This window comes from Blautia massiliensis (ex Durand et al. 2017) (assembly GCF_001487165.1).
GTDB classification, from domain to species: Bacteria; Bacillota; Clostridia; order Lachnospirales; family Lachnospiraceae; genus Blautia_A; species Blautia_A fusiformis.
Genome location: NZ_LN913006.1, coordinates 1,914,295 through 1,971,965, shown reverse-complemented (window position 1 = coordinate 1,971,965; position 57,671 = coordinate 1,914,295). Strand labels below are relative to the sequence as shown.

56 protein-coding genes, 1 tRNA gene and 1 riboswitch (2 of these 58 only partly in view) are annotated in these 57,671 nt (G+C 43.7%); of the genes, 49 read left to right on the top strand and 8 right to left on the bottom strand.

The annotated features are described in order from the left end of the window. The 14 genes from BN3261_RS10005 to BN3261_RS09940 form a co-directional block, all read left to right on the top strand. On the top strand, positions 1–436 hold the final stretch of the coding sequence (locus BN3261_RS10005; protein ID WP_059086178.1) for an efflux RND transporter periplasmic adaptor subunit. The gene continues 1,352 nt to the left of window position 1, outside the view; 436 of the gene's 1,788 nt are visible here — the last part of the coding sequence; the start codon falls outside the window, past its left edge; it ends in the stop codon at positions 434–436. Then, complete coding sequence (locus tag BN3261_RS10000) at positions 429–1,661, top strand: ABC transporter permease (protein WP_015527479.1); 1,233 nt, start codon at positions 429–431, stop codon at positions 1,659–1,661. The genes BN3261_RS10005 and BN3261_RS10000 overlap by 8 nt, the downstream gene beginning before the upstream one ends. A 158-nt stretch (positions 1,662–1,819) precedes the next feature. Next, a tRNA-Arg gene (locus BN3261_RS09995) sits at positions 1,820–1,893 on the top strand. 171 nt (positions 1,894–2,064) lie between these two features. Then, positions 2,065–2,766 (top strand): metallophosphoesterase, encoded by a 702-nt coding sequence (locus BN3261_RS09990; RefSeq protein ID WP_059086177.1) that lies wholly within the window; start codon positions 2,065–2,067, stop codon positions 2,764–2,766. A gap of 32 nt (positions 2,767–2,798) precedes the next feature. Then, a complete protein-coding gene (locus tag BN3261_RS09985) occupies positions 2,799–3,431 on the top strand; it encodes a Type 1 glutamine amidotransferase-like domain-containing protein (protein ID WP_110925792.1) in 633 nt (210 codons plus the stop codon). A gap of 257 nt (positions 3,432–3,688) precedes the next feature. Next, complete coding sequence (locus BN3261_RS09980; RefSeq protein ID WP_199874114.1) at positions 3,689–4,969, top strand: KAP family P-loop NTPase fold protein; 1,281 nt, start codon at positions 3,689–3,691, stop codon at positions 4,967–4,969. 44 nt (positions 4,970–5,013) lie between these two features. Continuing rightward, positions 5,014–6,456, top strand: coding sequence for an ATP-binding protein (locus BN3261_RS09975; protein ID WP_059086174.1), 1,443 nt, complete (start codon positions 5,014–5,016; stop codon positions 6,454–6,456). 145 nt (positions 6,457–6,601) lie between these two features. Next, complete coding sequence (locus BN3261_RS09970) at positions 6,602–7,708, top strand: bacteriophage abortive infection AbiH family protein (protein WP_059086173.1); 1,107 nt, start codon at positions 6,602–6,604, stop codon at positions 7,706–7,708. Between the two features lie 48 nt (positions 7,709–7,756). Further along, positions 7,757–7,852 carry a DUF3791 domain-containing protein gene (locus BN3261_RS18275; protein WP_334292507.1) on the top strand — a complete coding sequence of 32 codons (96 nt, stop codon included), beginning with the start codon at positions 7,757–7,759 and terminating at the stop codon, positions 7,850–7,852. Beyond that, complete coding sequence (locus BN3261_RS09960) at positions 7,849–8,064, top strand: DUF3791 domain-containing protein (RefSeq protein ID WP_059086172.1); 216 nt, start codon at positions 7,849–7,851, stop codon at positions 8,062–8,064. Before BN3261_RS18275 ends, BN3261_RS09960 begins: the two co-directional genes overlap by 4 nt. 319 nt (positions 8,065–8,383) lie before the next feature. After that, entirely contained in the window at positions 8,384–8,614 is a 231-nt protein-coding gene (locus BN3261_RS09955) for a hypothetical protein (RefSeq protein ID WP_015527478.1), read from the top strand. A 21-nt stretch (positions 8,615–8,635) separates the two neighbouring features. Beyond that, the gene (locus BN3261_RS09950) at positions 8,636–9,238 is read left to right on the top strand and encodes a class I SAM-dependent methyltransferase (protein WP_059086171.1); all 603 of its coding nucleotides are present in this window, start codon (positions 8,636–8,638) and stop codon (positions 9,236–9,238) included. Between the two features lie 7 nt (positions 9,239–9,245). Next, complete coding sequence (locus BN3261_RS09945; protein ID WP_059086170.1) at positions 9,246–10,055, top strand: Cof-type HAD-IIB family hydrolase; 810 nt, start codon at positions 9,246–9,248, stop codon at positions 10,053–10,055. 340 nt (positions 10,056–10,395) lie between these two features. Beyond that, positions 10,396–11,403: a calcium/sodium antiporter gene (locus tag BN3261_RS09940; protein WP_059086169.1), complete on the top strand. Its 1,008-nt coding sequence runs from the start codon at positions 10,396–10,398 to the stop codon at positions 11,401–11,403. 161 nt (positions 11,404–11,564) lie between these two features. Here BN3261_RS09940 and BN3261_RS09935 read toward each other — a convergent pair whose 3' ends face one another. Continuing rightward, positions 11,565–12,008, bottom strand: a complete 444-nt coding sequence (locus tag BN3261_RS09935; protein WP_059086168.1) for a hypothetical protein — start codon at positions 12,006–12,008, stop codon at positions 11,565–11,567. A gap of 6 nt (positions 12,009–12,014) precedes the next feature. Next, on the bottom strand, positions 12,015–13,106 hold the full coding sequence (locus BN3261_RS09930) for an acyltransferase family protein (protein WP_059086167.1): 1,092 nt from the start codon (positions 13,104–13,106) through the stop codon (positions 12,015–12,017). Between the two features lie 261 nt (positions 13,107–13,367). Here BN3261_RS09930 and BN3261_RS09925 point away from each other — a divergent pair, with 261 nt between their 5' ends. From BN3261_RS09925 to BN3261_RS09890, 8 genes are all read left to right on the top strand, one after another. Then, positions 13,368–13,868 carry a hypothetical protein gene (locus tag BN3261_RS09925; RefSeq protein ID WP_059086166.1) on the top strand — a complete coding sequence of 167 codons (501 nt, stop codon included), beginning with the start codon at positions 13,368–13,370 and terminating at the stop codon, positions 13,866–13,868. Between the two features lie 208 nt (positions 13,869–14,076). Continuing rightward, the gene (locus tag BN3261_RS09920) at positions 14,077–15,003 is read left to right on the top strand and encodes a hypothetical protein (RefSeq protein WP_059086165.1); all 927 of its coding nucleotides are present in this window, start codon (positions 14,077–14,079) and stop codon (positions 15,001–15,003) included. Positions 15,004–15,016: 13 nt separating this feature from the next. Then, positions 15,017–15,625, top strand: a complete 609-nt coding sequence (locus tag BN3261_RS09915; RefSeq protein WP_199874113.1) for a hypothetical protein — start codon at positions 15,017–15,019, stop codon at positions 15,623–15,625. 34 nt (positions 15,626–15,659) lie between these two features. Continuing rightward, on the top strand, positions 15,660–16,313 hold the full coding sequence (locus BN3261_RS09910; RefSeq protein WP_199874112.1) for a hypothetical protein: 654 nt from the start codon (positions 15,660–15,662) through the stop codon (positions 16,311–16,313). A 135-nt stretch (positions 16,314–16,448) separates the two neighbouring features. Further along, the gene (locus BN3261_RS09905) at positions 16,449–17,384 is read left to right on the top strand and encodes a hypothetical protein (RefSeq protein ID WP_199874111.1); all 936 of its coding nucleotides are present in this window, start codon (positions 16,449–16,451) and stop codon (positions 17,382–17,384) included. A 28-nt stretch (positions 17,385–17,412) separates the two neighbouring features. Further along, entirely contained in the window at positions 17,413–18,006 is a 594-nt protein-coding gene (locus BN3261_RS09900; RefSeq protein ID WP_059086161.1) for a hypothetical protein, read from the top strand. A gap of 762 nt (positions 18,007–18,768) precedes the next feature. After that, positions 18,769–19,116, top strand: coding sequence for a hypothetical protein (locus BN3261_RS17735; RefSeq protein WP_199874110.1), 348 nt, complete (start codon positions 18,769–18,771; stop codon positions 19,114–19,116). Beyond that, positions 19,089–20,183 carry a hypothetical protein gene (locus tag BN3261_RS09890; RefSeq protein ID WP_199874109.1) on the top strand — a complete coding sequence of 365 codons (1,095 nt, stop codon included), beginning with the start codon at positions 19,089–19,091 and terminating at the stop codon, positions 20,181–20,183. The genes BN3261_RS17735 and BN3261_RS09890 overlap by 28 nt, the downstream gene beginning before the upstream one ends. A gap of 116 nt (positions 20,184–20,299) precedes the next feature. Here BN3261_RS09890 and BN3261_RS09885 read toward each other — a convergent pair whose 3' ends face one another. Continuing rightward, positions 20,300–21,529 carry a chloride channel protein gene (locus BN3261_RS09885; protein WP_059086158.1) on the bottom strand — a complete coding sequence of 410 codons (1,230 nt, stop codon included), beginning with the start codon at positions 21,527–21,529 and terminating at the stop codon, positions 20,300–20,302. 61 nt (positions 21,530–21,590) lie between these two features. After that, a riboswitch (Fluoride riboswitch) is annotated at positions 21,591–21,663 on the bottom strand. Between the two features lie 179 nt (positions 21,664–21,842). Between BN3261_RS09885 and BN3261_RS09880 the strand changes: the two genes are divergently transcribed. Further along, complete coding sequence (locus tag BN3261_RS09880) at positions 21,843–22,406, top strand: prolyl-tRNA synthetase associated domain-containing protein (RefSeq protein WP_059086157.1); 564 nt, start codon at positions 21,843–21,845, stop codon at positions 22,404–22,406. A 4-nt stretch (positions 22,407–22,410) separates the two neighbouring features. On the opposite strand, the gene BN3261_RS09875 is transcribed toward BN3261_RS09880, so the two are convergent. Further along, positions 22,411–23,352 (bottom strand): glycosyltransferase family 2 protein, encoded by a 942-nt coding sequence (locus tag BN3261_RS09875; protein WP_015527465.1) that lies wholly within the window; start codon positions 23,350–23,352, stop codon positions 22,411–22,413. A 196-nt stretch (positions 23,353–23,548) separates the two neighbouring features. Here BN3261_RS09875 and BN3261_RS09870 point away from each other — a divergent pair, with 196 nt between their 5' ends. From BN3261_RS09870 to xylB, 5 genes are all read left to right on the top strand, one after another. Continuing rightward, complete coding sequence (locus BN3261_RS09870) at positions 23,549–24,523, top strand: bile acid:sodium symporter family protein (RefSeq protein ID WP_059086156.1); 975 nt, start codon at positions 23,549–23,551, stop codon at positions 24,521–24,523. Continuing rightward, complete coding sequence (locus BN3261_RS09865) at positions 24,507–25,358, top strand: AraC family transcriptional regulator (RefSeq protein WP_059086155.1); 852 nt, start codon at positions 24,507–24,509, stop codon at positions 25,356–25,358. Before BN3261_RS09870 ends, BN3261_RS09865 begins: the two co-directional genes overlap by 17 nt. A gap of 112 nt (positions 25,359–25,470) precedes the next feature. Continuing rightward, positions 25,471–26,088 carry a DUF4867 family protein gene (locus BN3261_RS09860; RefSeq protein ID WP_021651856.1) on the top strand — a complete coding sequence of 206 codons (618 nt, stop codon included), beginning with the start codon at positions 25,471–25,473 and terminating at the stop codon, positions 26,086–26,088. A gap of 83 nt (positions 26,089–26,171) precedes the next feature. After that, positions 26,172–27,656 carry an L-fucose/L-arabinose isomerase family protein gene (locus BN3261_RS09855; protein ID WP_015527462.1) on the top strand — a complete coding sequence of 495 codons (1,485 nt, stop codon included), beginning with the start codon at positions 26,172–26,174 and terminating at the stop codon, positions 27,654–27,656. Between the two features lie 198 nt (positions 27,657–27,854). After that, on the top strand, positions 27,855–29,315 hold the full coding sequence (gene xylB, locus BN3261_RS09850) for a xylulokinase (protein ID WP_059086154.1): 1,461 nt from the start codon (positions 27,855–27,857) through the stop codon (positions 29,313–29,315). Positions 29,316–29,389: 74 nt separating this feature from the next. Here the strand turns inward: xylB and BN3261_RS09845 are convergent, their stop codons facing one another. Continuing rightward, a complete protein-coding gene (locus BN3261_RS09845; RefSeq protein ID WP_059086153.1) occupies positions 29,390–30,280 on the bottom strand; it encodes an AraC family transcriptional regulator in 891 nt (296 codons plus the stop codon). 336 nt (positions 30,281–30,616) lie between these two features. Between BN3261_RS09845 and BN3261_RS09835 the strand changes: the two genes are divergently transcribed. The 13 genes from BN3261_RS09835 (at position 30,617) to glpK (ending at position 45,605) form a co-directional block, all read left to right on the top strand. Beyond that, positions 30,617–31,861 carry a galactokinase gene (locus tag BN3261_RS09835; protein WP_022426941.1) on the top strand — a complete coding sequence of 415 codons (1,245 nt, stop codon included), beginning with the start codon at positions 30,617–30,619 and terminating at the stop codon, positions 31,859–31,861. A 282-nt stretch (positions 31,862–32,143) separates the two neighbouring features. Then, positions 32,144–32,608, top strand: coding sequence for a DUF1700 domain-containing protein (locus BN3261_RS09830; RefSeq protein ID WP_022426942.1), 465 nt, complete (start codon positions 32,144–32,146; stop codon positions 32,606–32,608). Positions 32,609–33,279: 671 nt separating this feature from the next. Continuing rightward, positions 33,280–34,146 carry a carbohydrate ABC transporter permease gene (locus tag BN3261_RS09825; protein WP_022426943.1) on the top strand — a complete coding sequence of 289 codons (867 nt, stop codon included), beginning with the start codon at positions 33,280–33,282 and terminating at the stop codon, positions 34,144–34,146. Beyond that, positions 34,146–34,964: a carbohydrate ABC transporter permease gene (locus BN3261_RS09820; protein ID WP_021651865.1), complete on the top strand. Its 819-nt coding sequence runs from the start codon at positions 34,146–34,148 to the stop codon at positions 34,962–34,964. Before BN3261_RS09825 ends, BN3261_RS09820 begins: the two co-directional genes overlap by 1 nt. A gap of 89 nt (positions 34,965–35,053) precedes the next feature. Further along, positions 35,054–36,376 carry an ABC transporter substrate-binding protein gene (locus BN3261_RS09815; RefSeq protein ID WP_015527452.1) on the top strand — a complete coding sequence of 441 codons (1,323 nt, stop codon included), beginning with the start codon at positions 35,054–35,056 and terminating at the stop codon, positions 36,374–36,376. A 288-nt stretch (positions 36,377–36,664) separates the two neighbouring features. Further along, positions 36,665–37,381 carry an MgtC/SapB family protein gene (locus BN3261_RS09810; RefSeq protein ID WP_022426944.1) on the top strand — a complete coding sequence of 239 codons (717 nt, stop codon included), beginning with the start codon at positions 36,665–36,667 and terminating at the stop codon, positions 37,379–37,381. Positions 37,382–37,846: 465 nt separating this feature from the next. Next, positions 37,847–39,304, top strand: a complete 1,458-nt coding sequence (locus BN3261_RS09805) for an NAD(P)/FAD-dependent oxidoreductase (RefSeq protein ID WP_059086151.1) — start codon at positions 37,847–37,849, stop codon at positions 39,302–39,304. A gap of 7 nt (positions 39,305–39,311) precedes the next feature. Further along, positions 39,312–40,598, top strand: a complete 1,287-nt coding sequence (locus tag BN3261_RS09800) for an NAD(P)/FAD-dependent oxidoreductase (protein WP_059086922.1) — start codon at positions 39,312–39,314, stop codon at positions 40,596–40,598. Positions 40,599–40,603: 5 nt separating this feature from the next. Continuing rightward, positions 40,604–40,975, top strand: a complete 372-nt coding sequence (locus BN3261_RS09795; protein ID WP_022426946.1) for a DUF1667 domain-containing protein — start codon at positions 40,604–40,606, stop codon at positions 40,973–40,975. Positions 40,976–41,273: 298 nt separating this feature from the next. Next, positions 41,274–42,005: a glycerophosphodiester phosphodiesterase gene (locus BN3261_RS09790; RefSeq protein ID WP_021976755.1), complete on the top strand. Its 732-nt coding sequence runs from the start codon at positions 41,274–41,276 to the stop codon at positions 42,003–42,005. Positions 42,006–42,146: 141 nt separating this feature from the next. Further along, positions 42,147–43,265: an Ldh family oxidoreductase gene (locus BN3261_RS09785; protein WP_015527445.1), complete on the top strand. Its 1,119-nt coding sequence runs from the start codon at positions 42,147–42,149 to the stop codon at positions 43,263–43,265. Between the two features lie 213 nt (positions 43,266–43,478). Next, the gene (locus BN3261_RS09780) at positions 43,479–44,054 is read left to right on the top strand and encodes a glycerol-3-phosphate responsive antiterminator (protein WP_015527444.1); all 576 of its coding nucleotides are present in this window, start codon (positions 43,479–43,481) and stop codon (positions 44,052–44,054) included. A gap of 51 nt (positions 44,055–44,105) precedes the next feature. Then, complete coding sequence (gene glpK / locus BN3261_RS09775) at positions 44,106–45,605, top strand: glycerol kinase GlpK (RefSeq protein ID WP_022426947.1); 1,500 nt, start codon at positions 44,106–44,108, stop codon at positions 45,603–45,605. A gap of 125 nt (positions 45,606–45,730) precedes the next feature. Here the strand turns inward: glpK and BN3261_RS09770 are convergent, their stop codons facing one another. Beyond that, positions 45,731–46,138 carry a DUF6465 family protein gene (locus BN3261_RS09770; protein WP_015527442.1) on the bottom strand — a complete coding sequence of 136 codons (408 nt, stop codon included), beginning with the start codon at positions 46,136–46,138 and terminating at the stop codon, positions 45,731–45,733. A gap of 171 nt (positions 46,139–46,309) precedes the next feature. On the opposite strand from BN3261_RS09770, the gene holA reads away from it, so the two are divergent. Continuing rightward, positions 46,310–47,305, top strand: a complete 996-nt coding sequence (holA, locus tag BN3261_RS09765) for a DNA polymerase III subunit delta (protein WP_022426949.1) — start codon at positions 46,310–46,312, stop codon at positions 47,303–47,305. A gap of 3 nt (positions 47,306–47,308) precedes the next feature. On the opposite strand, the gene BN3261_RS09760 is transcribed toward holA, so the two are convergent. Both BN3261_RS09760 and rpsT read right to left on the bottom strand, forming a co-directional pair. Continuing rightward, a complete protein-coding gene (locus BN3261_RS09760) occupies positions 47,309–47,881 on the bottom strand; it encodes a M48 family metallopeptidase (protein WP_199874108.1) in 573 nt (190 codons plus the stop codon). A gap of 114 nt (positions 47,882–47,995) precedes the next feature. Continuing rightward, positions 47,996–48,259 carry a 30S ribosomal protein S20 gene (rpsT, locus tag BN3261_RS09755; protein ID WP_022426951.1) on the bottom strand — a complete coding sequence of 88 codons (264 nt, stop codon included), beginning with the start codon at positions 48,257–48,259 and terminating at the stop codon, positions 47,996–47,998. 292 nt (positions 48,260–48,551) lie between these two features. Between rpsT and gpr the strand changes: the two genes are divergently transcribed. The 7 genes from gpr to BN3261_RS09720 all read left to right on the top strand — a co-directional run. Further along, positions 48,552–49,481, top strand: a complete 930-nt coding sequence (gene gpr, locus BN3261_RS09750) for a GPR endopeptidase (protein WP_059086150.1) — start codon at positions 48,552–48,554, stop codon at positions 49,479–49,481. A 23-nt stretch (positions 49,482–49,504) separates the two neighbouring features. Continuing rightward, positions 49,505–50,884 (top strand): stage II sporulation protein P, encoded by a 1,380-nt coding sequence (locus BN3261_RS09745; protein ID WP_235812366.1) that lies wholly within the window; start codon positions 49,505–49,507, stop codon positions 50,882–50,884. Positions 50,885–50,966: 82 nt separating this feature from the next. Further along, a complete protein-coding gene (gene lepA, locus BN3261_RS09740; RefSeq protein ID WP_021651884.1) occupies positions 50,967–52,775 on the top strand; it encodes a translation elongation factor 4 in 1,809 nt (602 codons plus the stop codon). Positions 52,776–52,786: 11 nt separating this feature from the next. Further along, positions 52,787–53,173, top strand: a complete 387-nt coding sequence (locus BN3261_RS09735) for a hypothetical protein (RefSeq protein ID WP_021651885.1) — start codon at positions 52,787–52,789, stop codon at positions 53,171–53,173. Then, the gene (hemW, locus tag BN3261_RS09730; protein WP_059086149.1) at positions 53,163–54,299 is read left to right on the top strand and encodes a radical SAM family heme chaperone HemW; all 1,137 of its coding nucleotides are present in this window, start codon (positions 53,163–53,165) and stop codon (positions 54,297–54,299) included. Before BN3261_RS09735 ends, hemW begins: the two co-directional genes overlap by 11 nt. A gap of 155 nt (positions 54,300–54,454) precedes the next feature. Next, complete coding sequence (uvrA, locus tag BN3261_RS09725; RefSeq protein WP_059086148.1) at positions 54,455–57,304, top strand: excinuclease ABC subunit UvrA; 2,850 nt, start codon at positions 54,455–54,457, stop codon at positions 57,302–57,304. Positions 57,305–57,436: 132 nt separating this feature from the next. Next, positions 57,437–57,671: the 5' portion of a rod shape-determining protein gene (locus BN3261_RS09720; protein ID WP_022426956.1), read on the top strand. It continues 749 nt past the right edge of the window; 235 of the gene's 984 nt are visible here — the first part of the coding sequence; the start codon lies at positions 57,437–57,439; its stop codon lies beyond the right edge, outside the window.

The following is a 57,671-nucleotide window of genomic DNA, read 5'->3' as shown; positions in this document are numbered from 1 at the left end:
CATTACCATTGGCGACAGGAAATATACCGGCAAGGTGACTAAGATCAGTCACATTGCGACAACCAACGAAAAGGGCTCCACACTGATCTCTGCCACAGTGAGCATCGACAAGCCGGACAAGGATATTTTTCTGGGAGTAGATGCGAAGGTAAAGATCTATGCAGAAAAGGCAGAGGATGTGGTAACACTTCCGGCAGGCGTGGTAAATATCGGCAAGGATGGTTCCTTCTGTTATGTGCTGAAGGATGGTGTGATCACGAAGCAGGATATCACAACAGGAATCAGTTCCGAGGACTCTGTTGAGATCACAGATGGCATTAAAGCCGGAGATGAGGTCATCGAGGATCTGGGCTCCCTGGAAGAGGGAATGAAGGCAGAGGCAGCAGCGGCAGACAGTGACAGTGCAGCAGAGACAGGGGAGACTGCCGATGAGTAATATTTATGAATATATCAAAATGGCGATCCATAATATCATGGCCAATAAGGGAAGATCCTTTCTCACCATGTTAGGGATCATCATCGGTATCGCATCTGTGATCGCCATTGTGTCCATCGGTGAGGGTACGAAGAATCAGATGAACAGCGAGATCAATGATATCGGCGGCGGCCAGATCGCTGTTTACTGCAGTGATGATGCCATAGCAGACCAGGTCTGGATCGAGCCGGAAGATATTGATGCAGTCCGGGAGCTGGATGGCGTGGAAGGTGTTAATGTTTCAGATTCCTATACAGGCGAGACCGTAACCGGAAAGGGTGATTTTAATCTTACAGTGACCGGGGAGGCCCAGGATGCCAAGCTGGTGGACAATGCTTCTGTGAAGTACGGAAGCTATTTCGGGCAGAAGGAGATCGAAGAGGGAAAAAACGTCTGCGTGATCTCCGATGCCGATGCGAAGAGGCTTTTCGGAACGGATGATGTAGTGGGAATGACACTGGACATTACCTGCTATGATCTGACCAAGACATTCCGCATTTGCGGAGTCACCACACAGAAAGAGAACGGAACCTTTGTCAGCTATACTTACGATGGAATGCCGGTGACCATAAATGTGCCTTATACGGCCATGGACGACTTTACCGGAAGCAGCGGAGAATTTTATCAGATCATAGTTCAGGCTGATAAGAGTCTGGATTCTCAGGCGGTCGCAGACAAGATCATAAATCTTCTTGAGAGACGTCACCAGTGTGCCGGAGATGAATATTTCCAGGTACAGAGCTTCCAGGATGTCATGAAATCCATGAACCAGATGCTTGGCATGGTGACTGCGTTTATCTCTTTTGTTGCAGGAATTTCCCTTCTGGTAGGTGGTATCGGTGTTATGAACATCATGCTGGTGTCCGTCACAGAGCGTACCAGGGAGATCGGTATCCGGAAATCCCTTGGAGCAAAAACCTCGTCTATTATGTTACAGTTCCTTGCGGAGGCGGCGATCCTGACGATCATAGGCGGGCTGATCGGTATTGTGCTGGGGATTGCAGGCGGCTATGTGATCTGTGCGGTGATCAGCAGCAGTATGGGAATGACCATCACACCTGGGATCAGTGCGGGAACCATCCTGGCGGCTACGCTGTTCTCCTGTGCAGTAGGTGTGTTCTTCGGAATCTATCCGGCGAAAAAGGCAGCGAAACTGAGCCCGATCGAGGCACTTAGACGGAATTAAAAAACTGTTGCTTTTGCATCAAAAATAGCAATAAAAAATATTTTTAAAAAAAATCAAAAAAAGTTTCAAAAAACCCTTGACATTTTATAGGTCTTAGAGTATCATACATATTGTTGCAGCGGTGATACGAAATATCACAAAGGAAAAGCAACAAAGATGTGCGTTTAGCTCAGCTGGATAGAGCGTTTGGCTACGGACCAAAAGGTCGGGGGTTCGAATCCTCTAACGCACGCTATGTCGAAAGGCTGGAAACCTTGAAAAATCAATGGTTTCCGGCCTTTTTTGTGCTTGTTCGTGGAACTACAACAGAAAAAATAATTGAACTGACGACAAGGAATGCAGAGCGATTATTTGATACTGGATATGGTGATGTGTAATGTGATGAGAAGAGAGAGGATAAGTTATGATATATGTAATGAGTGATATTCATGGTGATTTTCAATCTTTTTATAAGATGCTTGTAAAGATTAATTTTTCTTCTTATGATGAATTATTTATTCTGGGAGATATAGTTGATAAAGGAAAAGAAAATCTTTGCCTTTTGGATTTTATTTGGAAAAGCGAAAATATCTATCTGCTCAAGGGAAATCATGAATATTTATTTGAAAGATACCTTCAGGGAATTGTTACAGCAGAAATATGGGATGCCTGTGGAGGAACTGCTACTCGACAGGAAGTAGATAGATTATCGGCAGATAAGAAAGCGGATATCCTGATGTTTTTGAAAGGACTTCCTATATATCGGAATATCACTATTAAAGATAAGAGTTATTTCCTTACTCATTCTGGATATCATGCGGATTTTGAGATTATTGATCCAAAGACTAGACTGGTTGATATTCAGAAGTCTGTAGACAGTGCTGTAGCATGGGACCAGGAACAATATTTGTTTTCCGATGATATTCATTATATTCCTCAAAAGATCAAGTTTGATAAAAGAATCATAGTCGGACATTATGCAACACTCTTTCTTACTGAATATGGACAAGCTAATATCTATTATGGAGAAAGATACATAGATATTGATACCGGTAATGAACGAAGAAATAGGGGCGGAAGGTTAGCATGTCTTAGATTGAACGACGGGAAGGAGTATTATGTGTGACATTATAATTATCTGATGAGAGGGTTGTAGATATGGGGAAAATAATTTTGACGTCACAGGGGCTTTGTACGCAAATGGGAGATAGACTGATACATAGAGCTATTTCAGATATGGGAGACAGAGAAAACAAAAAGATTTTGCTTGTGGACATAAAGAAATATAGAATTACCGAGAAGCTAAAAGAGGCATGTATATCAATGGGGTTTGAAAAAAGTAACATATTTGTGACTTCAGAGGCTGAAGCAAGAGATTTTTCGGATTTTTTCGAGTATTACTATGTTACAGCAGGAAATACATTTGAAATTTTAAAGGAGATAAGGATTAAAAAACTTGCAGGTTTAATAAAAAGAAGTATGTTAGAAAATAATGCAACTTATATTGGTAGCAGCGCCGGTGCAATGATTGCCGGAATCGATGTTCGCCTGGCATTGGATTTTGACAGAGATACGGAGGATCTTGATGATTATAGGGCATTGTCCTTATTTAATGGGACAGTTATTCCTCATTATTCAAAAGCAGATCTCAGACGTTACATTAAAAATACAAATTCTGATGTTCTTGCAGGATATGACAAAATATATTCAGTGAATGATAATGAAGCTCTGATTGGTGAATTTGAAAATAATAGAAATGTTGATTTTCAGAGATTTTCTATTACCAGATGATCTATTATTCAATAAACTGTGGAGCTGTTAAATGCAGCTCCTTATTTATTGGCGAAAACGTCTGATTTTTTCAATACAGTTTTTGAGGTGGTTTTTTATCTGCGAATAATACAGTTGTTGTAAAAAAATCTGCATGTTACAATTAACTTATAAATAATAAAATTTTTTCCAGAAAAGTGTTATTGATATGGAATGATGTGAAAAAAGCATGTAATTTTTTAGGGTGTTTGGCTAAAATATAGAAAGATGGTGAAGTGGTGATTTCAAAAGAAGATGTTTTAGATAGGGAAGCTTTTGTTAAACAGATAGTAGATTTAGCTATGGTACTTTCAGAAAAACGTAAAAATTGTTGCTTTGCTATTGAGGGAGAATGGGGAAGCGGTAAGAGCTTTGTGTTGGAAAACATACAAGAATGTCTTCAGCCAGAACAATCAGAGGAAACTGGTGCTGATCGATTCTTTGTTGTTCGGTATGACTGTTGGAAATATGATTATTATGAAGAGCCAATAGTTGCAATTATTTCTGTACTAAGGGATCAGATAGATCAGTATATCAATTTATTGACTGATGACGCTAAAAGGGTATTATTAGAGACTGTTAAGAATACAATAACAAAAATTGCGGTTGAGGCAATAAAAGCAAAGACGGGAATTGACATGGATGGTGTTGGTGAAGTTCCAGAGGGGGATGTAAAAATATATGATAAATATTTTGGTTTCCAGAAAGTAGTTAAAAAAGTACAGAATCAAATTGAGAAAATATCACAAACCCAAACAGTAGTCATCATGGTTGATGAATTGGACAGATGTTTACCTTTATATGCAATTAAAGTTTTAGAACGTATTCATCATGTATTTAATGAGATAGAAAATGTAGTAGTTATAGTTGCAATGGAGAAAAAACAAATCAGTAATTCATTACATCAAATCTATGGGGATGAGATGGATGTTGACCGATATTTGAAAAAAATAATTGCATTCAGCTTTAAACTTGACAATGGATCTGCGCATAATTTTATTGAGAAATACGCAAGTTATATGGAGATGTTTGATATTAAAGAAAGGGATGGGCTGGAAGAATTTCTTAAAGAAATTACTGCCAATATAGATATTCGTACACAAGAAAAAATTTTTGAGAAAGCGGAAAATCTACATAGATTGTTGGCAACGCAAGAAAAAATGGATAGTGGCATTCTGGCATTTGAAATACTTACCCTGTGTATAAAGGAAAAACTGTCTGTAGTTGATTTGAGATGGATAATTGATATGTCTGGCTATTCGAATGTTGAAAATAAAATTGGAAAAGAATATTTCAACACTATAAGAGAGCGTGTAAAATATATTATAAAGTATTCTTCAACAGTTAATGGCAAAATTGTCTGTAAAGCTGATAGTTTTATTGATAGAATGATTTTTATAATTGCTGGGTTAGACAACGTATATAAAAATAAAGTATGTGCAGAATTTTTTTGTGCAGATGAAGAAGTAGAAAATGATTTGATTTTCTCGAGAAAGATTTATGAATTATTGAAAATATAGAGGAAAAACTGAGAGTGAACGTAGAATGGGAGCGAGGTGCTATAATGACCCTAGAAGAAATTCTTGCTGGAGAATCAAAGAATGTGGAGTTCAAGGAAAATCTACCGGAAAAAAGTATAAAATATATGAAATCCGTAGTTGCTTTTGCAAATGGAACCGGGGGCAAAATTATTTTTGGGATAGCTGATAAAACCAGAGAAGTTGTAGGTTTTGACAAGGAAGATGTGTTTAAGAAAATGGATGCAATTGCCAATGCTGTGTCAGATAGCTGTGAGCCGGCAATTATTCCGGATATCAGCTTACAGACGATTGATGGTAAAACGGTCATTGTAGCAGAAATCTCTGAGGGAAGACAGAGACCATATTATATAAAGGCTCTTGGTAGAGAAGGCGGCACATATGTTCGAGTTGCTGGAACAACACGCCTGGCTGATGAGTATATGGTAAGAGAACTGATGTTTGAGGGCGGCAATCGTTACTTTGACCAGGCTTTGTGCAGTGGTTTGACTATCACAGATGAAGAAATTGATGCACTTTGCAAATCTATGAAAGAACAGGCAGTCAAAAATGCACATACTGAAGGTCAGAAAGCCTCCATCAAAGATGTTGGCAGGCAGCAGCTTCGTTCCTGGGGGATTTTAATTGAGCGTGATGGAAAAGATTATCCGTCCAATGCTTATGCCATTTTAACAGGGCATGGCGGACTTCATGTTGCAACGCAATGCGGTGTGTTCAAAGGAACAACGAAAGCTGTTTTTGTTGATCGGCGGGAGTATACAGGTCCGCTTTGGGAACAAATAGAGGAAGCATTTCAGTTTGTTCTGCGGAATATTCATCTGGGTGCAACTATTGTCGGTATTTACCGCCGGGATATTTATGAAATTCCACCAGATGCGATTCGTGAGTTGATCATAAATGCAATGGTGCATCGCAGCTATCTGGATCATGGCATGATTCAGGTTGCGGTGTATGATAACAGATTAGAAATTACTTCACCGGGAAAACTGCCGATGGGACAGACTCTGGAGCGTATGAAAGAAGGTTATTCCAAAATCAGAAATGAAGCACTTGCACATGCGTTTTCCTATATGAATCTAATTGAACATTGGGGCAGTGGTATTCCAAGGATTATTGAAAAAGTAAAAGCTGCCGGACTGAAGGAGCCAGAGTTTATTGGTGGCGAAGTTGATTTGCGTATCAATATCTATCGAGGTCAGGTTGACATTAATGACTGTAGCACTGCCGTTAAAATGCCGTTAAACCGCCGGAAAACCGCCGATAAAGTGCCGGTAAATGAACAGGAACAGCAAATTTATAAATATGTGTTGGAAAATGTCGGCATTACAACAACGCAGGCGATGGAACTTCTTGGTATCAAACAGCGTAGAACCAGAGAAATATTGGGAAAAATGGTTGAGAGCGGCTGGTTGAAAAAAGAAGGTGCTTCACGAAGTACGGTTTATGTAAGAAATACAGAAGAAAGATAAGGTGGCATAGTTAAAATAATATAAATTTTCCACAAGTTGGGAAAGATTTCAAATAGTCAGTCGTTGGGTGTGGCGACATATGAATTATCAAAATTGATTCCAGAAGATTTTTAAGTCTCACCTCCATCAATTGATGAGATTGAAAATGAATTACGAAAAGATACGGAATAAGGTAAGGGTGCATATGAATATTTTGGTGATTGGTAATGGATTTGATCTTGCTCATGGACTTCCGACATCTTATAAGGAGTTTTTGAAGTTTGTTTTAGAAAGTGAAGATATGTGTTCTCGGTTTCAAAAAAATGGACTTGGAGCTAAGGAAAGTGCTTCAGCTGTTGCAGAAATTAAAGAGATGATAAAAGATAATTTTTGGATTAATCATTTTGAGAAAGTTTCTGAGTGTGGAGAAAATTGGATTGATTTTGAAACGGAAATTTCAAAGGTAATTCAAGAAATAGATGCAGTTCGGAAACTGATAAATGAAGCTAGAAGAAATCCAATGGAAGAAGCTAAGTATTATAGAGAGATTGAAAATCAATATGCTGGATTTAGTGAGAAATTTAGTTTAGATGACGTTTGGGATAATCCAAAGGGAATGCAATTGGTTAAAGAGAATTTGTTAAGGGACTTAAATCGTCTTACACATTGTTTGGAAATTTATCTCTGTCAATATGTAAATAAAATAGAGATTAATGGAAAAGAAATAGAGATGCTTAAGAACTTACAAATTAATCATGTTCTTAGTTTTAATTATACAAATACTTTTGAAAGAATATATGGAAATTGCAGAGATGGTGTGAAGTATCATTTTATACATGGAAAAGCAGATATTAAAAATAATGCAGATACTTGCAATATGATTCTTGGAATTGATGAATATCTTACGGATACTGAACGGGATAGCGACAATGCGTTTATCGAGTTTAAGAAATTTTTTCAAAGAATATACAAAGGAACAGGTGCAGAATATAAAAATTGGATTCATCGAATAGAAAAGATGAGACAAGACTTTAAAGTGGCATATTATGACCCAGATGAAATATATATATTGGGACATTCCCTTGATGTTTCTGACAGGGATGTTTTGAGTGAACTATTATTATGCCCTGATGCAAATGTACATATTATATATCACAATAAAAAAGCTCTTGCAGATAAGATTGCAAATGTTGTAAAAATAATTGGGCAAGATAAACTTATTGAGAAGAGTTATTCTGAAAATCCACAAATTGATTTTATTGAGCAAAAGTAGGAGAATTTACTAAGAAAATATTAATATCAGATATGTTCTTCAATTTGTATGGTGCCAGAATATGAAATGTTGCATACTCAGAGCCGAGAATATATCGTAGATGATCTTCTTGATGTGATGAAAGAAAAGGAAGTGGAAGTATGAACGCGAATCCAATTTTACTTCAGAAGAAGTATAGTCGTGTCATTGAATGTTTTGCAAAGCAGCAGGGACTTTCATTGGATGCGGCACTGAATTTTTTTTATCATTCAGAGACTTATCAGCTGATGCGTGACGGTGTATCTGATATGCACTGTATGAGTGATTTATATTTAGCTGAAGAATTGAAAGAAGAATATGATAGTAAAAACCTGTGACTTACCTGTGACAAGGGAAAAAACGGTAGCGGAAACATCCTTTTTATGCGGGTTTAGGGACAAGGGTGAAAGTTCAAATTATCTAACGCATGTATAAAGCTCTGGAATTGATCCGGAGGCTTTTGTTTTGTGTTTCGGAAATAGGCGAAAAATTGTGTTGACACTGACATTTGGCCAGAGTAGAATAAAAAAACAGAAAAGAAAAATTTTTGTAAAGCTGTTTGTTTGATACAAGCAGCTTTTTTCAAAAGAAAAAGTGAACAATAACAAAAATACAGAATACCTGAAACACAGGTGAACCTATCAGGAGGAAAAAACAATGCCAGGATATCTGATCAAAGATACAACAAAAGAAGAACGTAAACAGATCGTGGAGGAATCTCTTGGAAATATTTCCGCGAACTGTGATGGCTGTATGGCGAGACTTGCGGATATGTATCAGGATTATATTGACGGAAAGAAAGAGATCCGTGAGATCAATATGGAGTTCAATGCCAGGTATGTCCATGGAGATATGGATAAAGAGGAAAAACGAAGCTGCCCGATGTAGCGAACGGAGATTAACAGAAGCATGGATCAAAATGAAGTAAAATATGATAAGCTGCTGAAGATCAAAACCACCGGTCGTGACGATTCCAGATCGGATCAGTACTGTTATCCATACGAGCCAACGCCGTACGGGGTGCTGGAACGGCTGGCTTATTGTGGATATCTGGGGAAAAAGAATCATCTGATCGACTATGGATGTGGAAAAGGCAGAGTGGATTTTTTTCTGGCGTGGCAGGTCAGATGCCGGACTACAGGCGTGGAGTACGATGAACGTATGACAAAAGCCGCAGAAGAAAACAGACAGCGGGCTGTTTCCGGGACAAAAACATCATTTATACTGGAGAATGCAGCTCTTTTTCAGGTGCCGGAGTCCGCAGACAGATTTTATTTTTTTAATCCCTTTTCTGTGGAAATACTGAGAAGCGTCATCGGACGCATCCGGGAATCCTGGTATGAAAAAACAAGAGAAATGCTACTGTTTTTCTATTATCCATCTGACGAATATATTTCATATCTGATGACCGTAGAGGAACTGGAATTCCTGGACGAGATCGACTGTCAGGATCTTTTCGACGGAAAAAATCCCAGGGAGAGGATATTGGTATTTCAGATGGAAGAGGAGTAAAAACAACATGATAAAACTGATCGCAACAGACGTAGACGGAACTCTTGTAAAAGACGGGACCATGACTATCAATCCGGAATATATGACAGTGATCCGGAAGCTGACTGAGCTGGGAATCACCTTTGTGGTGTGTTCCGGGCGGCAGTATGACAGTGAGAGGAAGCTGTTTGAGCCGGTGAAGGATCTGGTGTATTTTGTGTCAGATGGCGGTACGGTGATCCGGAAGAATGATAAGATCCTGAAGGTACATACACTTCCGGATGAGGTTTGGAAACGCATGCATCATATGGTGAAAGAAAAAATGCCGGAATGTGACTGCTTTATTGCCACACCGGAGTGCTGCTATGCGGAGAATGAGAATGGAAGGATGTTCCTGTGGCTGCGGGATTCCTATGGTTATGATATGAGAAAAGTGGATGATCTTTCTTCTCTTCAGGGAAAACAGGTGCTGAAATTCTCTGTCTATCACCCGGAACGGTGCGAGGAGCTTTGTGCCCCGTATTTTACACCGGCATGGAGGGATAAGGTAACGCTGGCGGCTGCCGGAAAAGAATGGATGGACAGTACACCGCCGGAAGGCGAAAAAAGTACAGCTGTCGAATTTATCCAGCAACAGTTAGGAATTTCCCCGGAGGAAACCTGTACATTCGGAGATAACCTCAACGATATTGCCATGCTCCAGAAAGCGGGAAGGAGCTATGCGGTAGCCAATGCCAGAGCGGAAGTGCAGGCAGCAGCCAGGGAAGTATGTCCGTCATACAGTGAAGACGGAGTCTTACAGATTCTGAAGGGGATTGTTTCTGAAAGCAGAAAATAATAAAGATACATAAAATATGTGCTTTCGGTAAAGAAAAGTCACCGGCCAGGGGTTGACTTTTAAAAACAATTCTGTTAAATTGAAAAAAATTGAAAATTTTAATTCCATGAGGGAGTAGTTCGCACGTAAGTGTGATTTGTCAACAGACCCGGTTTTTTCTGAAAAACCTGGCAAATCTTAAAGAATGAGACTCATGTATGCTTTGTTATATCTTATTGCAGCAGGGCATACATGGGTCTTTTTTATGTAACAAAAGAATGCCGGAAAGAATTTTTTCAGCAGGGCGGGCGACAATGAATCTCCGGGTTATGGGAAATAAAAAAAGAAAGTGAGAAGAAAAATGGAAAATCTGGTAAACAGTTCACCGCTGATCCTTGTGTTAGTTTTTCTTGTGATCGGCTTTGTGTTCCTGATGAAGGGTGCGGATTTCTTTGTAGAAGGAAGTTCCAGTATCGCAAAAAGGCTGAAGGTGCCGCCGATCATCATCGGCCTTACTATTGTGGCAATGGGAACATCATTGCCGGAAACTGCAGTCAGCGTTACAGCGTCACTGGTCAATAACAATGAGCTTGCGGTCAGCAATGTGGTAGGATCCAATATTTTTAACCTGATGGTGGTTGTTGGAGTCTGTTCCATCCTGACACCGATCCTGGTACAGAAGGAAACCATCCGGAGGGATATTCCGTTTTCCATGATCTGTGCGCTCCTTCTTCTGGGGCTGGGGATCCTGGCAGCAGGAGATACGATCGGAATGAGACTTGGTCATCTGGATGGAATGATCCTGCTGGGATTTTTTGCAGGCTATATTGTGGTAATGATCCAAAGTGCCATGAAGGCCAGGGCAGCAGGAAAAAATGTGGACATGGAAGGAGTGGAAGAGCTGGAAGAAGAAATCGGCATCCTTTCCTGGCCGAAGAGCATCCTCTTTATTGTGGGAGGCGCACTTGCCATTGCCTTTGGCGGAGATCTTACGGTGGATGCTGCCAGCCGCATTGCCATTGATCTTGGAATGAGCCAGACACTGGTGGGACTGACCATTGTTTCTATCGGAACTTCCCTTCCGGAGTTGGTGACTTCCGTGGTTGCAGCCAGAAAGAACGAAGTGGATATGGCTGTGGGAAATGCGGTAGGCTCCAATATTTTCAATATTCTGATGGTTCTCGGAGTTGCATCTGCCATCAATCCGGTGGCACTGATCCGGGAAAATATTATTGATATTGTCATACTTATCGTGTTCTCGCTGATCGTGTGGATCTATGCGGCCACAAAGCAGAGAATTAGCCGGAAAGAGGGAATTTCCATGGTGTGTATGTACCTGATCTATGCAGGGTATATTATCTGGAGATAGCTGCTGTGGGCATGCAGCTGGTCCGACGTGGATAATAGTATCGGATAGGGTTTATACCAATGCAAAATTTATAAGAAAAGCTCCAACTGTATCAATATCGGGATACAGTTGGAGCTTTTCTGCAATTATGCTCATTTGCACTCAGAAGAGAAAGCTTTTTTTTAGGATTCTTCTGAAGCACTCTTCTGATGCGGGGTCATATCATCACTGTCCGTCATCAGATATTTCCGGACGGCAAAGAGAATGGCGATACCGATGATCCCGATCAGTGTCTGTACAGGATCGAGATGTTCCACGACCATCTGCCTTGCTGTTGCAAAAAGCAGGACTTCGACAACAGTCTGGGCGGAATGGCGGCAGAGCATTTTTACAAACTCCACACCGACTACAAGAGACAGTGCCTGTGACAGGAAACTGGTAAAAAATCCGGTGTCCATATCCATGATGGAGGTACCGGCAGTTGTAAGGATCAGACGCAGTCCGGACAGTGCGATCACGATAATGATCACGATGGATAACGCGATCTCTGTGTAACGGGCTGTGTTGTAGATCAGTTCGTTAAAATGCTTACGGATATTGTGGTTAACGGCGGTTCTGTCTTTCATGGGAAGTTATCCTTTCTTTTTCGCAGAAGCGGGATGGTCGATAAAGCGGGTTGCAAAATAGCCGAATACGCAGGTGATGACCACCATACATGGCAAAAACAGCCAGAAGCGCTGCTGGCTCATGGTATTGAACCATGGAGAATTGGCCTGCAGGATCATGATGATGGGCATATGCCACAGATAGATCCCGTACTGGTTCCGGGCTACGAAGTACAGCGGACGCAGAAACCTGAAATCCATTTCCGGCAGGAGGGAGAATCCCACAAGCAGTATACTGAGCAGGACCGCCAGGATGGAATGTGCCGGATAACCGGAGGGAGCGGTGCCATAAAGCCCGTGACTGTGATAATAAAAGATCCATACCAGGATCAGTGCCGTGCTTGCAATAGAAACCGGAAGTCCAAGCTTCAGCCGGTAATCCTGCATACGATCTCCGGTCTGCTTCCAGAAAGCGGCAGCAGCCATTCCCAGCACGAAATTATCCAGCGCAGAGAATACCTGACGCTCGTATACAAAATATACAGAGTTATCCGAAATCCCGGAATTGTGGAGATAGCGGACAACGGCGAACCGGCAGATAACAGTGAAAACAATGGACACAATGGCAGAGACGAGCCAGTTTTTCCGGACTGCCTTATAAAGGAACGGGGCGATCAGATAAAACTGAAAGATCACGCCCATCGTCCACAGCGCACCATTGATGGAACCATGAGTCACTGGGGAAAAGTTCTCCGTAAAAGTATAATACGCCAGGATATGCCGAAGTCCCTCATTGCTGAACATCTGCGTGGACATAAAGATCAGAAGGACCGTGATACATACATAATACTGGGGCATAATGCGGATACAGCGCTTTTTCATAAAAGCCCGCCAGCCGGGGAGACAGCCTCGCGCCTCCGAAGAAGAAAGGGAAAGATAAATCCCATATCCGCTTAACAGGAAAAACAGTGTAACTCCTACTTCACCTCCAAGAGTCAGAAGTGTGTGGATGGCTGTATGCGACTGCCATGGTTGCCCGGACAGAACGTAGCAGTGATACAGCATAATGTAGAGGATCGCCCCCGCACGGAGCAGATCGATATTTTTGATACGCTTCATAAATAAATCCTTTCCTGAAAAAAATAAGTCTGCCCCATGACTGAAACGGGCAGACAGAGATAGGTTCAGTATAGCATGAACGTGGGAGATTGGAAAGCTGTCGGAGGGAACCGTAACGAAAAATTTATTATTGCAGAATGATGTCGTTGCACTGATTGACGACGCCGGAGAGACTGTAGTAGAATACAAGTATAGCAGCTGGGGAAAAATCTGTCAGAGATAAACTGGATCACTGCCGCTTCCGCAGGACTTGGAACCGCTATGGGATTTTTGGGAATTGGTGGTTCGACAACAGGTGCAGTTGTAAGTGGTGTTACTTCGTTTGTAAGTGATTATTATGAAAATAGAGATTTTACAAGTGCGGTTATAAATGGTGCGGTAAGTGCGGGAATATCATTATTTTGGAGTGCTGTAGATAATATAGGACCAAAGCAAAATCAAAAAGGATATTTGAAATATATGCGAAAAGATTACCATGACGCAAATCGAAGAATTTCAAATATGAACCTTTCATTCGCAGAGGCATTACCGCTACGAAGGGCAGTTAATGAAGAAAAAAATGAAAAAATGAGGCAATTAACAGGAAAGCAAATAATTTCTTATTCTAGAGATTATTTGAGTAATAGGAAGGTTAATTCTAATATTGTAATACGAAAGTATGGGAGAGTTATTGGCGGGGGAGGTGAGTATACTCCAGGAAAAGGAATGCGGTATATGAAGTGTTATGAGTATTTAGGAAAGTTATATTGGCTTTACGTATAATTTTGGCATATAAAATATATGGGAAACGTATTGGTGGGAAAGGTATTCCCACCAATACAAAACGGTATGTATTTAATAATTAGGGGGGATTAGAATAGACCGAAGGAAAAGAAAAAAGATACCTGAAAAAATTTTATTATTTTGTATTTTATTCTTGTCATATCGTTGGATTTTTGAAGATGATGGATTCACATTTGGAATAGCTGGTTTGGGATATTTGGCATTGACTGGATGGGTATTCAGATTTGGCGGAACACCGGATCAGGATATTTCTTCGGAAAGTGTAGATGAAAATCCTTTATATGTTTATGGGATGATGAGAAAAAATCGAAAATGGCTTTCCGGAATCAGAGGGTGTTTTCTGTTTCAAATGTTGCTTTTGACAGATGTTTTTTTTGCAGCAGTATATTCCTGTTGGAAATGTTGGACGAATAGCAGTGGGAATGATGCGATTGAAAAAGCGTTATTATCACTGTATATTTTAATGACAGCGGGGTATGTTCAATTTTTGAAGCATAGTGCTAGGATTCATGCAAGAAGCTACATGTATATAGAGAATAAAAAAGGAATCTGGATGCCATTCAGTTTTATTTGTTGCAAATATGAGAGGTTAATAGATATCAAAATAACTTTTCCAGAAGAGGTCGAAGAACGAAACGTTGTATTTGAAAAAGGGCTTTTACATAACCAGTATCAAAAAAAGTCAGAATATGAACTGGACGAAAAAGGAAAAGTAAGTTTTTTCAAGAAAAATAGAAATAATCAGGTGAATATCTGGGCGCTTATAGATATTACAGATATGGATAGAAATGATGTTTTGTTGTTAAATGATAAATTTGCAGAGTTCTGGATCAATGAGATGACCAGAGAAGAAAAAAAGAAGGATATTCGTTTTACATTTGTGATCCAGGTAGATGAAATAAATGATTACCTGCAGGAAACTTTTTATGAAAGCGGGGGAATCTTTATGGATAAGCACAGAAGCCGGCTGCCTGTATTATATATACGCAAACACGATATCCTGAAAGTAAAATGGGCTGATAATGATTCAAAATATATAAGTATCAATAAGGAAATGAGAAAAGAGTTAAAGAAAATATATGATGATTCGGAGATAGAATCCATTAATAGCTGAAGAAAGGAATCATATGGCGAATCTGATATTGAGCATTTTCGAAAGAGTTATAACAATATTAATGTTTATTGCATTGGCAGTTGCTCTCGTATGCAAGAAAAAATCTAAAAAGGTACCGCTTTTTATCATCAGACCAATTTTTCTGGTTGGTTTGTTATTTATTATGTTTCAGGCAGTATTTGTGCAGCGAAATTTTAGCTCGCTGGATAAAGCGATTCGGGCATATGATATTAAGGCGAAGCCAATAGCAACCTTGCAGGATGAGAAATCTACATATGTTATCATGGATGAAGATGGATCTATTGAAGGAAGAATTTTTCCAAAAAATGGAAAGAAATGGAAATTGCCGGATTCAGCATTTTTCAGAAAAAGTATGAGCTATCCTTCAGAAGATGCCAATATTGATATGAGATCAATAGAAATACATGGAGCATGGTATATTGTAATACTCCCACATTATCTTATGGGGGAGAATTCTATAGATGAGGTTCACGATTCGGCTGGAACAGAATTTTTAAAAACGGAATATGAGAATATAACGGTATATTATGGATATCTGAAAACGAAACCAGACGATTACTGGATTTCTGTAGATGGAGATAAAGTAGAGATCAATCTGTGAAGCGTCAAGATTGTAGGAAAAAGAGGACATAAAAATGAATATTTCACTATCTAACTGGTGGTCGTGGGGAATCTTATTGCTGTTGCTCATGATAGTGGCAGTCGTGGATTCCAGGAAAAGAATCCCGCGAAAAACATCCATATTTATACTGGTTCCGCTTTTGTCTGTGGTCATCATATTTATGATGTCCGAAAATAACAAAGAGGCTGAACAAAGTTTCCATACACTTGAGGAAGCAGTAACAGCCTATGATGATCGGTCAGATGTCGTGGTGACATTACGAGGAAAAACTTCAGCATTGGTTATTATGGATGATGGAGATGTGATGGACTCACAGATTTTTGAAAAAACAGAAAGCGGCTGGAAACTTCCGGAAGATTCAGAGTTTCAGGACACAAAGCGTTTTACAGGAGACAGGATTATAGTCGACGTATCTACCGTAGCAGTTGATGGGGAATGGTATGTTGTGGTGTCACCATATCCGGGAATAAAATCTCCCATAACGAATGTATACGATTCGGAAGGAACAGAATTTTCCGAAGCAAAAGGAAGCGAAAACGTTTACTATGGATATCTGAAAAAATACCCAGAGGACTACTGGGTTTCTGCAAATGGACAGAAGATGGTTCCAATCGGGTTTTTGAAGGATTGGGTCAGAACTGGATGGAAAATAATAAGTAGTCATTAAAATAATAGATATCATAAAACAAAAGATTATTGGATTTCTATGAGAAGATATCGCTTGAGTGAAAAAACAAAACGTTTTTTTCTAATAACATTACTTCTGACACCAGCTTGCTACCAGATCATGCCGGAGATCAGAATGGCATTAGTGTTGGCGGCAATGGGAGAAGCTGTATTATCGGCAGATAGAATTTGGGCAAGAAATGAAAGGTTTCCTTTTGCAAATTTATATGATGACAGGAATCCTCTGTATGTACGAAAAATGATGAAGAAGAGGAAATGGCTTTCTGAGATAAATGGATATTTTGTAGTACAGATTTTGCTTTTGAGTTATGTTCTTCTGATGACAGCAGGGTTCATTTCTGATCATATAATACATAGAAGATATCAGGAAATCAGACTGGAATTTTTCTGGATTTACTGGGGAATAATAATGAGCCTTGGTGTAGTGGAAGCATATTATATCCACATTTATAAGAAAAGTTTCTGCTATCCGAGAAATAAAAAAGGTATCTGGATGCCATTCAGCTTTATCGGATATGAAATGCAGGGACTGGCAGGAAGGATACTGCCTGATCCAACAGAAGAAATGGAGAAAAATCAGCCTCTGGTGTTTGAAGAATGTCTTTTTAAAAGCGGATATGCTAAAAAAGCAAATTATATATTAAAAGAGAATGACCAAATCTGTTTTTATCAGAAAAGAAAAAATCAACAGGTAAACTTATGGGCGATCATTGATATAGCAGATATGGAGAAAATGCATATCCAGCTTCTGAATGATGCATTTGAGATTTTCTGGTGTAATGAGCTGACCAGAGAAGAAAAAAAGAAAGATGTACGTTTTACATTTGTAATCCAGACTGAGAGAATCAATGATGCTATAGGCAGGATTTTTTATGACGGATCAGGAATACGAATGTATAAACATCGAAGTCGTATGGCTGTTTTGTATGAGAAAAAACATGACATCATAAAAATAAAATGTACGGACCGTAAGTCCAGATATAAAAATATTTACAGAGAAATGAGAGAAGAACTGAAGCGGGTGATCGGAAGACGTGATATAGATCTGTAGACTGTATGTAAAGGGAATGTGAAAAAATATGCTGATCAAAGTGATAGAACCAATTGTATATCTGGTAATTATTATTAATCTGGTGATCGCTATTTCTTATAAAAGAAAATCAAAAAAGACACCAGTTAAGGTTGTTGCACCAATTGTTATATTAGGAATCGGACTCTTTGTTTGCGATACAGTGTATACTCACCGAAGTTTCAGTTCTGTGGAGAAAGCCGTGGAAGCATATGGTGATAATGCTGAGATCATCCGTATTCTGCAGGGAGAAAATTCTACATATGTTATCATGGATAACGAAGGAACAGTAGAGGGGAAGATTTTTCCGGAAAGTTCTGGGAAATGGAAATTGCCGGATTCTATATTTTATGGTACAGGCAGAGAGTATCAAGATGTAAAGATAAATATCGATATGTCAACGATAGAAATCAATGGGGAATGGTATGTACTGGTAACACCGAATGATGATAATTACGTAGTAGCCGATGTGAAGGATTCTGTGGGAACAAAATTTCTGGAAGCAGAAAATAACAAAAATGAAGAGATATGTTATGGATACATGGAACACAAACCGAAAGACTATTGGATTTCTGTAAATGGAGAGAAGATATCACTTGATTAAAAGAATATGTATTGGAAAAGAAAGAGGTAATTATACAGAAAAATGATCGACGTGTTGAGCAAATCAATTTATTTGTGCGTATATGCCCTGGTATTTGGAGGATTACTGAAATCTTTTTATTTCTATTTGGCGCCGGTCGGTGTAATGGAAATTTTGGCAGTTCTGGTAAGCCTGATGATCTCAAATATTCTATTTATTCCTACGGTTATTATACCGTCAAGATGGAAAACCCCTTATAATGTGCCGGATAGTTATAACTGTCAGAATCCATTTTATGTACACGGTATGTTAAATGACAAAAAGGAATCGAAATATGCTCTTCCTATCAGGAAAAACGGAAAGTTAAAAAGTTTTTTGTTTTTGCGAAAAATTATGATCCTGTGGTTGGGAGTGTATTTTGTATATCTTGGGATTCAGTATGTAAATCCAGGTATAAATAGTACAGTGGTAGAAATCCTTCTGAATATCTCACTGGCTTTTATGATCATGGCAAGAGTATGCATGTGGATATTTTATGTGAAATTTTATAAAAAGAATTATAAATACCCAACAGATAAAGAAGAAAATTGGGCGCCATTCAGTTTTCTGTGCCAGAATATCAATATGTATTATGAAAATCCGGTGTGTTACAGGAATTTACAGATACATTCAGATGTAATGGAAAAAGATTTTGGAATTTATCAATATATAAATACGTATAAAGCTCCTCGAAATGGAAAAACTTTTTTCTACAGATATGACAAAACAGATGAGATACATATTTTGGCATATGTAAAAACAGATCTGTTTCAGGAAGCGGATATCGGAAAATTAAATAAAGCTTTTGTAGAATTTTGGAAACAGTATATTACAACGAAAGAGGAAAAAAAGGAAATATATTTTTCCTTTGTGCTGGAAGTAGAAGATGATAATCGTGTTCTGAAGAGCATTGTACGGAATAATTCAGGGATAATGATGTATAAAAGACGATACCGTCTTGGAGCGGTATATAACCGTTATTATAATCGCCTGGAAATCCTTCCGGTATATAGATATTCGAGATATAAAAAACAATATGAGAAAATGAAAAAAGATCTGTTGGATTGTCTGGGCATATCGGATGTTGTATAGGCCTGACGACTAGGGGGGGGATCATAATAAACCGAAAAAGAAAAAAAAATATACCTGAAAAAATTTTGTTATTTTGTATTTTATTTTTGTCATATCGTTGGATTTTTGAAGATGATGGATTCACATTTGGAATAGCCGGTTTGGGATATTTGGCATTGACTGGATGGGTATTCAGATTTGGCGGAACACCGGATCAGGATATTTCTTCGGAAAGTGTAGATGAAAATCCTTTATATGTTTATGGGATGATGAGAAAAAATCGAAAATGGCTTTCCGGAATCAGAGGGTGTTTTCTGTTTCAAATGTTGCTTTTGACAGATGTTTTTTTTGCAGCAGTATATTCCTGTTGGAAATGTTGGACGAATAGCAGTGGGAATGATGCGATTGAAAAAGCGTTATTATCACTGTATATTTTAATGACAGCGGGGTATGTTCAATTTTTGAAGCATAGTGCTAGGATTCATGCAAGAAGCTACATGTATATAGAGAATAAAAAAGGAATCTGGATGCCATTCAGTTTTATTTGTTGCAAATATGAGAGGTTAATAGATATCAAAATAACTTTTCCAGAAGAGGTCGAAGAACGAAACGTTGTATTTGAAAAAGGGCTTTTACATAACCAGTATCAAAAAAAGTCAGAATATGAACTGGACGAAAAAGGAAAAGTAAGTTTTTTCAAGAAAAATAGAAATAATCAGGTGAATATCTGGGCGCTTATAGATATTACAGATATGGATAGAAATGATGTTTTGTTGTTAAATGATAAATTTGCAGAGTTCTGGATCAATGAGATGAGCAGAGAAGAAAAAAAGAAGGATATTCGTTTTACATTTGTAATCCAGGTAGATGAAATGAATGATTATCTGCAGGAAATTTTTTATGAAAGCCAGGGAATCTTTATGGATAAGCACAGAAGCCGGCTGCCTGTATTATATATACGCAAACACGATATCCTGAAAGTAAAATGGGCTGATAATGATTCAAAATATATAAGTATCAATAAGGAAATGAGAAAAGAGTTAAAGAAAATATATGATGATTCGGAGATAGAATCCATTAATAGCTGAAGAAAGGAATCATATGGCGAATCTGATATCCTTAGAAGTCCATTACCTTTAGGTGATGGGTAGTTCACTCGGTCACAACCGAGTCAGCCATGACCGAATAAAAAATATGTACATATCTACTTCTCAAACCTGCAAAGTGCCTTCTGTTGTGCTCCATAAATGGAGTGATTTCCGTTGATCAGATAAGCGAGGATGCATACCAGGATGAGGGGAAGGGTATTTCGGGTGCCGAAAACTTCCAGGCCGATGAGGATCGGGGCGATGAGGGTGTTGGTGGCGCTGCCGAATACTGCGGCGTAGCCAAGTGCCCCACAGATCATCGGAGGGATCCCGAGGATGGAACCTAAGACGACTCCAAGGGAAGCGCCGATGGAGAACAGTGGTGTCACTTCGCCGCCCTGAAAACCGATGGCAAGTGTAAATACAGTAAACAGAAGCTTCAGAATCCAGTCATATCCGTAGATCGTTTCTCCGGCAAAGGAAGCGGAGATGAGATTGGTTCCAAGACCTGTGTAGCGTCCGCCGTGGATCACAAACAGCAGAGCTGCCAGTGGAATGGCCATGACACCGATGCGGATCAGCGGATTTGAGATTTTTTCCCCGAATAATTTCTTTGCTTTCTGAAGAAGTACGGAAAAGCATCGTCCGGCGAGACCAAAGGCAAGTCCGAGAGCAATGAGAGAGATCATGCTTCGGAGATCGGTCACAGTCCAGGTGTCCTGGATATCCACAGCAAATTTTTCCAGTCCCAGGAAATGAGAAGTGAAGGAGGCTGTATATGCGGCGATAAGTGCCGGCAGCAGCGCATCGTACTCAAGATATCCGGCAACGATCACCTCCATGGCAAAAAATACAGCGGCTAATGGCGTCTGGAACAGACCGCCAAAACCGGCAGCCATACCGGTGATCAGCATGACAGGCTTATTTTCCCGGATATGCAGCCTGCGTCCGGCCTCGTGGGAGAGTGTAGCACCGATCTGCACGGCAACACCTTCACGGCCGGCACTTCCTCCGAAGAGATGAGTGATCCAGGTGCCGAGTATTACCAGAGGGACAAGGGCCAGAGGAATCTGGTCTCTTTTTTTCTGCCCGGTTTCGAAGATCAGGGACATGCCCTTTAAGCTTAAGGTGCTGAAATGATGATACATCCATACAATAAGAAGTCCGGCCAGAGGCAGGAAGGGCAGCAGGCAGCGCCAGTGTGCAGTGCGAAAAGCAGAGATCGCCAGCAGGCCCCGGCCGAAGATAGTATCTACGATCCCGACGCAGATTCCCACGACCATTGCAAGGACAGCATATTTCAGCTGCAGGATCCGATGTTCTTTTTGGATAGTTTCTTTTGTCATAGTAACTCCTTTCAATCTCCCCGTTTTGAAAAATCCATCAAAAAAAGCTGGTAACCCCGTGCATTGCACAGAAGTCATCAGCTCATTGGCGGTTTCGATAAAGATCGGGGGAGAACTTCATTCCCTTTCTGCCTGAGAGTATAGCATCCGAGGCTGATATCGTCAATAGTCAGACGGAAATCCGGAGTATCTTATTTGTTACAGGTGTGCTATGATTAAACAAATCGGCAGGTTACGGTTGAAGCAGTAAAGCGTAATATGCTGCGACTAAGACCTGCACATATGAGAATGTAAAAATAACGGAGGAGACATCATGGAAGAACCAAGAATTGACAAAACAGTCTATACAGGAAGACCGGAGAACACCGAGGGCCGTCTGGAGAAGGAAATCGCAGTGTACGATTTTCTGGATAGTTTTGGGATTGAATATAAAAGAGCAGATCATGAAGCACTGATGACCATGGAGGCCTGCGAGGCAGTGGATCAGATTCTGGGGGCGCAGATATGCAAAAATCTTTTTCTCTGCAACCGACAGAAAACGGATTTCTATCTGCTGCTGATGCCGGGAGAGAAGCCGTTTAAAACAAAATTTCTGTCCAAACAGATCGGAACAGCCAGACTTTCCTTTGCAGACGGAGAGCAGATGGAGGAATATCTGAACATTACCCCGGGGTCCTTAAGTCTGATGGGACTGATCTTTGATAAAGAAAAGAAGGTACACCTGGTGATCGATAAAGAAGTCCTGGATGAAGAATATTTCGGATGCCATCCGTGTATCAATACTTCCACTCTGTTGATGAAGACCAGTGATGTAAAAGAAAAAATCCTGCCGGCGCTGGGCCACGAATATCAGGTGGTCGAGCTGCCGACAGAATAGAAAATCAACGTATGGGTGTAAAGTCCTTTTTGTTGGACTCTGCTATGATGTAATGGGGGCGCTGCTTGACCTCCATATAGGTTTTGGCTATGTATTGTCCCATGATACCCAGGCAGAAAAGCTGCAGGCCGCCGATGAAGATGATGACACAGATGGTGGAAGCCCAGCCTGGGACCGGATCATCGAAGATCAGCTTTCGGACGATGATGGCTACCAGGACCAGAAAGGAAAAACCGGTCATGGTCGTTCCGAACCAGGAGGCGATGGTCAGCGGTACCTGAGAAAAATTGATGATGCCGCTGACGGCGTATTTAAACAGCTTCCAGAAGTTCCATTTGGTCTCACCGGCTACGCGTTCGATATTTTTGTAGGGGAGCCAGCAGGTGCGGAAACCGATCCAGCCGAAGATTCCCTTGGAGAAGCGGTTGTACTCACTCATGGAGACGATGGCATCCACCATACTGCGCTTCATCAGACGGAAGTCTCTGGCGCCGTCCACAATATCTGCATCCGAGATCTTATTGATCAGCTGATAAAATTTCCGGGCAAAAAAGCTCCGGATAGGTGGCTCTCCGTCACGGCTGACACGTCTGGTGGCAACGCTGTCATATTCTCCGGATTCCAGCTTCTCCAGCATTTCCGGGAGAAGGGACGGCGGATCCTGAAGATCAGCGTCCATTACTGCTACATAATCGCCGCCGGCATTGCAGAAGCCTGCATACATGGCAGCTTCCTTTCCGAAGTTTCTGGAAAAAGAAAGATAGATCACATGAGGATCCTTTTCGGAAAGCTCTTTTAAAATCTCAAGGGTTCTGTCTCTGGAACCGTCATTCACAAAGATCAGTTCATAATCACAGTTCATTTGCCTGAGGACAGAAGTGGCTTCCGGGTAAAAAAGCGGAAGGGATTCTTCCTCATTGAAGCATGGTATAATTAAAGAAATCATTTTTTGCCTCGTTTTCCAGATCATAAAAAATGATCATTTTGGCGGTTATCTGTAGTCCGCCCTGGTTTCAGGTTGCTTTTGGATGGATACTATCATATCATATTTGTCCGGAATCGGCTATAAAACAGGGGATTTTTTTCTTGCACCGCTGTTTTTTTGTGATAAACTGTAAAAAAAGATAAACAAGAGGTGTGATATGCTGGAAAAATTTAACAGCTTTATGGAGAAATGGATGGCTTTTGTGACGCCGGCCTGTCTGCTTACGGGGGTACTGTTTCCGGATATTGCAAAGCATGGCGTGCCCTATGTGACGTATGCTTTTGCATTTATGACCTTTATCGGTGCGCTGAAATCCAGGTTCCGTGATGTGGCAGATGTGTTTAAGCGGCCGCTTCCGCTAATCCTGATGCTGCTGATCCTTCATGTGCTGGGACCGGTGGCCGCCTGCGGTCTGGGACATCTTCTGTTCCCGGGCAATATGAATTATATCACAGGAATGGTGCTGGAATTTTCCGTACCTGCAGCGGTGATCAGTCTGATGTGGGTGTCCATTTATAATGGAAACAGTCCGCTGTCACTTTCGCTGGTTGTGATCGATACAATCCTGGCTCCCTTTCTGATCCCGGCAGTATTGAAGCTCCTGGTGGGCTCCAGCGTAAAAATGGATACTGTGGGAATGATGAAGGAGCTGGTTTTCATGATCGCTCTGCCGGCAGTCCTTGCCATGTGCCTTAATGAAGTCAGCCATGGAAAGGTTATGGAGACCTGGCCGAAAAAGCTGGCACCTTTTTCAAAAATGTGCCTGATCTTTGTGGTAACCTCCAATTCCTCCAAGGTTTCTCCTTATATGAAGCATCTTAACGGAGAACGGCTGGAGGTAGCAGCAGCGATCCTGGTCCTGGCAGCAGGGGGATATGCCATCGGCTGGATCATTGCCATTCTTACAAGACAGAACAAAGAGGCAACGGTTTCCATGATCTATGGTTCCGGAATGCGGAACATCAGCGCCGGTGCGGTGATCGCGGGAGCGTATTTTCCGGCGGAAACATTATTTCCGGTTATGATCGGAACGTTATTTCAGCAGATCCTGGCGGCTTTTTATGGAAGTATGATGCGCCGGGTCCAGACCGGACAGCAGGAAAGGGAGAAGGAGCATGGAGTTTCAGCATGAATTGATCATTCCCAATGAAGGATTTCCTTTTAAGCTTTTTCTTTTTGAAGGAAGAAACGGAAATTATGTACGGGAAAAACACTGGCATACTTCGATCGAGATCTTTGCGGTGATGGAGGGGAGCCTTTATTTTTATATCGATGAGAACGAGTATCCTCTGAAGGCAGGGGAGTTTCTGATCATTAATTCCAATGAAGTACATTCTATTCAGGCGCCAGTACGTAATGAGACCATCGTACTGCAGATCCCGCTGAAGCAGTTTTCGGATTATTTTACCGCTCAGAGGTTCATCCGTTTTCGGAGCAGAAACGAAGAGTCTGAGGAAACAGACAGGCGGATGGTTTCTCTGATCCGGGAGATGTACCGGGTGTACGTATCCGGGGAAACGGGGTACGAATTCCGTATCAGGGCAGTGTTCTATGAAGTCCTTTATCTTATGGTTTCCGCATACAGGGAAACAGAGGTGGAGGAGAATGCGCTGAAGATCAGCCGCAGATTGGATGCTTTGTCAAAAATAACCACTTATATGCGGGAGCATTACAAGGAGGATCTCAGGCTTTCCGGACTTGCAGCCATGTTCGGATATTCCGATGCATATCTGTCAAGAATGTTCCGGAAATATGCGAAGGTCAATTTTAAGACATATTTACAGGATATCCGCATGGCATACGCCTATAAGGAGCTTTTGCATACAGATCATACCATCAGCTCTATCGCACTTGACAACGGGTTTGCAAGCAGCAGGGCTTTTTCCAGGGAATTTGTAAAGCGTTACGGGATCCTGCCGGGAAGAGTGGAGCGTCAGAATCATAAAAATGTCAAAAAAGTGCTATGAATGAGTCAAGAAAAGCGGCGAAAAGCATACCATGATGTGGTATGCTTTTTTCAGTTCAAAACGAAGATACAGAGAAGCTGTGAAACAGTAATTTTGTAAGGAGGGTTAAATCGTGAAAATTCAGAAAGTAACAGATCCGGCTTTCCGCAGATACGGAAAGGTTCTGGAGGGATACAATTTCGGTCCGCTTCTGAAGGAGATGAAGCATACACCGGTTCCGGAGGATGTGGTATATGTTCCGTCAGCAGAGGAGCTGGAAGCTCTCGATGTGGAAAAAGAGCTGAAAAACAGAGCGTTTGGTGGATTACCTGTCCAGATCGGATATTGTAATGGTCACAATAAAAAGCTGAATGCCCTGGAATATCATCGGAATTCCGAGATCAATGTAGCAGTGACAGATCTTGTACTGCTTATCGGACATCAGCAGGATATAGAAGAGGATCTTACATACGATACCTCAAAGGTGGAGGCATTTCTGGTACCGGCAGGAACTGGGATCGAGGTTTATGCCACAACGCTCCACTATGCACCGTGTCATGTGAATGAGAGTGGATTTCAGTGTGTAGTTGTTCTTCCGAGAGGAACCAACACAGAGATTGATTTTCCGATGTCAGGGGACGGAGAGGACGGTCTGATGACAGCCAGAAATAAATGGCTTATCGCTCATGAGGATGCGAAGATCGAAGGCGCATTCAACGGATTGAAGGGTGAAAATATCACACTTGACTGATTTTGGGTGAAGTGAATAGTTACAAACGAACAATAATATCACCGGTGGAAAATCTGCCGGATATAAAAAGGAGAATGAAGATTATGAACAACATGCCAGAAGTTAAGATCGGAATCGTTGCAGTCAGCAGAGATTGTTTTCCGGAAAGCCTTTCCGTAAACAGGAGAAAAGCTCTTGTAGACGCTTACACAAAGAAATACGATGCAAAGGATATCTACGAATGTCCGGTCTGTATCGTAGAGAGTGAGATCCATATGGTCCAGGCTCTGGAGGATATCAAAAAAGCAGGCTGTAACGCACTCTGTGTATATCTTGGAAACTTCGGACCGGAGATTTCTGAGACCCTTCTTGCAAAGCATTTCGAGGGACCGAAGATGTTTATCGCAGCAGCTGAGGAAACACAGGATAATCTCTGCCAGGGACGTGGAGATGCTTACTGCGGTATGCTGAATGCAAGCTACAACCTGCAGCTTCGTAATGTAAAAGCCTATATTCCGGAGTATCCGGTAGGTGATGCAGAGGACTGCGCGGATATGATCCATGAATTCCTTCCTATCGCAAGAGCGATCGAGGGATTGAGCAACCTGAAGATCATCAGCTTCGGACCGCGTCCTACAAACTTCCTTGCCTGCAATGCACCGATCAAACAGCTTTACAACCTTGGCGTTGAGATCGAGGAGAACTCAGAGCTGGATCTTTTCGAGGCATTCAACAAGCATGAAGGTGATGAAAGGATCCCGGCGATCGTAAAAGAGATGGAAGAAGAGCTTGGTGCGGGAAACAAGAAACCTGAGATCCTTCCGAAGCTTGCACAGTACGAGCTGACTCTGAAGGACTGGGTAAGAGATCACAAAGGATATCGTAAATATGTAACACTGACAGGAAAATGCTGGCCTGCATTCCAGACACAGTTTGGATTTGTTCCATGTTATGTAAACAGTCGTCTGACAGCACAGGGCATTCCAGTATCCTGTGAGGTTGATATCTATGGTACATTAAGTGAATTTATCGGACAGGTAGTAAGTGATGATATCGTTACACTTCTTGATATCAATAACTCCGTTCCGAAGGATATGTACAAAGAATCTATCGAAGGAAAATTCAACTATACGCTTCAGGATACCTTTATGGGATTCCATTGTGGAAACACAGCATCCAGCAAGCTGTCCTTCTGTGAGATGAAATATCAGATGATCATGGCAAGATCCCTTCCAATCGAGGTTACAAACGGAACTCTTGAGGGAGATATCAAGCCTGGAGATATCACCTTCTATCGTCTGCAGAGTACAGCGGACAACAAGCTTCGTGCATATATCGCACACGGCGAGGTTCTTCCGGTTGCAACACGTTCCTTCGGTGCTATCGGTGTATTTGCAATTCCGGAGATGGGACGTTTCTACCGTCACGTGCTGATCGAGGGAGGATTCCCGCATCACGGTGCTGTAGCATTCGGACATCACGGAAAAGCTCTCTTCGAGGTGTTCAAATACATTGGTGTACCGGTTGAAGAGATCGGTTACAATCAGCCGGCAGGCGTGAGATATCCGACAGAGAATCCTTGGAGATAATTAAAACAGGCAGGTAAGATCATCCGTACGTGCTGCCTGATACAAGCAAGTCCCCACTCGCTGCTTATTGCTTTTCGTAACCCCGCAGGGGACTTTCTTGATTTGGTTAAATACGATTCAGAAACCGCGGGCTCTCAGGCGTGCAGGCGCTGCGAACTGAGAGCTGCGGTTTCTGTATTTACAGGAGGAAAAATTACTATGTATTATATTGGCGTTGATCTTGGAACTTCCGCTGTAAAGCTTCTTCTTATGGAAGGATCCGGAAAGATCTGCAACATCGTATCAAAAGAATATCCGTTGTTCTTCCCCCATCCGGGCTGGTCTGAGCAGAATCCGGAGGACTGGTTCGCCCAGAGCATGGAAGGGATCAAAGAGCTCACAGAAGGAATTGACCGCAAAGAAGTAGCAGGAATCGGTTTTGGCGGCCAGATGCACGGTCTTGTAACTCTGGATAAAGATGACAATGTGATCCGTCCGGCGATTCTCTGGAATGACGGCCGTACCGGTGAGGAGACGGAATATCTTAATACGGTTATCGGAAAGGAAAAACTTTCTCAGTATACCGCAAACATTGCATTTGCAGGCTTCACTGCACCAAAGATCCTCTGGATGCAGAAGCATGAGCCTGAGAATTTTAAAAAAGTGGTAAAGATCATGCTTCCGAAGGATTATCTTGCCTATCGTTTGAGCGGATCCTTCTGCACAGATGTATCCGATGCTTCCGGTATGCTTCTTCTGGATGTGAAGAACCGCTGCTGGTCAAAGGAAATGCTTGAGATTTGCCATATCACAGAGGAACAGCTTCCGAAGCTGTACGAGAGCTGGCAGGTAGTCGGAAACCTGAAAGCGGAAGTTGCAAAAGAGCTTGGCTTCTCAGAGGATGTGAAGGTTGTAGCAGGTGCAGGCGACAATGCTGCGGCAGCTGTGGGAACAGGAACGGTTGGCGATGGCCAGTGCAATATTTCCCTTGGAACATCCGGTACGATCTTTATTTCCAGCAAAGATTTCGGAGTAGATGAAAACAATGCACTGCATTCCTTTGACCATGCAGATGGAAGCTATCATCTGATGGGATGCATGTTAAGCGCTGCTTCCTGCAACAAATGGTGGTCAGAGGAGATCCTTAAGACAAAGGATTTTGTGGCAGAGCAGGCACCGATCCAAAAGCTTGGCGAGAATCAGGTATTCTTCCTTCCATATCTGATGGGAGAGAGATCTCCGCATAACAACCCGGATGCAAGAGGTGTATTTTTCGGAATGTCCATGGATACCACGAGAGCAGATATGACACAGGCAGTTCTGGAGGGAGTTGCTTTTGGACTTCGAGATTCCCTTGAGGTTGCAAGAAGCCTTGGGATTCATATTGAGCGCACCAAGATCTGCGGCGGCGGAGCTAAGAGCCCTCTCTGGAAAAAGATCATTGCAAATGTGATGAATCTGAAGGTGGATGTGCCGGAGAATGAGGAAGGCCCGTCTATGGGCGGTGCAATGCTGGCAGCAGTAGGCTGCGGTGAATACCCGGATGTGGAAACGATCTGTAATAAGCTGGTCAGGGTAGTAGATACGGTAGAACCGGAACCGGAGCTGGTTGCAAAATATGAAGAAAAATACCGGAAATTCCGCAAACTGTATCCGGCAATGAAAGAGTTGTTCAGATAACAGCCATTTTCACGGATAAATATTGTTATGCTTCATAGGTATGGAGCACTGAACGGTTAAAGATCAGGAGCATGTCACAGCTCCTGATTTTTTCTGTACTGTCTTGGTGTACAGCCCTTGATTTTCGTAAAGACCTTTGTGTAATAATTAGAGTCCGAAAAACCGGACAGCAGTCCTGATTCTGTGATAGAACAGGAGGGATTTTCCAGATATTCCAGGCTGCGTTCAATGCGGTATTCCTGGATGTATCCGAAGAGAGTGATATTCATGCATTTTTTGAAAAGCCGGCTGCATTCGCTGGGACTTAAGTGGATCAGGTCTGCAACATCATTCAGGAGGATCTTTTCAGAGTAGTGTTCTGCGATATAGGACATGATCTGACGGATGCGGCGGTAGTTTTCTTCATCCTGACCGGATGGAAGAGTTGTCCGGGAGATCGTATTTTCATACAAGATCTTCCAGAAGTGCTGCAGTCTGGCGATGATCTCAAATTCATACATGGGTTCCCGGATACTGTCCAGGTCGATGATGTCACGGATATCTTTTATGGCCTCGGAATGCCATTTACAGGATAGATCAAGCGGTACGGCGGACAGGGAAAAGCTTCGGAGGATCGGTTCTGTATATTTTTGAAAAAGAAGGCTTCCCGAAAATCCGTAGATCAGTTTGGGGTCAAAGGTTATGGGGATATACTGACAGTCCTGATCCTGATACATATATCCGGCATGAAGGGCATTGGCATTGCCAAAGATTGCCTGTCCCTCTTTCAGGTGAAAGGTATTCTGATTGATCTTGTAGAGCATTTCGCCTTTTTTTATATAGGTAAGCTCTATCTCCGGATGCCAGTGCCACAGAAAGGAACCGGTCTCATAGCCGGAAAGCCGCTCGTAGCTTACCAGGAATGGGAAGGAGCTGTCTCCGTGTTTTTTCAGTTCTTTTCCGGCGGGATCTGTGATGATCTGCAAGGTGTTACCTCCTTCCTTCTGTGCGCGGATTCTGAAGTGTATATCTGCTTTTCATAGTGGAATTTATTTTATCAGAAAAGCCAGAAAATGCAAAGGGATATTCCGGGATCACCACAAAATAATACGGTTTTTACACAAAATTGTTATGGACAGAAAAGACGGAACTGTTATAATAAAAGTACATGAAGCGTTACTATTCACTGGTAATATTCCGCGCATTGCGAAGCGTGTTGCTGAGAACGGAGTGAACAGTAACCATGAAGCGTGACAGAGCGGAAGATTTTTTCAGGTTCTTCCGGATCTGGGGTGTAAACTATATAACAGGAGGAAGAAAAAATGGGAACAATTAAAATTCCGGCAGCAGAAGTGCTGAAAAAAATCTATGGAGAGACAGAGGAGAGTAGCGCCCGTTATACCAATCTTGCTGTGAATTTCGAGAAGAAATATCATCATGACAAGGCAGAGTTTTTTACTGCTCCGGGCCGTACGGAGATCATTGGCAACCATGTTGATCATAACGGCGGTCAGATCATTGCGGCAAGTATCGATCTGGATACCATCGGTGCTGCTTATCCAAACGGAACCAATGTGATCCATATGATCAGTGAGGGTTACAAACAGGAAGTAGTTGTTGATCTTGACAAGCTCAGCACAGAAACCTATACAAAAGGTACAGATGCTCTTGTTGCAGGTATTATGGAGTATATGCAGAAAAAAGGCTATGCTACCGGTGGATTTGACGCTTATGTTTCCACCAAGGTTATTGCCGCTGCAGGTGTAAGCTCTTCTGCTTCCTTTGAGATGCTTGTATGTGCGATCACCAATTATTTCTTTAATGAAGGTAAGCTGGAGTATGGCGAGTATGCGAGAGCAGGTCAGTATGCTGAGAATGTTTACTGGAAAAAGGCTTCCGGTCTGATGGACCAGATGGCTTGTGCTGCCGGCGGCCCGATCCTTCTGGATTTCTCTGATAAAGAGAATATCAGCTGTGAGAAGATCGCATTTTCCTTTGAGGATATGGGCTGCAGACTTGTGATCGTAAATACCGGTAAGGGCCATGCAGATCTCAGTGAGGAATATTCTTCTATTCCTATGGAGATGCGTGAGGCTGCGAAGGCTATGGGCGTAGAGCTTCTCTGTGAGTCCAGTATGGAGAATCTTCTGGCACATGTGAAGGATATTCCGAATGACCGTGCTGTTCTTCGTGCGATGCATTTTTATGAAGAGAACAGACGTGTTGCAGATGCTGTGAAGGCTGTTGAGAATAAAGACGGTGAGGGATTCCTGCACCTTCTTGAAGAGTCCGGTAATTCTTCCTGGGAGTGGTTGCAGAACTGTTATTCTCTGCAGAATTGCAAGGAGCAGAAGATTACGTTGAGTCTGGCGCTTACCAAGCTGTTTCTGAATAAGATCGGTGCTGGTATCTGCAGAGTTCATGGTGGTGGTTTTGCAGGAGTTATCATGTGCGTGCTTCCAATCGAGAACGCAGATGCGTATGTGGACTATATGGCTCAGTATGTTGGAAGGGAAAATGTCTATCCGATGAATATCAGGAGTACAGGGGCTGTTCATGTTGAGTGATTTTTGACGGCATAACGAACGTCATGGAGGGCGATTCGTTTCCGAATGCGGCTTTGGCGGCATCCGGAAATGAACCGCCCTTTGCGCTGTGCTATGATTTTTTATTTTTTAATCAAAATTTTATGATTTGTTTCTGATTTAAATTTATGGGTTATGGTATAATGAGAAAAATTTTAAGAGAGTAATAAAAAGAATTTGCAGAAGTTTTCAAGGTGAGGTTTCTGGAGTTGTTTTGAGTTTTGTTTTTTTCATTATATTTCATAAGAAAGGTTTGACATATTTATGAGCAGAAGAGAGTTTCTTGAGGTTTTACGGGGGCAGCTGTCCGGACAGATGACCCAGGGGAGAGCTGCGGCTCATGTGCGGTATTATGAGGATTACATTCAGTCTCAGGTCCGGAACGGTCGAAGTGAATCAGATGTTCTGGCAGAACTGGGGGATCCTAGGCTGATCGCCAAGACTTTGATCGATACAGATGACAGTGCAGCTGTTTATGATGAGTCTGGTTATTCTGAAGAGAGCTACGGTGCAGATGATTATGCGGATAATGGGACGGAGAGCAGTGCCGGAAAGGCAAGAAGCTTTAAACTGGATCTGAGCACATGGTATGGAAAGGCAATCGTGATCGCTATTGCAGCGTTAATTGTGATACTTTTAACAACTGTTTTGGTGGCAGTTGCTCCATTTTTGATAATTTTTGGTATAGTTTTGTATTTAATATCCTGGTACAGGAAGAAAAAAGTATAAGTGTTCCACAATAGCTGTGAATTAAAGACAATTTCCGTGTAATGAAATGGATTGCTTGTGAAAAAAGTATTTATAAGATTTGCATAAAAAATATGTGTTTGGTCTTGATTTATAGTGGATTTTACTGTATAATCTGGGTTAACAAGTTGAGATTGTGTCTGTTTTGTATAAAAACAGATGATGCCATTGAGAAGAGAGAACGGCAGAAGATATACATCGAAGGATGTGTTATTTTCTGCCGATTTTTTTATCTGTTTTTTAGAAAAGGTGATCAGAATGGATTGCCTTATTGAAGTATGATAAATTGTATAAAATAGATAAAAAAACAATTATTATCAAATAATAATTGCTTAAAATAAATAAAGAAATATTGGAAAATAGAGAAATAACTGTTGATTATATACAAGAAATGTGTTATCATTTGGTAAAAAGTTGGTAAAGATAACAAACGCGCAAATACAAAGGAGGGTAGTGAGAGGGCATTTTTGACAGCAGAACGTAAATGAGAGTTTTGCTTAATGTATTGGGGTAATTGCTGGAAGATATAACGGAAATGTTTTTCAGCAGAATGTGTAATGAGCAACATGATCAGCACTGTCAGGGGGACAGAGATATCGTGATGATGCAGCTGATCGGTAGTACGTAAATTTATGAAAAGCAGGTGATATACAATGAAAAGTAAAAAATCTTTTTTCAGGACAGTGGAGCCTTATCTCTATCTGGTTCCTGTAATGATCCTTTTTATACTGTTTGTATTCTGGCCGTTCGTTAAGACGATCCAGCTGAGCTTTGCCAGAACCACACCTCTTGGTCAGGTGGCACAGTATGTAGGACTTGACAACTATACGAATATTTTTACAGATGGAACGTTCCTTAACAGTTTGGTGACAACACTGAAATTTTCTGTTATGCGAGTTATCCTTTCTATTGTGCTCGGTTTTATACTGGCGATCATCAGTACAGAGAAGATCAGGGCAAAGGGATTTTTCCGTACTGTATATGCACTTCCGATGGCTATTTCCGCAGCAGCGGCATCTGTAGTGTTCATGTTTATTTTCCACAGCTCTCTGGGTATCCTGAACAGGGCGCTCGGAACTCATATCGGATGGCTGACAGATAAGAAATATGCACTGATCGCAGTTACGATCGTTAGTGTATGGATGGCGATCGGTATGAATTTCATTTACCTTACTGCAGCGATCCAGAGTGTACCGGCTGAGCTTTATGAGAGCGTTGCCCTGGATGGAGCGAATTTCTTCCAGAAGCACCGTCATGTAACGATTCCGTCAATCTCTCCGACACTGTTCTTCCTTCTCATCATCAATGTCATCAACTCCGTACAGGCATACGCAGAGTTCAAGATGATGACCCAGGGCGGACCGGCAGAGAGTACCAACGTTATCGTGTATGAGATTTACCAGGAGGCATTTATCAACAGCCGTTTCGGTGTGGCCTGTTCAGAATCCGTAATTCTGTTTGTTATTTTGATCATCCTGACTGCACTGCAGTTTAGACTGGAAAAGAAGGTGACCTACTGATGAAAGAAAAACCATATGTAAAAGTGGCGATGTATGCGCTGAATATTATTTTTGCAATTATTATTATTGTTCCTGTTATCTACTGTTTCAATGTTAGTATGATGGATCTGAAGGAGATCTACGGCGGAAAGTTCTGGCCGTCCCATCTGACTATCGAGAACTACACAAGAGCATTTCAGCTTGCACCGTTCTTTACCTTCATTAAGAACTCACTGATCGTATCCGGTGTTATCACATTTGCTCAGGTCGTTACAGGTGCTCTTGCAGCATATGCTTTTGCAATGATGGAGTTCAAAGGCAAAAAGGTCCTGTTCTATATTATGCTGGCAACCATGATGATCCCGAGCCAGGCGATCATCATCGCAAACTACCTGACTATTGCTGACTGGGGTATCCGTAATACATACGCAGCGCTGATCCTTCCTAATGCAGCAGCAGCTTTTGCGGTATTCAACATGCGTCAGGCATTCCTGACACTGCCGAAGGAGATCCATGAGGCGGCAGAGATTGACGGATGTACAAATTTCAAGTTCTTATATACCATCGGTGTTCCGCTTATCAAACCATCACTGGGTGCTCTGATCATCTATGTATTCCTTCAGAGCTGGAACTACTATCTGTGGCCACTGCTTGTAACAGACAGTGTAAATATGAGAACGGTTCAGATCGGTCTTGGTATGCTTCAGGGGGCTGAGGCAACAGACTTCCGACCGGTTATGGCTGGCGCTATGGTTATCCTGATTCCGTCGATCCTTGTATTTATCATTGGTCAGAAGCAGATGATCAGTGGTCTGACAGCAGGTGCTGTTAAGGGTTGATCCAATCACATAAGAGCAAGTAGCAAAAATGTTAATTTGTCCGACCTGTATTGGGGCGGGTCGGACCATTATAAAAGGAGGGTTTCTATATGAACAACAAAAAATGGATGGCGATTCTTTTAGGAGGAATCATGGCTGCATCTCTGGCAGCTCCGTGCTCAGTAAGTGCAGCTGAGAAAACAACACTTACATTCTGGCATGCAATGGGCGGCACAAACGGTGAGGTGCTTCAGCAGATCGTGGATGATTTCAACGCATCCCAGGATGAGATTGAGATTAAAGCTGAGTATCAGGGAACCTATGATGATACCATCACAAAACTGAAAGCTGCTATGCAGAGTGACTCCGGTCTTCCGGATGTCTGCCAGATGTATGACGTAGGAACAAAGTTCATGTATGACAGTGGTGCTGTCATTCCTGTAGAAGACAAATTTGAGAGCACAGGCTATGATAAGAGCTCTGTTATGGAGGTTATCAGCAGCTACTATACCGTAGACGGCAAGCAGTATGCAATGCCATTTAACGTATCCACACCTATGCTGTATTACAACAAAGACGTATTTGAGGCAGCAGGACTTGATCCTGAAACTCCGCCAACAACTTATGATGAGGTTCTTGAGGATGCCAAGAAGATCGTAGAGAGCGGAGCAGCTCCGGTTGGTTATTCACAGGCTATTTACGGATGGTTCTTTGAGCAGCAGCTTGCAGGACTTGGTGTAACATACGGAAACAATGACAATGGACGTAAAGAGGCAGTTACAGCTGTTGATTTTGATTCCAACGGCGGCGGCCTGAAAGTATTTGATATGTGGAAAAAGCTGTATGATTCCGGATATTTCGAAGATTACGGAACAACAACAGCAGATACTCAGACAGCATTCTTCTCCGGACAGGTTGGTATGATCATCGAGTCTACTGCTATCCTGAAAAATGCAGTTGATTCTTCTCCGTTCGAAGTTGGTACAGGATATCTTCCGAGAATCGAGCAGAATGATGAAGGCGGTGTTATCATCGGTGGTGGATCCCTGTGGCTTACAGATACAGGCAACGAAGCTAACGAAGATGCAGCATGGAAATTCATCGAGTACATCACAACTCCTGATGTACAGGCTAAATGGTCCATGGGTACAGGATACTTTGCGATCAACGAGAAAGCTTATGAGACAGAGGATATGAAGGCTTACCTCAAAGAAAACCCGAACTTCGAGACAGCTATCAACCAGCTGAAGGATTCTCCTGTAAACTGCAATACAGCAGGTGTTCTCTCAGGTGTACAGACAGAAGCCCGTCTTACATTCAACGAGATCATGCCGCAGGTATATGATGGCAAGCTTACAACTCAGGACGCTGTTGATCAGCTTGCAGCTTCTGTAAACAAAGCGATCGAGAACTATAACGAGTCTATTAAATAATCAGAATGCCCTCTGATCAGTAGATAGAGCAACAGATAGGGATACCGCCGCTGGGCGCCGGTATCCCTGCTGTTTTACATGCTGTGAGACTACAGATCATGTATATCCGGGGTATAGGATCATATGAAAAACTGCGTAGTGAGACGGACGGAGTGAGTCCGGCTGACTAGACAGCTTTCGAATGGAGTGAGTGTGGCCTGCGGCGTTCGTGCAAGGCAAAATGAAGTGATGCGCGATTGGCGTTATCACCGGCAGAAAATAATGTTACAACAGGAAAGGAGCAAATTTATGGGCGGAATTCTCGGAGCATGTAATGCAATATCGGATTATTTGCACACTTTAAATATGGGATCGACGCTGTTTCGGCTGATTCTTGCGATGTTTCTTGGATGTCTGATCGGTATTGATCGTGGAATGAAGAAGCGTGTGGCAGGTGTAAAAACACATATGATCGTCTGTATGGGGGCAACTCTGGTTATGATGACGGGCGATTTTATCCATGTATATTCTAATGGGGCAGGAATCGGAGATACTGCACGACTTGGCGCACAGGTTGTCAGCGGGATTGGTTTTCTTGGAGTGGGAACCATCATTGTGACCGGACAGAGACATGTATCCGGTCTTACGACAGCGGCCAGTCTTTGGACTTCTGCGTGTATCGGACTTGCTGTGGGAATCGGCTTTTACAGCGGTGCGATCTTTACCACGCTGGGGCTTATTCTGGTGTTCAAATATGCGAAATATATAGAGGTTTATGTGGAAGAGCATTCCAATACCTATGACGTATATATGGAGTTTGAAAATGAAGACAAGATGAGTATGGTCATAAAGAAGCTCCGGGAAGAGGACATCATGATCTCCAACGTAGTTATCATCAAAAAGAGATCCAAAACACAGAGTGTGGTGATCCAGGCAACAATGGAGGCTGCCAAATGGAAAGCACGCCATACTGTATTTCGTGAGGTAAGACAGCAGGAAGGAGTTATTTCTGTGGAGGAAATATGATCGGGAATCGGGAATACAATGAAACTTATCATGTTTTTGAGAAAGTTAAGAGCATGTTAAAGAAAAAAAGATGTATTTTACGAAAAATGCACTTGAAATATGAAGAATAGTCTGATACAATGAATACAAAGTGAAGAAGGAATCTGATTCAGCTTGCTGAATACAGAGAATGCCATTGAGAACAGAGACCGGCATGAAGACACATGGATAAGTGTGTTTTTATGCCGGCTATTTTTATGCGCAAATGTTAATGTTTCAAAAGGATTACAAGGGTTACAAAGGGTTACGGCATAAAAATAATGGCATATTCACTTGAAAGATTGCTGTTCGTAAGCAGTACTCCTCGCAGAATATTTACCTGCGGACGGCAATGCTTGTGTTGCAACGGATATTCTGCTGTTTCCGGCGCAGAGAAAGCCGGGGACAGTTCAGAAGATCCGCAAACAGGAAAGGAGAAACAGATCTATGTATGATGTGATCATTATCGGAGCAGGAGTTTCCGGAGCGGCAGCGGCGAGAGAGCTTTCAAGATATCGGCTGAAAATCTGCGTTCTGGAGCGAGAAGAGGATGTATGCTGTGGAACTTCCAAGGCAAACAGCGGAATCGCTCATTCCGGTTATGATGCAGAACCGGGAAGCCTTATGGCGGAACTGAATGTGAAGGGCAGCAATATGATGGGACAGCTTTCGAAGGAACTGGATTTTCCTTTTAAACAGACTGGTTCATTGACTGTCTGTACGACTGAGAATGGAATCGCCATGCTGCATAAGCTGCGTGAAAGAGGAATGAAAAACGGAGTAGAGGGACTGAGGATCCTTGACAGAGAAGAAGCACTTGCCATGGAGCCGAATCTGTCTGATCAGGTGCTGGCAGCGCTGTATGCACCGACAGCCGGAATTGTCTGTCCCTTTGAGCTGAACATTGCAATGGCAGAGAATGCATATAACAATGGTGTGGAATTTAAATTTGATACAGAAGTAAAGAACATCCGAAAACAGGAAAAAGGTTTTGTTGTGGAAACCTCAAAGGGTGATTTTGAGACAGGCTGTATCGTCAATGCTGCCGGTGTCTATGCGGATGTTTTTCATAATATGGTAAGTGAGAAAAAACTGCATATCACTCCTCGTAAGGGTGAGTATATGCTTCTTGATAAAAGTGCAGGAACACATGTGAATCATACGATCTTTGCACTTCCAAATAAGAACGGAAAAGGAGTTCTGGTAACACAGACTGTTCATGGAAACCTTTTGATCGGGCCTACAGCTACGGATCTGGAGGATCGGGAGGAAACAGCGACTACCTCAGAGGGGGTGGAGGAAGTAAGTGCCAAATCCCGGAAAACAGTAAAGGATATTCCACTGCGGAAGGTGATCACAAGCTTTGCAGGGCTTCGAGCTATCGAGGACGGTATGGATTTTGTGATCAAAGAGGTGGAGGATGCTCCCGGATTTATCGATTGTGCAGGAATCGCATCCCCGGGACTTACCAGCTCACCGGCCATTGGCTGTATGGTTGCTGACATCGTAAAAGAAAAATTACATCCGGAAGTAAATCCGGATTTTGATCCGGTGAGAAAAGGGATCCTGGATCCGTCAGAGCTTTCTCTGGAAGAAAGAAATGAGCTGATCAAAGGATCACCGGAATATGGAAATATCATCTGCAGATGTGAGATGATCTCTGAGGGAGAGATCCTGGATGCGATCCGAAGACCGCTTGGAGCGAAATCCCTGGACGGAGTAAAACGTCGTACAAGAGCAGGAATGGGAAGATGTCAGTCAGGCTTCTGCTCTCCCAGAACAATGGAAATCCTCAGCCGAGAGCTTGGCATTTCCATGGAGGAGATCACAAAAACAGGCGGAGCTTCCAGACTGATCGAAGGAATCAACAAGAAAATTGCAGAGGAGGGCGAGAACCATGAATGATAAGATTATGGTGAAGAGAGATATCGTGATCATAGGCGGAGGCCCTGCAGGACTGGCAGCAGCCCTGGCTGCAAAGAAAGAGGGAGCAGAGAGTATCCTGATCCTGGAACGTGATAAGGAACTGGGCGGGATCCTGAATCAGTGTATCCATAATGGATTTGGCCTTCATACATTTCAGGAGGAGCTGACAGGACCGGAATATGCGGCACGTTTTATCCGGATGGTAAAAGAGCAGCAGATCGAGTACCGGCTGAACACCATGGTCATGGATATCAGCCAGGATAAGGTGATCACTGCCATGAGCCGCCAGGAGGGAATGTATCAGATCCGGGCAAAAGCTGTGATCCTTGCCATGGGCTGCAGAGAGAGACCGCGAGGTGCACTGAACATTCCGGGATATCGACCGGCAGGCATTTATTCAGCAGGAACAGCACAGCGCCTTGTAAACATGGAAGGATTTATGCCGGGAAAAAAAGTAGTGATCCTGGGATCTGGTGATATCGGACTGATCATGGCCAGACGTATGACGCTGGAAGGTGCAGAGGTTAAGGCAGTGGCAGAACTGATGCCATATTCCGGAGGCCTGAAGCGAAATATCGTGCAGTGCTTGGATGACTTTGGTATCCCGTTGAAGCTTAGCCATACAGTGGTTGACATAAAAGGAAAAGAGCGTGTGGAAGGAATCACTCTTGCAGAGGTAGATGAAAACAGACGCCCGATTCCCGGTACAGAGGAATTTTTTGAATGCGATACGCTTCTTCTTTCTGTTGGTCTGATCCCAGAGAATGAGCTTTCCGGACAGGCAGGTGTGAAGCTGAGCAATGTGACTTCCGGACCGGTGGTAAACGAAAGTCTGGAGACAAATGTAGAAGGTATTTTTGCCTGCGGAAATGTTCTTCATGTTCACGATCTGGTGGATTTTGTTTCGGAGGAAGCCGGCAATGCAGGAAGAAATGCGGCTCTTTATATAAACAACAATGGAGAGGATAAAATACCGGAAGAGATGAAGATCACACTTTCGCCCCAAAACGGAGTCCGCTATACAGTGCCGTCTGAGATCCGTACCGGTCATATGGCGGAGGAGCAGCTGGTCCGCTTCCGTGTGGGAAATGTATATAAAAATTGTTACATCCGTGCATATCTGGATGGAGAACGGATCTTTTCCAGAAAAAAACAGGTGGCAGCACCCGGAGAGATGGAACAGATCAAATTGAAAAAAGAGCAGCTTCTTTCCATTCTGGAAGGAAAACAGAAACAGGATAAACATGAACTTGTGATCCAGGTGGAGGAGTGATGAAAATGGAAAAAAGGAATCTTACTTGTATCGGATGTCCTATGGGATGCGCCCTTCTGGTGGAAATGAATGGAAAAGAAATCATTTCCGTCACAGGAAATACCTGTAAAAAAGGTGCGGAATATGCAGTGAAGGAAGTGACAGATCCGACCAGGATCGTGACAACGACCGTGCGTGTGAAGAATGGAAGCATGCCGGTGGTGTCAGTAAAGACAGCACAGGATATTCCGAAAGGAAAGATTTTTGACTGTGTGGATGCGCTGCGGGATGTATGTGTGGAAGCGCCGGTTCAGATTGGGGACGTGATCCTGGAGAATGCAGCAGGTACAGGTGTGGATATCGTGGCTACAGGAAATGTGAAGCAGATCATACAGTGATCTGCAAAGGATATATATGGCGATCTGTATGCTTATAATATGTCAGCCCTCTGGCAGACAAAGCGAATAAAATAAACCTGAAAAGGCTTTTTTATCGCTTTGTTTGCCATGAAATAAAATGTACAAAATGCACAAAAGATATTAGCACTTAAAAGAATAATTAATTAAAAAATAACAAAAAAATGCACAAAAGTCGATAAAAAATGTTGAAAATAAATAAAAGCTATGATATAATCAGAAATATGAATTGGCAAAAATGCTCACAACGATGTAATGCATTGAATGGAGGATGATTAGAATGAAAGTATTTGGACATCGTGGTTTCAGCGGAGAATATCCGGAGAATACAATGCTGGCGTTTCAGAAGGCAGTGGAGGCTGGTTGCGAGGGGATCGAGCTTGATGTGCAGCTGACCAAGGATCTGGTTCCGGTGATCATGCACGATGAGAAGGTTGATCGTACCACAGATGGAAACGGGTATATCTATGATCTTACATATGCTGAGCTGTGTAAACTGGATTGCAGTTATCCGGATAAGTTTGCCGGAAAATTCGGCAGGCTTCAGATTCCGACTCTGAGAGAGTATTTGGAGTGGATGGCAGAGGAGGAAGATCTGATTACAAACATCGAGCTGAAGAACAGTGTTTATTATTATGGTGGTATGGAAGAGAAGGTCATTGATATGATCTGCGAATATGGTCTGGAGGATCGGATCATCCTTTCCTCTTTCAATAACGCATCCATTGTATTGTGCAGACAGAGTGATGAGACTATTGCAGGAGGCTTTCTGGTAGAGAAATATGTGGATAATGCAGGGGTTTATGCAAGAACCTGTGATGTGCAGTATTATCATCCGAATCTGGAATACCTGAAGGAAGAACATGTACGCAGCTGTTCCCAGAATGGGATCGGGGTGAATGTCTGGACTGTAAACGAGGAAGAGGATATGAGAAGGATGAAGAAATGGGGAGTAAACTCCATCATTACCAATTATCCGGACAGAGGAAGAGCAGTGGCAGACGAGGATTGAAACTGCGATGTAAAGGCGCTTTCTGTGAGGCACATACAGGAGGCAGGCTAAATTTGAAATCTCCGGCAGGAGGGGGTCCTGCTGCAGATCTATATAAGCAAAATAAAAAAACTATAATAATGTATATGGAGGAGTTTTACAATGGAGAAAGAAACAAGACCTTTTATTTCCTGGCAGCTTGCAGACGATTTTATGACTGCAGTATTTGAGAAAATGGGAGTTCCGACGGAGGATGCAAGACTTTGCGCTGATGTACTTCTGGAAAGTGACAGACGTGGAATCGAGAGCCATGGCTGCAACCGCTTTAAACCGATCTATATCGACCGTATCAAATCCGGAATCTTAAATCCTGTAACAAAGATCGATATTCTTAAAGAGACACCGACAACTGCAGTTCTTGATGCTAACGATGGTATGGGAATGGTAGCCAGCAAGAAGGCTATGGACATGTGTATCGAAAAAGCACATAAATACGGCATGGGTATGGTTGCAGTCCGTAACTCTTCCCATTATGGAATCGCAGGCTACTGGACAGGTCTCGCAGCAAAGGAGAATATGATCGGTATCAGCGGTACTAACGCAAGACCATCTGTTGCACCGACATTTGGTGTTGAGAATATGCTTGGAACCAACCCATTAACATTTAGTATGCCTACAGATGAGCCGTTCCCGTTTACACTGGACTGTGCAACATCTGTTATCCAGAATGGCAAGATCGAATACTACGCACGTATCAACCATGATACTCCTAAGGGTCTTGTTATTTCCAGAGAAGGAGAGGAGCTTACAGATAGTGCAGAGATCCTTAAGAAGATCAGAAGCCAGCAGGCAGCACTTGCTCCTCTCGGTGGATTTGGTGAGACAACCGGAGGATATAAGGGATACGGATACTCTACGGTTGTTGAGATCCTTTCCGCTGCTCTTCAGTCCGGTCTCTTCCTGAAAGCTCTGGATGGTAAGGATGAGGAAGGAAAGATCCGTCCATATCATCTTGGACATTTCTTTATTGCTATCGACACAGAGGCATTTATGGGTGCAGAGGCATTCAAGAAAACATGCGGTGATATCCTGAGAGACCTGAGAGGCTCCGAGAAGGCTCCTGGACAGGAACGTATCTACACAGCAGGCGAGAAGGAATATGATGTATGGATGTATCGTAAGGATAAGGGAGTTCCGGTGACAGAGGCAGTTCAGAAAGAGTTTATCGGACTTCGCGATGAATTCGGACTTACACAGTTCAAATTCCCGTTTGAGAAATAATGTATCTGCAGAAGGGAAGTCCATAGGGGCTTCCCTTCTTTTACCAGAGAAGAAGATTGTCTGAGAATTGTAATACAGCCGGAAATAAAACAGATATATTTGGCAAATGCGTCTGGTCTTTGAAGCAATAAACTGATACAATAAGAATAATATCTTCAAACAATGCGCGGAGATAGGATGATATTGTGTGAACATTGCGGAGGAAGAGAGAAGATGAACAAAGAATTTCTGGACGCGATCGAGGCGAACCCGATCATAGCAGCTGTAAAGGATGAGCAGGGGCTTCAGAACTGTCTGGGCAGGGAGGAGCTTACCGTGATCTTTATCCTGTATGGAGATATCCGTTCTATTGGGGGAATTGTGGAGCGGATCCACCAGGCGGGGAAGATCGCGATGGCACATATAGACCTGATCACAGGTTTAAGCTCAAAAGAGGTTTCTGTGGATTATATTTGTAAAAATATCCATGCAGATGGGATCATTTCAACAAAAGCATCCATGATCAACAGGGCGAAGAAGCTTGGAATGTATACAGTTCTGCGTTTTTTCCTTATTGATTCCATGGCGATCAAGAATATTGAGAATCTGGGAAATCAGCATGAGCAGCTGCCGGATGTGGTAGAGGTTCTGCCGGGGCTGATGCCGAAGATTCTTAAACAGATATGTAAAACAAGCAAGGTGCCTGTGATCGCAGGCGGTTTGATCTCCGATAAGGAGGATGTGATGGGAGCCCTGGGTGCGGGGGCAGCAGCGGTTTCCACTACAAATCAGAAGGTATGGGAATTATGAGGCTGCAGAGGCATTGAGCCGCAGCCAAGAAATGTATTGGAGGATTTTTATATGGCAAAATATGTTATGGCGCTGGATTCCGGAACGACCAGTAACCGCTGTATTCTTTTTGATGAAAGCGGAAGGATCCGCAGTGTGGCGCAGAAGGAGTTTATCCAGCATTTTCCGAAACCGGGATGGGTGGAGCATGATGCAGGTGAGATCTGGTCCACACAGCTTTCTGTTGCCAGAGAGGCTATGAATCAGATCGAGGCAACGGCAGAGGATATTGCAGCGATCGGTATCACCAATCAGAGAGAGACCACCATTGTCTGGGATAAGAATACGGGACAGCCGGTTTATCATGCCATCGTATGGCAGTGCAGGAGAACCTCAGAATACTGCGACAGCCTGAAAGCAAAGGGACTGGAAGAAAAATTCCGTCAGAAAACAGGACTTGTTATTGATGCGTATTTTTCAGCCACCAAGGTAAAATGGATCCTGGATAATGTGGAGGGTGCCCGCGAAAGAGCAGAGAAGGGAGAGCTTCTGTTTGGTACCGTGGAGACCTGGCTGATCTGGAAGCTGACCAAGGGAGCTGTTCATGTAACAGATTATTCCAATGCATCCAGAACGATGATGTTCAATATCAATACACTGGAGTGGGATGATGAGATCCTGGAGGAGCTTGATATTCCGAAATGCATGCTCCCGCAGGTAAAAGAGTCCAGTGAGATTTATGGTGAGACAGATCCGTCCTTTTTCGGTGGAAGGATCCCGGTAGCCGGTGCTGCCGGGGACCAGCAGGCGGCGCTGTTCGGACAGGCCTGCTTTGAGAAAGGTGAAACCAAGAATACATACGGAACCGGTGGCTTTCTTCTGATGAATGCAGGAGATAAACCGGTATTTTCCAATAACGGGCTGGTTACGACCATCGGATGGGGACTTAACGGAGAGATCACTTATGTTCTGGAGGGATCCGTATTTGTGGCTGGTGCTGCGATCCAGTGGCTTCGTGATGAGCTTCATCTGGTGGATTCTGCATCGGATACCGAGTATTTTGCGGGAAAGGTACCGGATGCAAACGGCTGCTACGTCGTGCCTGCATTTACAGGACTTGGAGCTCCTTACTGGGATCAGTATGCCCGTGGCACGATCGTGGGATTGACCCGTGGTGTAAATAAGTATCATATTGTGCGTGCGACTTTGGAATCACTTGCATATCAGGTCAATGATGTGCTGGAGGTTATGAAGGAAGATGCAGGAAGTGACCTTGCAGTTCTTCGTGTAGACGGCGGAGCAAGTGCAAACAACCTTCTCCTGCAGATTCAGGCCAATATCAGTAATGTGGCTGTAGAACGTCCGGAATGTATTGAGACAACTGCTCTTGGTGCCGCATATCTGGCAGGTCTTGCTGTGGGATTCTGGGAAAGCAAGGAGGCAGTACTGGAAAGTCGTGATGTGGAACGTATTTTCCGCACGGAGATCGATGACGAGAAGCGAAATGCCATGGTAAAAGGCTGGAGAGCTGCAGTAGGCTGCTCCAGAGACTGGATCAAAAAGATCCAGTAAAAGATAAAAAAGAAAAGTCATGCAGCGGGACCGGATGAAAATGTCCTGTGCATGGCTTTTTTGCGTTTCCGGAATGTCACAGACAGACCGGCATATAAGCGATCGCGGAACAGATCCGCCGGAGCTTACAGAGTGGTCAGATCGATCCTGTAATCGTCGGAACCCTCTCCGTCAGCAGTGTAGTAAGCTGCTCTTTCTTCTGCATTTACATAGATGTGGAGCTCTTTGCCTTTCAGGCCCTTTGCTTCTGCATCTTTCTTAACAGCTGCCTCAAGGTCGGCAACTGTGATGGATGTCTCAAAAATTTCAAGTGTGATGCCGCTGATCTTATGATTTTTTACAGTGTTCTTAACTTCTTCTACTACTTCTGGTGCCTTGGCTGCTACAGTCTCTGTTGCCTTTTTGACTGCTTTAACGGTTTTTTCAGCTGCAGGTGTTTTTTCAATCTTTTCTACAGTTGATTTCACGGTAGCTTTGGCCTTGGTGGTTGCGCTCTTCAGGTTGCTTGTTCTGCTGTTTCTTCTTTTTTCCATAATGGAACACTCCCTTCCGCATATTTCGCTGACAGAACGGATCTGCCGGAATATGTACCTGTTTACAGTATCATGAATATGGTGGAAAGTCAAATTTTTGCTTGGGTGTTGCATTTCCGGCAGTTGTCGTATAAACTGGATTACAGAGAAAATCAGACAGGGGTACAGAGATTGAAGAATATTCAGGAAGATATTAAAACAGGAAAATTTAAGCAGGCATATCTCCTTTACGGTGAGGAAGCCTATCTGAAACAACAATATAAAAGAAATCTGGTGAAGGCTCTGAACCCGGACGATGATACCATGAATTTTACCAGATATGAGGGGAAGGGGATCGATGTCCGGGAGCTTTTGAGTCTTTGTGATACCATGCCCTTTTTTGCAGAGCGAAGAGTAGTCCTTCTTGAGGATACGGGATTCTTTAAGAACAAATGTGAGGAACTGGCAGATTATATGAAAGCGCTGCCTGATTATCTGTATCTGGTGTTCTGCGAGTCTGAAGTAGATAAAAGAAGCCGTATGTACAAGGCGGTAAAAGCCTGCGGCAGCATCGGGGAATTTAAACAGCAGGATGAAAAGACTCTTATGCGGTGGGCAGCAGGGATCCTTGGAAAAAATGGCCGCAGGATCACCCAGAGAGATGTGGAGCTTCTGCTGACCATGACGGGAACAGATATGGGAAATATAAGGATGGAGCTGGAAAAGCTGATCTCCTATACGGTCGGAAGAGATGTTGTGACGGCTGCAGATATCCAGGCTGTCTGTACCACGCAGACAACCAATAAGATCTTTGATATGGTGCGTGCGGTGACGGAGAAGAACCAGAAGCGGGCCCTGGATCTGTACTATGACCTTCTGACTCTTCGGGAACCGCCGATGCGGATATTGTTTCTTCTGGCGAAACAGTTTCGTCAGATCTGCCTGACCAAGAAAATGTCACAGGAGGGTCTTTCTCAAACCGAGATCGCTTCCAAACTGGGAGTACCCTCTTTTGTTGTGCGGAATCTGGCATCCTGTGCCAGATCCTACACTGTGGAAGAGCTGGAGAATGCTGTGCGGGATTTTGTGGATGCGGAAGAGGCGGTAAAGACAGGTACACTTGGAGATGTGCTCAGCGTGGAGCTTCTGATCGTGAAGTACAGCTCGGCGAGAGCAGTGAGAGCCTGAGTTTTACGGAGACGGGTTCTGCCACAGGGTCGCTCCGTTGTCCCTGAGCCATTTTTCGCAGGCTTTATACTCCGGCATCACAGATGCCACCACTGCATAAAAGGCAGGGGAATGATTCATTTCTTTTCTGTGGGAAAGTTCGTGTACCACAACATAATCCAGGACTTTTTCCGGGGCGAAGATCAACCGCCAGTTGAAGTTCAGGTTTCCTTCGCTGGTGCAGCTTCCCCAGCGGGTTTTTTGTTCCCGGATCGTGATACGGCCGTAGGTTACGCCCATTTTTCTGGCGTAGGCTGCGGTTTTTCTTTTGAATATTTTTCTGGCGGATTCCATATAATAACTGCGACGGAATTCCGAAAGAGGCGGGTTTTCAGCTTGGGGATGTGCCGGCTCAGTGGCAGCGTGGGAGAGATGCTCCAGGATCCAGCTTTCTTTCTGTGAGAGAAAACGATGGATGGTGGAATCTGGCATTGTGTGTGGAGCGCGGACAGTTACCTGGCCGGAAACGCTGACCTGGATCGCCAGGGTTTTCCGGCTGCTGCGGATAATGCGGTAGGGAAAGGGATGAGATATCATAAAAAAACTCCTTTTGGTCAATGCAGAAATCTATATACAAAAAAGACAGTCGCTGACGGTTCGACTGTCTTTCCTTTTACTTATAAGCTTATAACTAAAATATTCCGTGGTCTATTACGCAATGCTGTTGACAGCTTTGGAAAGACGGGAAATTTTTCTGGCGCAGTTATTTTTGTGATAAACGCCCTTGGATGTAGCTTTGCTGATTGTGGAGATTGCATCCTTAAGAGCAACCTCTGCAGCTGCCTTATCCTTATTCTCAACTGCTGTCTCAACTTTCTTGATGGAAGTCTTAACTGCAGAACGGATTGCTTTGTTTCTTGCAGCCTTAGTGCTGTTAACTAAGATTCTCTTCTTTGCGGATTTAATGTTAGCCAATTCGTACACCTCCGATTCCTTAAAAATATAATATTAAATTACATTCACAGGAACAGACACGGGCGCTCCTATGAAACATGCTTATATATATTATTATACGTGCACAGGAATGTCAAGATGTTTTTTGCAAAAATTCCAAAAAAATATGCAAAAAATACCAGATGCTGTGTGGAAAAGGGGAAATGATACATATTTATGGGAAAAAGGGAAATAATGAAAGGGAAAACACCGGTAAAGCTGCAGATAGCAGTGGAAAAGTCTTTGCAATCTTACAGAAAAAGAGGATGAGAGTATGGCTGGAAGGAGCAGAATCAGAACAGACCTGGCGCTGGAAGCAACGGAACGCTTTCAGGCGGAAAACGTAGAAGTACGTGGAGTAGAGATCAGGGAAAGATACGATGCGGAAAAGGATGTTCGGACTACCGTAGTGCGGATCACAACGGAAAACGGAGCCAGGACCATGGGAAAACCACAGGGGACCTATATTACCATTGAGGCACCGGATCTTTCCGTTCCGGATGAGGATTATCACAGGGAGATCTCGGAAGAGGTGGCACATCATTTGAGGGAGCTGATCGATCTCGGACGGCAGCAGTCAATCCTGGTGGTAGGCCTTGGAAATCAGGAGATCACTGCGGATTCTCTTGGCCCTCGTGCAGTTTCCAATCTTCATATGACAAGGCATGTGATCCGGGAATATGGGCTGAAGAGCAATGAACATATGAAAATGCATCAGATCAGCGGGATCGTTCCGGGTGTGATGGCACAGACCGGAATGGAAACTCTGGAAATTGTTCGGGGTGTTGTTTCTGAGACAAAGCCGGATTTGGTGATCGCCGTAGATGCGCTGGCGGCCAGAAGTACGACAAGACTTAACCGGACGATCCAGATCACGGATACCGGGATCAGTCCGGGCTCCGGCGTGGGGAATCACAGGGAAGGCCTGAATGAAGAAAATCTTTCGGTCCGTGTGATCGGGATCGGTGTTCCGACTGTGGTGGATGCGGCTACTATTGTCCATGATTCCATGGCAGAGCTTCTGGAGGCGCTGGAGGAAGATGAGCAGAAGGAGTTTCTGGAAGAAATGATCTCACCGAAGCTTTACACCATGTTTGTAACACCAAAGGATGTGGATGAAACGGTACGATATTTAAGCTTTACCATTTCCGAGGGACTGAATCTGGCTTTTTCCGATAGTCTAATCGAAGAGGACAGGTCATAAAATACCATAAGAGGTGATCGTTGGTGACGAATATCCAGAGGGCTTTCTGCGTGGTTTTGAGCCTGATCTTCCTGGGGGTGGTGGCTGTCCTTCCGGGAGATTTTTTCAGGCATGGTGAGATCTACAGACAGCTGCCGCTGTATTGCTTTCTGGAAAAGAAAGCTCTGCAGAAGGAAAATGGCAGAGACCGGGAAACAGAGATGCTTTTGCAGGAAAAAAACGCAGAGCATCTGGGTGAAGAAGTGGAAGCAGAGAACCGAAAAGAGCAGGAGACGCTGTTGATGGCCGAGGCGGAAGAAGTGGAAAAGAAAGAAGCCCTTCAGAAGAAAGAAGCCCTTCAGAAGAAAGAAGAGCTTCAAAAGAAAAAAGAAATTCAAAAGAAAGAAGCGGAAGATGCAGAGAAAAAATCTCCTGACGGCAAAAAAAATGAACAGGAGACTGTTAAGGGAAATGCAGAACAGGAAGTTGCAGAGCCAGAAATTACAGAACCGGGAGGTTCAGAACAGGAAGCTACGGAGCCGGGGGACACAGAACCGGAGACTCCTCCGTCAGAGGAGAACCAATCCGGTGAAAATACTGCGAAGGAACAGGAGACTGTGGCACTGCCACATCCGCAGATTGACTTGTCTCAGGCGAAACTGGCAGATTTTGACTATGTGATGAATCAGTTTTTTATATTGGATTCCAATACGGAGACGAATGCACAGCAGATCAGTGCGCCCCGTTTTCTGAAGGAGGATCTGTCCGTTAAAAAGGATTCATCGGTACCCCAGATTCTGATTTATCATACCCATTCCCAGGAGGCTTTTGCAGATTCAAGAGAAGGACAGACTGAGGACACCATCGTAGGAGTGGGAGATCATCTTACTGAACTTCTGGAAAAAACATATGGATACCAGGTCATTCATATAACAGATGCCTTTGATATGATGGGAGGAACACTGGACAGGAGCAAGGCTTATGATTATGCCAGGGCATCCATAGAAAAAGTGCTGGAAGAAAATCCCACCATTGAAGTTGTGATCGACCTTCACAGAGATGGTGTGCCGGATGAGCGTCATCTGGTAACGCAGGTGAATGGAAAACCTACTGCTCAGCTGCTTTTTTATAATGGATTAAGCTATACAGTCAGTCAGGGGGCAGTGAGTTATCTGCCCAATCCTTACATAGAAGAGAATCTGGCATTTTCCTTTCAGCTGGAATATCAGGCGGCACAGTATTACCCCGATCTTTACCGGGGGATCTATCTGGCAGGTCTTCGCTATAATCTGCATCTTAAGCCACGGGCCCTGCTTCTGGAGGCCGGAGCACAGACAAATACCGTGGAGGAAGTCCGAAATGCCATGGAACCATTTGCAGATATCTTAAACAGAGTTCTGAAAGGCAGTGACAAAGAAGGCTGAAATATGATATGATAAAGAGCAGTATGGAAAAATATGCGTTCTGAACGCTTTATACGAGAGAAATTTAAGGAGGACTTCCTGAATGATAGACCAGAGTAAAATTCGGAATTTTTGTATCATTGCACATATCGACCATGGCAAGTCAACACTTGCGGACCGTATCATCGAGATGACGGGACTTCTTACCGAGAGGGAAATGCAGGCCCAGGTTCTGGATAACATGGACCTTGAGAGAGAACGAGGGATCACCATCAAATCCCAGGCGGTTCGTATTGTATACAAAGCCAAGGACGGAAATGAGTATATTTTTAACCTGATCGATACCCCGGGACATGTGGATTTTAACTATGAAGTTTCCCGAAGCCTTGCTGCCTGTGACGGAGCGATCCTTGTTGTGGATGCAGCACAGGGAATCGAAGCTCAGACACTTGCCAATGTATATATGGCACTGGACCATGATCTGGATGTGGTTCCGGTGATCAACAAGATCGACCTTCCAAGTGCGGATCCGGAGCGTGTTATCAATGAGATCGAGGATGTGATCGGAATTGAAGCGCAGGATGCACCGCAGATCTCCGCAAAAACAGGACTGAATGTAGACCAGGTCCTGGAGCAGATCGTCAATAAGGTCCCGGCGCCGGCGGGGGATGTGGATGCACCTCTGAAGGCTCTGATCTTCGACTCTGTTTATGACCCTTATAAGGGTGTTATCGTATTTTGCAGAGTGAAGGACGGACGTGTGAAAAAGGGCACGAGGATCCATATGATGGCGACCGGATTCACCACGGAGGTTGTGGAAGTTGGATATTTTGGAGCGGGTCAGTTTATCCCATGTGACGAGCTGACAGCAGGTATGGTCGGATATATCACAGCCAGCATCAAGAATGTCCGTGATACCCGTGTGGGTGATACGGTAACGGATGCGGACAACCCCTGTGCAGAGGCGCTTCCGGGATATAAGAAGGTAAACCCTATGGTTTATTGTGGCCTTTATCCGGCAGATGGTGCCAAGTACGGCGATCTCCGTGACGCGCTGGAGAAGCTTCAGCTCAACGATGCTTCCCTTTATTATGAACCGGAGACATCGGTCGCCCTTGGATTTGGTTTCCGCTGCGGCTTCCTGGGACTTCTTCATCTGGAGATCATCCAGGAGCGTCTGGAGAGAGAGTATAACCTGGATCTTGTAACTACAGCACCGAGTGTTATCTATAAGGTCTATAAAACCAATGGTGAGATCATCGAGCTGACCAATCCCACCAACCTTCCGGATCCTTCAGAGATCGAATACATGGAAGAGCCTATGGTGAAGGCGGAGATCATGGTAACCACAGAGTTCATTGGTGCGATCATGGATCTCTGCCAGGAGAGACGTGGTCAGTATGAAGGCATGGAATATATGGAAGAAACCCGTGCACTCCTGAAATACAGACTGCCGCTGAACGAGATCATTTATGATTTCTTTGATGCACTGAAATCACGTTCCAGAGGTTATGCATCCCTGGATTACGAACTGGACGGATATGAGAGAAGTGAGCTTGTAAAGCTGGATATCCTTGTGAATAAAGAAGAAGTGGATGCTCTTTCCTTTATCGTGCATGCAGATACTGCTTACGAGCGTGGAAGAAAGATGTGTGAGAAGCTGAAAGACGAGATCCCGAGACAGCTCTTTGAGATTCCGATCCAGGCAGCTATCGGAAGCAAGGTCATTGCCAGAGAGACGGTAAGAGCCATGCGTAAAGACGTACTTGCCAAGTGTTACGGTGGAGATATCTCCCGTAAGAAGAAGCTTCTGGAAAAACAGAAGGAAGGTAAGAAACGTATGCGTCAGGTAGGTAACGTGGAGATCCCGCAGAAGGCATTTATGAGTGTCCTGAAGCTGGATGATAAATAGGAGATGACTTTTTGAAAAAAAATATAAAAAAACTGTTTCTGGCAGCAGGACTTCTGGCTATAACAGGAGCTCTGCTTACCGGATGTGGTTCAAAGAAGAAAAATGCAGAAGAGGAAAGTGTGATCAAAATCAGTACAGCGCCGGAACCGACTGCCACTCCTGATCCGAAAACCGTAGATCCGGATGCAGTGACGAGCAATGGAAATCTGACAATGGTCAATGAGTACCTGGCAGAAAACGGCAGCGAGGCACTGGGGATTGATGGCGTGACACCGACACCGGCTGCTTCAGACGGAAGTACGGATAATGCGGATAGTGCCGGTGAAGATACAAGCTCCGATGAGGATAATGATACATCAGGTAGTGGTGGAGAGGAAGGAGCCATGGATGGAGAATGAGGCGAAAAAACCGCTGGAGCTCTATATCCATATTCCGTTTTGTGTGAAAAAATGTGATTACTGTGATTTCCTTTCCGGACCTGCCGGAAAAGAGAGACAGCAGGAATATTTCCAGGCTCTGGAAAGGGAGATCGCTGCTGTTCCGGATTTTTCGGACAGGGAGATCACCACAGTTTTTATCGGCGGAGGAACACCTTCCGTGCCGGATCCGTCTCTTGTTGGAGAGATGCTGGATCAGATCAGAAATAAGTTTTTTGTGGCCCCGGATGCTGAGATTACCATCGAAGCAAATCCGGGGACTTTATATAAAGAAAAACTTCAAATATATCTGGAACACGGGATCAACCGGCTGAGTCTGGGGCTTCAGTCCCCGCAGAATCGGGAATTAAAGATCCTTGGAAGGATCCATACGTGGGAAGAGTTTCAGGAGAGCTTTTTTATGGCAAGGGATGCAGGCTTTTCCAACATCAATATCGATCTGATGAGTGCCATTCCGGAACAGACCTATGCAGACTGGGAAAAAAATCTCCGCACGGTGGCAGGGCTTTCGCCGGAACATATTTCCGCCTACAGTCTGATCATTGAGGAAGGCACTCCTTTCGGGGAGAGAAAGCTGAAATTGCCGGATGAGGATACGGAGTACCGTATGTATGAGAATACGGCAGGAATCCTGGCGGAATATGGGTTTCATCAGTACGAGATCTCCAATTATGCGAAAGGTGGACGGGAATGCCGTCATAATAAGGGATACTGGCAGAGGATCGATTATCTGGGACTGGGACTTGGGGCGTCTTCACTTCTGGATCATATGCGTTTTTCCAATACTGCGGATATGAAGGAATATATTGGAAACAGTGCGTTTCCGGATAAGATCCGCCAGAATATGGAAAGCCTTACAGAGGCAGATGAGATGGCTGAGTTTATGTTTCTGGGGCTTCGGATGACAGAGGGCGTTTCAATGGAAGCGTTTGCGGAATATTTCGGAAAAAATATGGAAAACGTTTACGGAGAGGTCCTGAAAAAACATCTGGAGATCGGAATGCTGGAACAAAAAGGAGACAGGATATATCTTTCGAGAAGGGGAATCCATGTGAGCAATGGAGTGATGGCGGATTTTCTGCTGTAGAAAAATTTGTCGATTTTTTCACCTTGACGAACGGATGTTCTGGCAGTATACTGATAAAAAATCAGAAGTTTTACAGCGGAATAAGAGAGGTAGATTCTGCTGTTGAGAAGAATACCGGAGTATTTTTGTATGACCGGACAGAGTAGGAGGCTTTCATGTCAGCAGAAGCAAACGATAAGAAACGTTTTATCAGGATACGCGGAGCCAATGAGAATAATCTTAAGAATCTTAGCGTCGATATTCCCAGAGACCAGTTTGTGGTACTTACCGGACTCAGTGGCTCCGGTAAGTCATCTCTTGCATTTGATACCATTTATGCAGAGGGGCAGAGACGTTATATGGAGTCACTTTCTTCCTATGCGAGGCAGTTCCTGGGACAGATGGAGAAACCGGATGTGGAGAGTATCGAGGGCCTTCCGCCGGCAATCTCCATTGATCAGAAGTCAACGAACCGGAATCCCCGTTCTACAGTGGGTACGGTAACGGAGATCTACGATTATTTCCGACTTCTGTATGCCCGTGTGGGAATCCCGCACTGTCCCAAATGTGGAAGGGAAATCCGCAAACAGACGGTAGATCAGATGGTGGATCAGATCATGACGCTTCCGGAACGCCAGAAGATCCAGCTTCTTGCACCGGTAGTGCGGGGCCGTAAGGGAACCCATGTTAAACTTCTGGATCAGGCCAGAAGAAGCGGATATGTGAGAGTGCAGATCGATGGAAATCTCTATGAGCTTTCTGAGGAGATTAAGCTGGATAAGAATATCAAACATAACATTGAGATCGTTGTGGATCGACTTATTGTGAAACCGGGAATAGAGAAGCGTCTTTCCGATTCCATTGAAACCGTGCTGGATCTGGCGGATGGTCTGCTGGTAGTAGACACTATGGACGGGAAGCTTCTGAATTTCAGTCAGAGTTTTTCCTGTCCGGATTGCGGCATTAGCATTGATGAGATCGAACCCAGGAGCTTTTCCTTTAATAATCCGTTTGGTGCTTGTCCCCAGTGTCTGGGTCTTGGATATAAGATGGAATTTGATATCGATCTGATGATCCCGGATAAGAAACGGAGTATCAATGAAGGAGCTATCGCTGTTCTCGGATGGCAGTCCTGTACCACGCAGGGAAGCTTTTCCAGAGCGATCCTGGATGCCCTGGCAAGGGAATATGAATTTTCTCTGGATACACCTTTCTGCGAGTATCCGAAGAAGGTCCAGGATATCCTCATCCATGGTACCGGCGGTCATTCTGTGAAGGTTTATTATAAAGGACAGCGGGGAGAGGGCGTTTACGATGTGGCGTTCCCGGGACTGATCCGCAATGTGGAGCAGAGATACCGTGAAACCGGTTCCGAGGCCATGAAGCAGGAATACGAGAGCTTTATGCGGATTACTCCGTGCACCACATGTAAGGGACAGAGGCTGAAGAAGGAGTCACTGGCAGTGACCGTGGCGGATAAGAATATTTATGAAGTGACCAATATGCCGGTACAGAAGCTGCAGGGCTTTCTCCGCGATCTGAAGCTTTCAAAGCAGCAGGAGCTTATTGGAAGACAGATCCTGAAGGAAATCCGCGCCAGGGTTGGATTTCTGGCAGAGGTTGGCCTGGAGTATCTTTCACTTGGAAGAGCTACCGGAACCCTTTCCGGCGGAGAGGCTCAGAGGATCCGTCTTGCCACACAGATCGGATCCGGGCTTGTGGGGGTTGCATATATCCTGGATGAGCCGAGTATCGGGCTTCACCAGAGAGATAATGACAAGCTTCTGGGGGCACTGATGCGTCTCCGTGATCTTGGCAACAGTCTGATCGTGGTGGAGCATGATGAAGATACCATGCGTGCTGCAGACTGTGTCATCGATATCGGCCCCGGAGCCGGAGAACATGGCGGACAACTGGTCGCAATGGGGACAGCTGAGGATCTGATGAAAAATGAGCAGTCTGTGACAGGAGCTTATTTAAGCGGAAGGCTGAAGATCCCGGTACCGGAAGTGAGGAAGGAACCAACCGGATTTCTTCATATAAAGGGTGCTGCAGAGAACAACCTGAAGCATATCGACGTAGATATTCCTCTGGGAGTGATGACCTGTATCACAGGTGTTTCCGGCTCCGGTAAGAGCTCTCTGATCAATGAAATCTTGTACAAGAGACTTGCCAGAGACCTGAACCGTGCCAGAGTGATCCCCGGGAAACATGATGACATCCTGGGTATCGATCAGCTGGATAAGGTGATCAATATCGACCAGTCCCCGATCGGAAGAACTCCCCGTTCCAATCCTGCCACATATACCGGAGTTTTTGACCAGATCCGTGATCTTTTTGCAGCCACCGCAGATGCCAAGGCAAAGGGCTACAAGAAAGGCCGTTTCAGTTTTAATGTCAAGGGCGGACGGTGCGAGGCCTGCAGCGGTGACGGAATCATCAAGATCGAGATGCATTTTCTTCCGGATGTATATGTGCCTTGCGAAGTCTGCAAGGGCAAACGCTACAATCGTGAGACTCTGGAAGTGAAGTATAAGGGCAAGAGTATTTATGATGTATTGAATATGACTGTGGAAGAAGCACTGACATTTTTTGAGAATGTACCGTCGATCCGGAGAAAGATCGAGACCCTGTATGATGTAGGGCTTTCCTATATCCGTCTGGGTCAGCCCTCCACCACTCTTTCCGGAGGAGAAGCACAGCGTATCAAGCTTGCCACAGAACTCAGCAAGCGCAGTACCGGAAAGACGATCTATATCTTGGATGAGCCTACCACAGGACTGCACTTTGCGGATGTCCACAAGCTGATCGAGATCCTGCGCCGTCTGTCTGAAGGAGGAAACACCGTTGTGGTCATTGAGCACAATCTGGATGTGATCAAGACGGCGGATCATATTATTGATATCGGACCGGAAGGCGGTGACAGAGGCGGAACGGTAATTGCCAGAGGAACTCCGGAGGAAGTAGCAGAGAATCCGGTTTCCTACACCGGTAAATATGTGAAAAAATATCTGGAACAGAAATAACCGGTAAAAGTTCTTTTCAATTTCTGTGGTTTTGTATATAATGAAGTGCGGGAACGTTTCGGCACAGACCGGAACAGAATAAGTCAGAAATGCGTCAGCATATGAACGTGTATGACGCAGGCGGGAGGATTTATGCCGGCAAAGGATATTGGAATCGATCTGGGAACCAGAAACAGTCTGGTGTTTTCCACAGGCAAGGGAATCGTTTTAAGAGAGCCCTCTGTGGTTGTTTATGATAAAGATACAGAGAAGATCAGAGCAATCGGTGAGGAAGCCAGACAGATGGCAAGCCATCTGACTTCCAATATGGAAGTGATCTGGCCAATCCGAAGAGGTGTGATCGTAGATTATAATGTAATGGAAAAGA

Bases quoted from the DNA above. Each gene is read 5' to 3' on its own strand.
- BN3261_RS10000 (WP_015527479.1), top strand. From the start codon at position 429: ATGAGTAATATTTATGAATATATCAAAATGGCGATCCATAATATCATG.
- BN3261_RS09990 (WP_059086177.1), top strand. From the start codon at position 2,065: ATGATATATGTAATGAGTGATATTCATGGTGATTTTCAATCTTTTTAT.
- BN3261_RS09985 (WP_110925792.1), top strand. From the start codon at position 2,799: ATGGGGAAAATAATTTTGACGTCACAGGGGCTTTGTACGCAAATGGGA.
- BN3261_RS09975 (WP_059086174.1), top strand. From the start codon at position 5,014: ATGACCCTAGAAGAAATTCTTGCTGGAGAATCAAAGAATGTGGAGTTC.
- BN3261_RS09970 (WP_059086173.1), top strand. From the start codon at position 6,602: ATGAATTACGAAAAGATACGGAATAAGGTAAGGGTGCATATGAATATT.
- BN3261_RS18275 (WP_334292507.1), top strand. From the start codon at position 7,757: ATGGTGCCAGAATATGAAATGTTGCATACTCAGAGCCGAGAATATATC.
- BN3261_RS09960 (WP_059086172.1), top strand. From the start codon at position 7,849: ATGAACGCGAATCCAATTTTACTTCAGAAGAAGTATAGTCGTGTCATT.
- BN3261_RS09955 (WP_015527478.1), top strand. From the start codon at position 8,384: ATGCCAGGATATCTGATCAAAGATACAACAAAAGAAGAACGTAAACAG.
- BN3261_RS09950 (WP_059086171.1), top strand. From the start codon at position 8,636: ATGGATCAAAATGAAGTAAAATATGATAAGCTGCTGAAGATCAAAACC.
- BN3261_RS09945 (WP_059086170.1), top strand. From the start codon at position 9,246: ATGATAAAACTGATCGCAACAGACGTAGACGGAACTCTTGTAAAAGAC.
- BN3261_RS09940 (WP_059086169.1), top strand. From the start codon at position 10,396: ATGGAAAATCTGGTAAACAGTTCACCGCTGATCCTTGTGTTAGTTTTT.
- BN3261_RS09935 (WP_059086168.1), bottom strand. From the start codon at position 12,008: ATGAAAGACAGAACCGCCGTTAACCACAATATCCGTAAGCATTTTAAC.
- BN3261_RS09930 (WP_059086167.1), bottom strand. From the start codon at position 13,106: ATGAAGCGTATCAAAAATATCGATCTGCTCCGTGCGGGGGCGATCCTC.
- BN3261_RS09925 (WP_059086166.1), top strand. From the start codon at position 13,368: ATGGGATTTTTGGGAATTGGTGGTTCGACAACAGGTGCAGTTGTAAGT.
- BN3261_RS09915 (WP_199874113.1), top strand. From the start codon at position 15,017: ATGGCGAATCTGATATTGAGCATTTTCGAAAGAGTTATAACAATATTA.
- BN3261_RS09910 (WP_199874112.1), top strand. From the start codon at position 15,660: ATGAATATTTCACTATCTAACTGGTGGTCGTGGGGAATCTTATTGCTG.
- BN3261_RS09905 (WP_199874111.1), top strand. From the start codon at position 16,449: ATGGCATTAGTGTTGGCGGCAATGGGAGAAGCTGTATTATCGGCAGAT.
- BN3261_RS09900 (WP_059086161.1), top strand. From the start codon at position 17,413: ATGCTGATCAAAGTGATAGAACCAATTGTATATCTGGTAATTATTATT.
- BN3261_RS09885 (WP_059086158.1), bottom strand. From the start codon at position 21,529: ATGACAAAAGAAACTATCCAAAAAGAACATCGGATCCTGCAGCTGAAA.
- BN3261_RS09880 (WP_059086157.1), top strand. From the start codon at position 21,843: ATGGAAGAACCAAGAATTGACAAAACAGTCTATACAGGAAGACCGGAG.
- BN3261_RS09875 (WP_015527465.1), bottom strand. From the start codon at position 23,352: ATGATTTCTTTAATTATACCATGCTTCAATGAGGAAGAATCCCTTCCG.
- BN3261_RS09870 (WP_059086156.1), top strand. From the start codon at position 23,549: ATGCTGGAAAAATTTAACAGCTTTATGGAGAAATGGATGGCTTTTGTG.
- BN3261_RS09865 (WP_059086155.1), top strand. From the start codon at position 24,507: ATGGAGTTTCAGCATGAATTGATCATTCCCAATGAAGGATTTCCTTTT.
- BN3261_RS09855 (WP_015527462.1), top strand. From the start codon at position 26,172: ATGAACAACATGCCAGAAGTTAAGATCGGAATCGTTGCAGTCAGCAGA.
- xylB (WP_059086154.1), top strand. From the start codon at position 27,855: ATGTATTATATTGGCGTTGATCTTGGAACTTCCGCTGTAAAGCTTCTT.
- BN3261_RS09835 (WP_022426941.1), top strand. From the start codon at position 30,617: ATGGGAACAATTAAAATTCCGGCAGCAGAAGTGCTGAAAAAAATCTAT.
- BN3261_RS09830 (WP_022426942.1), top strand. From the start codon at position 32,144: ATGAGCAGAAGAGAGTTTCTTGAGGTTTTACGGGGGCAGCTGTCCGGA.
- BN3261_RS09825 (WP_022426943.1), top strand. From the start codon at position 33,280: ATGAAAAGTAAAAAATCTTTTTTCAGGACAGTGGAGCCTTATCTCTAT.
- BN3261_RS09820 (WP_021651865.1), top strand. From the start codon at position 34,146: ATGAAAGAAAAACCATATGTAAAAGTGGCGATGTATGCGCTGAATATT.
- BN3261_RS09815 (WP_015527452.1), top strand. From the start codon at position 35,054: ATGAACAACAAAAAATGGATGGCGATTCTTTTAGGAGGAATCATGGCT.
- BN3261_RS09810 (WP_022426944.1), top strand. From the start codon at position 36,665: ATGGGCGGAATTCTCGGAGCATGTAATGCAATATCGGATTATTTGCAC.
- BN3261_RS09805 (WP_059086151.1), top strand. From the start codon at position 37,847: ATGTATGATGTGATCATTATCGGAGCAGGAGTTTCCGGAGCGGCAGCG.
- BN3261_RS09800 (WP_059086922.1), top strand. From the start codon at position 39,312: ATGGTGAAGAGAGATATCGTGATCATAGGCGGAGGCCCTGCAGGACTG.
- BN3261_RS09795 (WP_022426946.1), top strand. From the start codon at position 40,604: ATGGAAAAAAGGAATCTTACTTGTATCGGATGTCCTATGGGATGCGCC.
- BN3261_RS09790 (WP_021976755.1), top strand. From the start codon at position 41,274: ATGAAAGTATTTGGACATCGTGGTTTCAGCGGAGAATATCCGGAGAAT.
- BN3261_RS09785 (WP_015527445.1), top strand. From the start codon at position 42,147: ATGGAGAAAGAAACAAGACCTTTTATTTCCTGGCAGCTTGCAGACGAT.
- BN3261_RS09780 (WP_015527444.1), top strand. From the start codon at position 43,479: ATGAACAAAGAATTTCTGGACGCGATCGAGGCGAACCCGATCATAGCA.
- glpK (WP_022426947.1), top strand. From the start codon at position 44,106: ATGGCAAAATATGTTATGGCGCTGGATTCCGGAACGACCAGTAACCGC.
- BN3261_RS09770 (WP_015527442.1), bottom strand. From the start codon at position 46,138: ATGGAAAAAAGAAGAAACAGCAGAACAAGCAACCTGAAGAGCGCAACC.
- BN3261_RS09760 (WP_199874108.1), bottom strand. From the start codon at position 47,881: ATGATATCTCATCCCTTTCCCTACCGCATTATCCGCAGCAGCCGGAAA.
- gpr (WP_059086150.1), top strand. From the start codon at position 48,552: ATGGCTGGAAGGAGCAGAATCAGAACAGACCTGGCGCTGGAAGCAACG.
- lepA (WP_021651884.1), top strand. From the start codon at position 50,967: ATGATAGACCAGAGTAAAATTCGGAATTTTTGTATCATTGCACATATC.
- hemW (WP_059086149.1), top strand. From the start codon at position 53,163: ATGGAGAATGAGGCGAAAAAACCGCTGGAGCTCTATATCCATATTCCG.
- uvrA (WP_059086148.1), top strand. From the start codon at position 54,455: ATGTCAGCAGAAGCAAACGATAAGAAACGTTTTATCAGGATACGCGGA.